Annotated in this window: 52 protein-coding genes and 4 tRNA genes (2 of these 56 cut by a window edge); 25 read left to right on the forward strand and 31 right to left on the reverse strand. The window is 70.2% G+C overall.

Annotated features, from left to right (window positions below; genetic code table 11):
* Both CSIV_RS11535 and ileS read right to left on the reverse strand, forming a co-directional pair.
* Positions 1-746 carry the 5' portion of a bifunctional folylpolyglutamate synthase/dihydrofolate synthase gene (locus CSIV_RS11535; protein WP_077051561.1) on the reverse strand. 607 nt of this gene lie to the left of the window's left edge, so only the first 746 of its 1,353 coding nucleotides appear in the window; its start codon is at positions 744-746; its stop codon lies beyond the left edge, outside the window.
* The gene (gene ileS / locus CSIV_RS11540) at positions 743-4,126 is read right to left on the reverse strand and encodes an isoleucine--tRNA ligase (RefSeq protein WP_077051562.1); all 3,384 of its coding nucleotides are present in this window, start codon (positions 4,124-4,126) and stop codon (positions 743-745) included. Before ileS ends, CSIV_RS11535 begins: the two co-directional genes overlap by 4 nt.
* Positions 4,127-4,481: 355 nt before the next feature.
* On the opposite strand from ileS, the gene CSIV_RS11545 reads away from it, so the two are divergent.
* The 4 genes from CSIV_RS11545 to CSIV_RS11560 all read left to right on the forward strand — a co-directional run bounded on the left by CSIV_RS11545 (position 4,482) and on the right by CSIV_RS11560 (position 9,304).
* Entirely contained in the window at positions 4,482-5,717 is a 1,236-nt protein-coding gene (locus CSIV_RS11545) for an MFS transporter (RefSeq protein ID WP_139340695.1), read from the forward strand.
* Entirely contained in the window at positions 5,718-6,374 is a 657-nt protein-coding gene (locus CSIV_RS11550; protein WP_077051564.1) for a hypothetical protein, read from the forward strand. It abuts the gene before it with no gap.
* 114 nt (positions 6,375-6,488) lie between these two features.
* A complete protein-coding gene (gene valS / locus CSIV_RS11555; protein ID WP_077051565.1) occupies positions 6,489-9,056 on the forward strand; it encodes a valine--tRNA ligase in 2,568 nt (855 codons plus the stop codon).
* Complete coding sequence (locus tag CSIV_RS11560; RefSeq protein WP_022878819.1) at positions 9,056-9,304, forward strand: hypothetical protein; 249 nt, start codon at positions 9,056-9,058, stop codon at positions 9,302-9,304. Before valS ends, CSIV_RS11560 begins: the two co-directional genes overlap by 1 nt.
* A 249-nt stretch (positions 9,305-9,553) precedes the next feature.
* On the opposite strand, the gene CSIV_RS11565 is transcribed toward CSIV_RS11560, so the two are convergent.
* Entirely contained in the window at positions 9,554-10,147 is a 594-nt protein-coding gene (locus tag CSIV_RS11565) for a winged helix-turn-helix domain-containing protein (RefSeq protein ID WP_077051566.1), read from the reverse strand.
* 82 nt (positions 10,148-10,229) lie between these two features.
* Here CSIV_RS11565 and CSIV_RS11570 point away from each other — a divergent pair, with 82 nt between their 5' ends.
* Positions 10,230-12,281 carry a M3 family metallopeptidase gene (locus tag CSIV_RS11570; protein WP_077051567.1) on the forward strand — a complete coding sequence of 684 codons (2,052 nt, stop codon included), beginning with the start codon at positions 10,230-10,232 and terminating at the stop codon, positions 12,279-12,281.
* Between the two features lie 50 nt (positions 12,282-12,331).
* On the opposite strand, the gene clpX is transcribed toward CSIV_RS11570, so the two are convergent.
* The 6 genes from clpX to CSIV_RS11600 all read right to left on the reverse strand — a co-directional run bounded on the left by clpX (position 12,332) and on the right by CSIV_RS11600 (position 17,527).
* A complete protein-coding gene (gene clpX, locus CSIV_RS11575) occupies positions 12,332-13,600 on the reverse strand; it encodes an ATP-dependent Clp protease ATP-binding subunit ClpX (RefSeq protein ID WP_077051568.1) in 1,269 nt (422 codons plus the stop codon).
* A 295-nt stretch (positions 13,601-13,895) separates the two neighbouring features.
* Positions 13,896-14,558, reverse strand: coding sequence for an ATP-dependent Clp protease proteolytic subunit (locus CSIV_RS11580; RefSeq protein ID WP_077051569.1), 663 nt, complete (start codon positions 14,556-14,558; stop codon positions 13,896-13,898).
* Between the two features lie 29 nt (positions 14,559-14,587).
* The gene (locus tag CSIV_RS11585; RefSeq protein WP_077051570.1) at positions 14,588-15,172 is read right to left on the reverse strand and encodes an ATP-dependent Clp protease proteolytic subunit; all 585 of its coding nucleotides are present in this window, start codon (positions 15,170-15,172) and stop codon (positions 14,588-14,590) included.
* 78 nt (positions 15,173-15,250) lie between these two features.
* Positions 15,251-15,739, reverse strand: coding sequence for a tetratricopeptide repeat protein (locus tag CSIV_RS11590; protein WP_077051571.1), 489 nt, complete (start codon positions 15,737-15,739; stop codon positions 15,251-15,253).
* A gap of 183 nt (positions 15,740-15,922) precedes the next feature.
* The gene (tig, locus tag CSIV_RS11595) at positions 15,923-17,380 is read right to left on the reverse strand and encodes a trigger factor (RefSeq protein WP_077051572.1); all 1,458 of its coding nucleotides are present in this window, start codon (positions 17,378-17,380) and stop codon (positions 15,923-15,925) included.
* A 73-nt stretch (positions 17,381-17,453) separates the two neighbouring features.
* Positions 17,454-17,527 (reverse strand) — tRNA-Pro (locus CSIV_RS11600).
* Between the two features lie 277 nt (positions 17,528-17,804).
* Here CSIV_RS11600 and CSIV_RS11605 point away from each other — a divergent pair.
* Positions 17,805-17,878, forward strand: a tRNA-Gly gene (locus CSIV_RS11605).
* 56 nt (positions 17,879-17,934) lie between these two features.
* On the opposite strand, the gene CSIV_RS18645 is transcribed toward CSIV_RS11605, so the two are convergent.
* Positions 17,935-18,273, reverse strand: coding sequence for a hypothetical protein (locus CSIV_RS18645; protein ID WP_077051573.1), 339 nt, complete (start codon positions 18,271-18,273; stop codon positions 17,935-17,937).
* Between the two features lie 174 nt (positions 18,274-18,447).
* Positions 18,448-18,810: an A1S_2505 family phage non-structural protein gene (locus CSIV_RS11615; RefSeq protein ID WP_077051574.1), complete on the reverse strand. Its 363-nt coding sequence runs from the start codon at positions 18,808-18,810 to the stop codon at positions 18,448-18,450.
* 163 nt (positions 18,811-18,973) lie between these two features.
* On the opposite strand from CSIV_RS11615, the gene CSIV_RS11625 reads away from it, so the two are divergent.
* The 3 genes from CSIV_RS11625 (at position 18,974) to CSIV_RS11635 (ending at position 26,525) form a co-directional block, all read left to right on the forward strand.
* Positions 18,974-23,779: a carboxypeptidase regulatory-like domain-containing protein gene (locus tag CSIV_RS11625; RefSeq protein ID WP_160897397.1), complete on the forward strand. Its 4,806-nt coding sequence runs from the start codon at positions 18,974-18,976 to the stop codon at positions 23,777-23,779.
* A gap of 88 nt (positions 23,780-23,867) precedes the next feature.
* Positions 23,868-24,821, forward strand: a complete 954-nt coding sequence (locus tag CSIV_RS11630; protein ID WP_442922928.1) for an arsenic resistance protein — start codon at positions 23,868-23,870, stop codon at positions 24,819-24,821.
* 114 nt (positions 24,822-24,935) lie between these two features.
* Complete coding sequence (locus tag CSIV_RS11635) at positions 24,936-26,525, forward strand: glycosyl hydrolase (RefSeq protein ID WP_139340696.1); 1,590 nt, start codon at positions 24,936-24,938, stop codon at positions 26,523-26,525.
* Positions 26,526-26,555: 30 nt separating this feature from the next.
* Here the strand turns inward: CSIV_RS11635 and CSIV_RS11640 are convergent, their stop codons facing one another.
* Positions 26,556-27,095, reverse strand: a complete 540-nt coding sequence (locus CSIV_RS11640) for a gamma carbonic anhydrase family protein (RefSeq protein ID WP_077051577.1) — start codon at positions 27,093-27,095, stop codon at positions 26,556-26,558.
* A gap of 139 nt (positions 27,096-27,234) precedes the next feature.
* Here CSIV_RS11640 and CSIV_RS11645 point away from each other — a divergent pair, with 139 nt between their 5' ends.
* Positions 27,235-27,720: a Dps family protein gene (locus CSIV_RS11645; RefSeq protein ID WP_063257606.1), complete on the forward strand. Its 486-nt coding sequence runs from the start codon at positions 27,235-27,237 to the stop codon at positions 27,718-27,720.
* 149 nt (positions 27,721-27,869) lie between these two features.
* Here CSIV_RS11645 and CSIV_RS11650 read toward each other — a convergent pair whose 3' ends face one another.
* From CSIV_RS11650 to CSIV_RS11670, 5 genes are all read right to left on the reverse strand, one after another.
* Complete coding sequence (locus CSIV_RS11650; protein ID WP_077051578.1) at positions 27,870-29,369, reverse strand: amidohydrolase; 1,500 nt, start codon at positions 29,367-29,369, stop codon at positions 27,870-27,872.
* Positions 29,366-30,001: an FMN-binding negative transcriptional regulator gene (locus tag CSIV_RS11655; protein WP_175627606.1), complete on the reverse strand. Its 636-nt coding sequence runs from the start codon at positions 29,999-30,001 to the stop codon at positions 29,366-29,368. Before CSIV_RS11655 ends, CSIV_RS11650 begins: the two co-directional genes overlap by 4 nt.
* 18 nt (positions 30,002-30,019) lie before the next feature.
* Positions 30,020-31,009 (reverse strand): Fpg/Nei family DNA glycosylase, encoded by a 990-nt coding sequence (locus tag CSIV_RS11660; protein WP_077051580.1) that lies wholly within the window; start codon positions 31,007-31,009, stop codon positions 30,020-30,022.
* Positions 31,009-31,551, reverse strand: a complete 543-nt coding sequence (locus CSIV_RS11665) for a ribose-5-phosphate isomerase (RefSeq protein ID WP_077051581.1) — start codon at positions 31,549-31,551, stop codon at positions 31,009-31,011. The genes CSIV_RS11660 and CSIV_RS11665 overlap by 1 nt, the downstream gene beginning before the upstream one ends.
* Positions 31,552-31,641: 90 nt before the next feature.
* Positions 31,642-32,829, reverse strand: coding sequence for a ferrochelatase (locus CSIV_RS11670; protein WP_077051582.1), 1,188 nt, complete (start codon positions 32,827-32,829; stop codon positions 31,642-31,644).
* A gap of 126 nt (positions 32,830-32,955) precedes the next feature.
* Between CSIV_RS11670 and pepN the strand changes: the two genes are divergently transcribed.
* The 5 genes from pepN to CSIV_RS11695 all read left to right on the forward strand — a co-directional run bounded on the left by pepN (position 32,956) and on the right by CSIV_RS11695 (position 39,085).
* Positions 32,956-35,505 carry an aminopeptidase N gene (pepN, locus tag CSIV_RS11675; RefSeq protein ID WP_077051583.1) on the forward strand — a complete coding sequence of 850 codons (2,550 nt, stop codon included), beginning with the start codon at positions 32,956-32,958 and terminating at the stop codon, positions 35,503-35,505.
* A gap of 122 nt (positions 35,506-35,627) precedes the next feature.
* Positions 35,628-36,539 carry an ABC transporter ATP-binding protein gene (locus tag CSIV_RS11680; RefSeq protein ID WP_077051584.1) on the forward strand — a complete coding sequence of 304 codons (912 nt, stop codon included), beginning with the start codon at positions 35,628-35,630 and terminating at the stop codon, positions 36,537-36,539.
* Positions 36,536-37,324, forward strand: a complete 789-nt coding sequence (locus CSIV_RS11685; RefSeq protein ID WP_077051585.1) for an ABC transporter permease subunit — start codon at positions 36,536-36,538, stop codon at positions 37,322-37,324. The genes CSIV_RS11680 and CSIV_RS11685 overlap by 4 nt, the downstream gene beginning before the upstream one ends.
* 70 nt (positions 37,325-37,394) lie before the next feature.
* Positions 37,395-38,639 (forward strand): mechanosensitive ion channel family protein, encoded by a 1,245-nt coding sequence (locus CSIV_RS11690; RefSeq protein WP_083735214.1) that lies wholly within the window; start codon positions 37,395-37,397, stop codon positions 38,637-38,639.
* Positions 38,636-39,085, forward strand: coding sequence for a globin (locus tag CSIV_RS11695; protein WP_139340697.1), 450 nt, complete (start codon positions 38,636-38,638; stop codon positions 39,083-39,085). Before CSIV_RS11690 ends, CSIV_RS11695 begins: the two co-directional genes overlap by 4 nt.
* A gap of 80 nt (positions 39,086-39,165) precedes the next feature.
* Here the strand turns inward: CSIV_RS11695 and CSIV_RS11700 are convergent, their stop codons facing one another.
* Both CSIV_RS11700 and CSIV_RS11705 read right to left on the reverse strand, forming a co-directional pair.
* Entirely contained in the window at positions 39,166-40,005 is an 840-nt protein-coding gene (locus tag CSIV_RS11700; RefSeq protein WP_077051586.1) for a cation-transporting ATPase, read from the reverse strand.
* Between the two features lie 170 nt (positions 40,006-40,175).
* A complete protein-coding gene (locus CSIV_RS11705) occupies positions 40,176-40,844 on the reverse strand; it encodes a hypothetical protein (RefSeq protein WP_077051587.1) in 669 nt (222 codons plus the stop codon).
* Positions 40,845-40,896: 52 nt separating this feature from the next.
* Between CSIV_RS11705 and CSIV_RS11710 the strand changes: the two genes are divergently transcribed.
* Positions 40,897-41,775 (forward strand): acyl-CoA thioesterase, encoded by an 879-nt coding sequence (locus CSIV_RS11710; RefSeq protein WP_139340698.1) that lies wholly within the window; start codon positions 40,897-40,899, stop codon positions 41,773-41,775.
* Positions 41,776-41,845: 70 nt separating this feature from the next.
* Here CSIV_RS11710 and CSIV_RS11715 read toward each other — a convergent pair whose 3' ends face one another.
* The 4 genes from CSIV_RS11715 to CSIV_RS11730 all read right to left on the reverse strand — a co-directional run bounded on the left by CSIV_RS11715 (position 41,846) and on the right by CSIV_RS11730 (position 45,355).
* A complete protein-coding gene (locus tag CSIV_RS11715; protein ID WP_077051589.1) occupies positions 41,846-42,373 on the reverse strand; it encodes an acyl-CoA thioesterase in 528 nt (175 codons plus the stop codon).
* Entirely contained in the window at positions 42,366-44,045 is a 1,680-nt protein-coding gene (gene ettA / locus CSIV_RS11720) for an energy-dependent translational throttle protein EttA (RefSeq protein WP_077051590.1), read from the reverse strand. The genes CSIV_RS11715 and ettA overlap by 8 nt, the downstream gene beginning before the upstream one ends.
* Before the next feature lie 233 nt (positions 44,046-44,278).
* Positions 44,279-44,773: a DUF6993 domain-containing protein gene (locus CSIV_RS18430; protein ID WP_175627607.1), complete on the reverse strand. Its 495-nt coding sequence runs from the start codon at positions 44,771-44,773 to the stop codon at positions 44,279-44,281.
* Between the two features lie 39 nt (positions 44,774-44,812).
* Positions 44,813-45,355, reverse strand: coding sequence for a single-stranded DNA-binding protein (locus CSIV_RS11730; protein ID WP_077051591.1), 543 nt, complete (start codon positions 45,353-45,355; stop codon positions 44,813-44,815).
* Between the two features lie 189 nt (positions 45,356-45,544).
* On the opposite strand from CSIV_RS11730, the gene CSIV_RS11735 reads away from it, so the two are divergent.
* Positions 45,545-45,802, forward strand: a complete 258-nt coding sequence (locus CSIV_RS11735; RefSeq protein ID WP_083735121.1) for a hypothetical protein — start codon at positions 45,545-45,547, stop codon at positions 45,800-45,802.
* A 108-nt stretch (positions 45,803-45,910) separates the two neighbouring features.
* On the opposite strand, the gene yczR is transcribed toward CSIV_RS11735, so the two are convergent.
* Positions 45,911-47,329 (reverse strand): MocR-like transcription factor YczR, encoded by a 1,419-nt coding sequence (gene yczR / locus CSIV_RS11740; RefSeq protein WP_077051592.1) that lies wholly within the window; start codon positions 47,327-47,329, stop codon positions 45,911-45,913.
* A 61-nt stretch (positions 47,330-47,390) separates the two neighbouring features.
* On the opposite strand from yczR, the gene yczE reads away from it, so the two are divergent.
* Complete coding sequence (gene yczE / locus CSIV_RS11745) at positions 47,391-47,999, forward strand: membrane protein YczE (protein WP_077051593.1); 609 nt, start codon at positions 47,391-47,393, stop codon at positions 47,997-47,999.
* A 51-nt stretch (positions 48,000-48,050) separates the two neighbouring features.
* On the opposite strand, the gene CSIV_RS11750 is transcribed toward yczE, so the two are convergent.
* Complete coding sequence (locus tag CSIV_RS11750; protein WP_077051594.1) at positions 48,051-48,260, reverse strand: methyltransferase; 210 nt, start codon at positions 48,258-48,260, stop codon at positions 48,051-48,053.
* A 102-nt stretch (positions 48,261-48,362) separates the two neighbouring features.
* On the opposite strand from CSIV_RS11750, the gene CSIV_RS11755 reads away from it, so the two are divergent.
* From CSIV_RS11755 to CSIV_RS11780, 6 genes are all read left to right on the forward strand, one after another.
* Positions 48,363-48,435, forward strand: a tRNA-Arg gene (locus CSIV_RS11755).
* A 38-nt stretch (positions 48,436-48,473) separates the two neighbouring features.
* Positions 48,474-49,100 (forward strand): oligoribonuclease, encoded by a 627-nt coding sequence (orn, locus tag CSIV_RS11760; protein WP_077051595.1) that lies wholly within the window; start codon positions 48,474-48,476, stop codon positions 49,098-49,100.
* 36 nt (positions 49,101-49,136) lie between these two features.
* Positions 49,137-49,212, forward strand: a tRNA-His gene (locus CSIV_RS11765).
* 123 nt (positions 49,213-49,335) lie between these two features.
* Positions 49,336-49,713: a metallopeptidase family protein gene (locus CSIV_RS11770; protein WP_077051596.1), complete on the forward strand. Its 378-nt coding sequence runs from the start codon at positions 49,336-49,338 to the stop codon at positions 49,711-49,713.
* Positions 49,704-50,006, forward strand: coding sequence for an ATP-dependent Clp protease adapter ClpS (clpS, locus tag CSIV_RS11775; RefSeq protein WP_077051597.1), 303 nt, complete (start codon positions 49,704-49,706; stop codon positions 50,004-50,006). The genes CSIV_RS11770 and clpS overlap by 10 nt, the downstream gene beginning before the upstream one ends.
* The gene (locus CSIV_RS11780) at positions 50,003-50,506 is read left to right on the forward strand and encodes a DUF2017 family protein (RefSeq protein WP_077051598.1); all 504 of its coding nucleotides are present in this window, start codon (positions 50,003-50,005) and stop codon (positions 50,504-50,506) included. The genes clpS and CSIV_RS11780 overlap by 4 nt, the downstream gene beginning before the upstream one ends.
* A 4-nt stretch (positions 50,507-50,510) precedes the next feature.
* Here CSIV_RS11780 and CSIV_RS11785 read toward each other — a convergent pair whose 3' ends face one another.
* The 6 genes from CSIV_RS11785 to gatC all read right to left on the reverse strand — a co-directional run bounded on the left by CSIV_RS11785 (position 50,511) and on the right by gatC (position 56,270).
* Positions 50,511-51,104, reverse strand: coding sequence for a hypothetical protein (locus CSIV_RS11785; protein ID WP_083735122.1), 594 nt, complete (start codon positions 51,102-51,104; stop codon positions 50,511-50,513).
* Positions 51,079-51,399 carry a hypothetical protein gene (locus CSIV_RS11790; RefSeq protein WP_076490301.1) on the reverse strand — a complete coding sequence of 107 codons (321 nt, stop codon included), beginning with the start codon at positions 51,397-51,399 and terminating at the stop codon, positions 51,079-51,081. The genes CSIV_RS11785 and CSIV_RS11790 overlap by 26 nt, the downstream gene beginning before the upstream one ends.
* A 64-nt stretch (positions 51,400-51,463) precedes the next feature.
* The gene (locus CSIV_RS11795) at positions 51,464-52,720 is read right to left on the reverse strand and encodes a DNA polymerase IV (RefSeq protein WP_077051599.1); all 1,257 of its coding nucleotides are present in this window, start codon (positions 52,718-52,720) and stop codon (positions 51,464-51,466) included.
* Between the two features lie 216 nt (positions 52,721-52,936).
* Positions 52,937-54,454, reverse strand: a complete 1,518-nt coding sequence (gene gatB / locus CSIV_RS11800) for an Asp-tRNA(Asn)/Glu-tRNA(Gln) amidotransferase subunit GatB (protein WP_077051600.1) — start codon at positions 54,452-54,454, stop codon at positions 52,937-52,939.
* Positions 54,454-55,974 (reverse strand): Asp-tRNA(Asn)/Glu-tRNA(Gln) amidotransferase subunit GatA, encoded by a 1,521-nt coding sequence (gene gatA, locus CSIV_RS11805; protein ID WP_077051601.1) that lies wholly within the window; start codon positions 55,972-55,974, stop codon positions 54,454-54,456. The genes gatB and gatA overlap by 1 nt, the downstream gene beginning before the upstream one ends.
* Positions 55,971-56,270, reverse strand: a complete 300-nt coding sequence (gene gatC, locus CSIV_RS11810; protein ID WP_077051602.1) for an Asp-tRNA(Asn)/Glu-tRNA(Gln) amidotransferase subunit GatC — start codon at positions 56,268-56,270, stop codon at positions 55,971-55,973. Before gatC ends, gatA begins: the two co-directional genes overlap by 4 nt.
* A gap of 60 nt (positions 56,271-56,330) precedes the next feature.
* On the opposite strand from gatC, the gene CSIV_RS11815 reads away from it, so the two are divergent.
* Positions 56,331-57,147: the 5' end (the start) of a long-chain-fatty-acid--CoA ligase gene (locus tag CSIV_RS11815; protein ID WP_077051603.1), read on the forward strand. It continues 872 nt past the right edge of the window; the window shows 817 of its 1,689 coding nt (coding positions 1-817); it begins with the start codon at positions 56,331-56,333; its stop codon lies beyond the right edge, outside the window.

Raw genomic sequence — 57,147 nt, forward strand, 5'->3', positions numbered from 1 at the left:
GTGAGCAGCTGCCCGCCGACCGCGAGGGTCTGCGCCTCGAGCGAGAACCCCTCGCCGGCGAACGCGACGGTGGCATCCATCCTCTCGGCGCGGGCGAGGATCGCCCGGCGCGCCTCCGCGGGCTGAGCCGCCGAGACGACGGCCGCGCCCTGCTTGATGATCCCGGCCTTCACGGTCGCGATCTCCGCGATCGTGTTCCCCAGGCGATCGGTGTGGTCGATGTCGATGGGCGTGAAGACCGCGACATCGCCGTCGGCGGTGTTCGTCGAATCCCACTCGCCGCCCATGCCGACCTCGAGCACGAGGACGTCGATGGGCGCATCGGCGCACGCGACGAACGCGAGCACCGTCAGCAGCTCGAAGAACGTCAGGGGCGCGTCGCCGGCCGCCTCGAGCTCGGCATCCACCATCTGCACGAACGGCTGGATCTCGTCCCACGCGTCGGCGACGGCGGCATCCGCCACCGGTTCTCCGTCGATGAGGATGCGCTCCGTGAAACGCTCGAGATGCGGGCTGGTGAACAGGCCCGTCCGCAGCCCGAGCGACCGCAGCAGGCTCTCGATGATGCGGCTGGTCGAGGTCTTGCCGTTGGTGCCGGTGACGTGGATGACGCGGTAGGTGCGCTGCGGGTCGTCGAGCAGCTCGAGCACGCGGCGCGTGCGCTCGACCCGGGGCTGCACCCACTGCTCGCCCTGCCGCTCCAGGAGTGCGGCGTAGACGCCGTCGGCGCGGGAACGGTCGCTCATGCGGGTGCTCCGATCCGGGCGACGGCGACGGTGACGGGGCCGACGTTCGCGTAGGTCTTGGCCGCGATGACGTTCTCGAACTCGGGCGTGCGGGACTCCCCGCGCTCGATCAGACGTTCGGTGCGGCTCGCGAGCACGACGCCTTCGGCGAGGGTCTCGGATGCCACGCCGGCGAGGTCGAACGCCTGGGCCACGGCCGCGGCGTCCGCGGCATCGTCGAACGTCAGGGTAAGCGCGATGCGGTCGCTCACGTCGAAGCCGGCGGCCTTGCGGGTGTCCTGGATCGCGCGGATCATGTCGCGCGCCAGGCCCTCGGCTTCGAGCTCGGGCGTCGTGGTGGTGTCCAGCAGCACGAAGCCGCCCGACGAGAGCACCGCGAGGGCTTCGCCGTCGGGACGACCGGCCGTTTCGACGACGAGGTCGTACTCGCTCGGCTCGAGCGGGATGCCGCCGGCGACCACCCGACCGTCGACCTCGCTCCAGTCGCCCTCGCGCGCGGCCTTGATGGCCTGCTGCACCTGCTTGCCCAGGCGCGGACCCGCGGCGCGGGCGTTCACCGACAGGCGGTGGGTGATGCCGTACTCGGCGGCGGTGCCCTCCTGCAGGGCGACCTGCTCGACCGCCTTGACGTTCAGCTCGTCGCGGAGGATGTCGTCGAACTGCGCGAGGCCCGCGGCATCCGGGGTCACCACCGTCAGACGCGGCAGGGGCAGGCGCACGCGCTTCCCCTCGCGCTTGCGCAGGGCGTTCGCGACGCTGGAGACGTCGCGGACGGTGTCCATGGCGGTCCGGATGTCCGCTGCCGCCGGGAACGCCGACGCGTCCGGCCAGTCCTCCAGGTGGACGCTGCGGCCACCGGTGAGGCCCTGCCACACGCGCTCGGTGACGAGGGGCAGGAGCGGGGCCGCAACACGGGTCAGCGTCTCGAGCACCGTGTACAGCGTGTCGAAGGCCTCGCGGCTGGACGGGTCGTCGGTGACGCCCACCCAGAACCGGTCGCGCGACCGGCGGATGTACCAGTTGGTCAGCACCTCGGCGAAGTCGCGCAGGCGCTCGGCCGCGGTCGTGGAGTCCAGCCCCTCGAGATCGGCGGCGACGTCGCGGACGAGATCGCCGGTGAGGGCGAGGATGTAGCGGTCCAGCACGTCGGTGGAGTCCGTGCGCCACTGCGCCTCGTAGCCGTCGGAGCCCGAGGCGTTGGCGTAGGTGGCGAAGAAGTACCACGCGTTCCACAGCGGCAGCAGGAACTCGCGCACGCCCGAGCGGATGCCTTCCTCGGTCACGACGAGGTTGCCGCCTCGGAGCACCGAGCTGGACATGAGGAACCAGCGCATGGCATCCGAACCGTCGCGATCGAAGACCTCGCGCACGTCGGGGTAGTTGCGCAGCGACTTCGACATCTTCTGGCCGTCGTTGCCGAGGACGATGCCGTGGCAGGACACCCCCGTGAAGGCGGGACGGTCGAAGAGCGCCGTGGACAGCACGTGCATGACGTAGAACCAGCCGCGAGTCTGCCCGATGTACTCGACGATGAAGTCGGCCGGCGAGTGCTCGTCGAACCACTCGTGGTTCTCGAACGGGTAGTGCACCTGCGCGAACGGCATCGAGCCGGAGTCGAACCAGACGTCCAGGACGTCCTCGATGCGACGCATGGTCGAGCGCCCCGTCGGGTCGTCGGGGTTGGGGCGCGTGAGGTCGTCGATGTACGGACGGTGGAGGTCGACCTCACCCTCCGCGTTGCGCGGCAGGCGGCCGAAGTCCGCCTCCATGTCCGCGAGCGAGCCGTACACGTCGACGCGCGGGTAGTTCGGGTCGTCGCTCTTCCACACCGGGATCGGCGAACCCCAGTAGCGGTTGCGGCTGATCGACCAGTCGCGCGCGCCCTCGAGCCACTTGCCGAACTGCCCCTCCTTGACGTTCTCGGGCACCCAGGTGATCTGCTGGTTGTTCTCCAACAGACGGTCCTTGACCTCGGTCACGCGCACGAACCAGCTCGACACGGCCTTGTAGATCAGGGGGTTCCGGCAGCGCCAGCAGTGCGGGTACGAGTGCTCGTAGGACGCCTCGCGCAAGAGGCGACCGCCCTGCGTCAGCAGGCGGATGAGCGGCCGGTTCGCCTCGAACCACAGCTCCCCCGCGACGTCGGTGACGGCCGACAGGAAGCGTCCGCCGTCGTCGAGCGAGATGATCGTGGGAAGGCCCGCGGCATCCGCGAGGCGCTTGTCGTCCTCGCCGTAGGCCGGGGCCTGGTGGACGATGCCGGTGCCGTCGCTGACGGTGACGTAATCGTCGACGAGGATCCTCCACGCGTCCTGCGTGCCCCACGTCTCGGCGTCGGCGTAGTAGTCGAAGAGGCGGTCGTACGACACGCCGGCGAGCTCGGCGCCGGTGATCGTCGTCTGCACCGCCGCGCGGGCGGCATCCGCCGAGTCGTACCCGAGGTCCTTCGCGTAGCCCGGCAGCAGGTCTTCGGCCAGCAGGTAGCGGTGCGCCATGGCCTCGATCGCCTCGTCGGGCGTGCCGTCGGGCGCGCGGTGCACGTCGGCGGCACCGTTCGGTCCGCCCGGGACGACGGCGTAACGGATGCCGGGACCCACGGCCAGGGCGAGGTTCGTCGGCAGGGTCCACGGCGTCGTCGTCCACGCGAGCGCCCGCACGCCGGTGAGGCCGAGCGCCTCGGCCTTCGCTCCGACGAGGGGGAAGGTGACGGTGACCGACGGGTCCTGGCGCATCTTGTAGACGTCGTCGTCCATGCGCAGCTCGTGGCTGGAGAGCGGCGTCTCGTCGCGCCAGCAGTACGGCAGCACGCGGTAGCCCTCGTAGGCGAGGCCCTTGTCGTGCAGGGTCTTGAACGCCCACAGGACGCTCTCCATGTACGACGTGTCGAGCGTCTTGTAGCCGCGCTCGAAGTCGACCCAGCGCGCCTGGCGGGTGACGTAGTCCTGCCAGTCGCGGGTGTACTCGAGCACCGACTCGCGGGCCTTGCCGTTGAAGACGGCGACGCCCATGCGCTCGATCTCGTCCTTCTCGGTGATCCCGAGCTGCTTCATGGCCTCGAGCTCGGCGGGGAGGCCGTGCGTGTCCCAGCCGAAGACGCGGTCGACCTTCTTGCCGCGCATCGTCTGGAAGCGCGGGAAGACGTCCTTGGCGTAGCCGGTGAGCAGGTGCCCGTAGTGCGGCAGGCCGTTGGCGAACGGCGGGCCGTCGTAGAACACCCACTCCTCGGCGCCGTCGCGGTTCGCGATCGACGCGCGGAAGGTGTCGTCGGCGTCCCAGAACGACAGCGTGTCGCGCTCGATGTCCGGGAACCGGGGGCTCGGGACGACGGATGCCGCGGCGTCGGCGGCCGGGCCGAAGGATGAGGGGCGTGGGTAGGTCATGTCTCTCCGCAGGTTGCGATCCACCTGCGGGGACGATCCGTTCGGACCGCGGTACCACCCCGCATTGCGTCCACCGGAGTGGGCGCCGCTCTCACTGCGGCTGTGACGGGCCTGACCCGCTCGGTTCTACTGGGGGCCGTGACCCTGTTCTTCCGAGAGCTCCCCGGTGATGGCCGGATCGGTGCTGGTGCATCCATTCTACGCGGTCCCCCGCGCCACCGCGGGCGGGTCGGGGAATGCCCCGGGGCGTCGGGGGGTTTCTGGACTCGTGCCAAGATCGACTCCCGTGACTTCTGCTCCTCCCGCTGCCCGTCCGACCTCTTCCGCACCCGCGCGCCGTGTCGCGTGGGCGTCGATGATCGGCACCTCCCTCGAATCGTTCGACTTCTACGTCTACGCCTACTTCGCCGCGTTCTTCGTCGGGCCGCTGTTCTTCGCCCCCCTCGGCCAGGTCGGCGCGACGCTCGCGTCGTTCTCGACGATCGCGCTCGCGTTCGTCGTGCGCCCGATCGGCGCGATCATCTTCGGTCACATGGGCGACCGGCTCGGTCGACGGACGACGCTGCTGTGGACCGTCGCGATCATGGGAGTCGCCACGGGGCTGATCGGCGCCCTCCCCACGTACGCGCAGGCCGGATGGCTCGGCGTCGTGCTGCTCCTGGTGCTGCGCATCGCGCAGGGCCTGTCGCTCGGTGGCGAGTGGGGCGGCTCCATCCTCCTGGCGACCGAGCACTCGAGCCCGGTGAAGCGCGCGTTCTACGCCGCGATCCCGCAGCTCGGATCCCCGGTCGGGTCGATCCTCTCCGCCGCCGTGTTCATCGTCATGACCGTCGCGCTCCCCGCCGACCAGCTCGCCGAGTGGGGCTGGCGGATCCCGTTCCTGCTCGCGCTGCCCCTGCTGCTGGTCTCGCTGTACCTGCGGTGGTCCATCGACGAGACGCCCGTGTTCGAAGACGTCGTCGCCTCGGGTCGGCGTGAGCGCCTCCCCGTCCTGGCGATGTTCCGCGCGCGGCCCGTCGCCGTGGTGATCGCGATCGGCGCCGCGCTGCTGGGCATCGGGTCGTACTCGCTGATGAACACCTACACGATCAACTACGGTGTCGCGCAGCTCGGCTTCAGCTTCCAGGACCTCCTGGTGGCGACCACGATCGGCGCACTGCTGCAGCTGGTCACGATCCCGCTGTTCGGCGCGTGGGCGAACCGCATCGGTTCCGCGAAGGTCGTCGCGTGGGGCGCGCTCGGCACCCTGCTGATCACGTTCCCGATGTACTTCCTGCTGCAGTTCGCGACGTTCCCGATCCTGGTCGCGACGATGATCGTCGGCGGCATCCTCCCGACGATGTCGTGGGCGGCGCTCGGCGGCCTCATGAGCGATCTGTTCCCGGACCACTTCCGGTACTCGGCGCTGTCGCTCACGTACGCGATCGCCGCGACCATCTCGGGCTTCGTCCCGCTGGCGACCACGGCGCTCGGCACGCAGACGGCGTTCGCGTGGTGGCATCCTGGTGTCGTGCTCGCGATCCTCTCGGCCGTCACGCTCGTCGCCGCGTGGGCGGCGTCGCGCCGTCGCCCCGAACCGCTCGAGGCCTGAGTGGTCCGCGCCCGCGGTCCGCTGCCGCCCCGCCTCTCCGCGCCCGACCTGCCCCGGGTGCTCGAGAGCGTCGACGGACTCGGACCGCGGGCGGACCTGCTGGGCACGCGCGTCGTCTCACTCGAGGGTCACGTGGATGCCGCGCACTCGGCGCTCTCGGAGAGCGTGATCGCCGAGGCGTCCGTCGACTCCCTCGACCTGACCGGTGCGTCGCTCGCCGATGTCGAGATCGCCACGCTGCGCGCGACCGAGCTGCTCGCCCGCGACGGGCGCTGGCGGAACGTCGCGGTGATCGGCGGCCGCATCGGCACCCTCGACCTGTCCGGCGCCGAGCTCGACAGCGTGGAACTGCGCGGACTCCGGATCGACTACCTCTCGCTGCGCGGCGCGAGAGTGCGCGACGTCCTCGTCGCCGACTGCGTGATCGGCACGCTCGACCTGCCGCTCGCGACGCTCTCGCGCGTGCGATTCGACGGCTCCCGGGCCGATGAGGTCGACTCCGACGGTCTGCGCGCCGAGCACACCGACCTCCGCGGCCTCGAAGCGCTCTCGTTCGGGCGTCCCGACACCCTGCGCGGCGTCACGCTCACCCACCGTCAGGTGGAGCTGGCCGCCGCCGACTTCGCGCGGGCCTTGGGTATCGACGTGCAGGACTGACCTCGGGCGCCCTCCGCGGCATCCCGGCGTCTCGCCGCCGCCCGATAGACTCGAGCGACATCCCACACTCAGGCACGATCACACGGTGCCGCCTATATCGCTCGAGGAGTACCCATGTCGCTGATTCCGGACAAGCCCGCCCTGGAGGGCCTCGAGCAGAAGTGGGATGCCGCGTGGACCGACCGCGGCACGTACGTCTTCGACCGCGTCCGCGCGGCCGAGCTGGGCCGCGCGGGAGTCTTCTCGGTCGACACGCCTCCGCCGACGGCATCCGGAAGCCTGCACATCGGTCACGTCTTCAGCTACACCCACACCGATGTGAAGGTGCGCTTCGAGCGAATGCGCGGCAAGACGGTGTTCTACCCGATCGGCTGGGACGACAACGGTCTGCCGACCGAGCGTCGCGTGCAGAACTACTACGGCGTGCGCTGCGACCCGTCGCTGCCGTACGACCCTGATTTCACTCCCCCGTTCTCGGGCGGCGACAACAAGAGCAGCAAGGCCGCCGACCAGGTGCCCATCAGCCGCCGCAACTTCATCGAGCTCTGCGAAGAGCTCACCGTCGAGGACGAGAAGGCCTTCGAGGCTCTCTGGCGCGACCTCGGACTCAGCGTCGACTGGGGCCAGACGTACCGCACGATCTCCGACGACTCCATCCGCACGAGCCAGCTCGCGTTCCTCCGCAACGTCGAGCGCGGCGAGGCGTACCAGGCGCTCGCCCCGACGCTCTGGGACGTCGACTTCCGCTCCGCGATCGCGCAGGCCGAGCTCGAGGACCGTGAACAGCCCGCCGCCTACCACCGTCTCGGATTCCACAAGACCGACGGCTCGGGCGACGTGTTCATCGAGACGACGCGTCCCGAGCTGCTCGCCGCGTGCGTCGCACTCGTGGCCAACCCCGACGACGAGCGCTACCAGCCGCTGTTCGGGACGACCGTGCGCACGCCTCTGTTCAACGTCGAGGTGCCGGTGCTCCCGCACCCGCTCGCGCAGCAGGACAAGGGTTCGGGCATCGCGATGATCTGCACCTTCGGCGACGTCACCGACATCATCTGGTGGCGCGAGCTCGACCTCCCCAACCGCACGATCATCGGGAAGGACGGCCGCATCGTGGCCGACGCGCCCGATGTGATCGTGACGGATGCCGCGAAGGCGGCGTACGCGGAATTGGCGGGCAAGACCGTGTTCAGCGCCAAGAAGCGCATCGTCGAGCTGCTGCAGGAGTCCGGCGAGATGGAGGGCGCGCCGAAGCCGTTCACGCACCCGGTGAAGTTCTTCGAGAAGGGCGACCGCCCGCTCGAGATCGTGTCGACGCGCCAGTGGTACATCCGCAACGGCGCGCGTGATGCCGAGCTGCGCGAACGCCTCATCTCGCTCGGGCGCGAGATGTCGTGGCATCCGGACTTCATGCGCGTGCGCTTCGAGAACTGGACCAACGGGCTCACCGGCGACTGGCTCGTGTCGCGCCAGCGCTTCTTCGGCGTGCCGATCCCGGTCTGGTACGGCCTCGACGAGAACGGGGACCGCGACTACGGCCGCGTGCTCACGCCCGACCTCGCGACGCTCCCGATCGACCCGACGACCGACGTGCCCCCGGGCTACACCGAGGACCAGCGCGGCGTCCCCGGCGGGTTCGAGGCCGAGCAGGACATCCTCGACACGTGGGCGACGTCGTCGCTCACGCCGCAGCTCGCCGGCGGCTGGCAGCGCGACGACGAGCTCTGGAACCTCGTCGCGCCGTTCGACCTGCGCCCGCAGGGTCAGGACATCATCCGCACGTGGCTGTTCTCGACGATGCTCCGAAGCGCCCTCGAGGACGACCGCGCGCCGTGGTCGGATGCCGCCATCTCGGGCTTCATCGTCGACCCCGACCGCAAGAAGATGTCGAAGTCCAAGGGCAATGTCGTCACCCCCGCCGACATCCTCCAGCAGCACGGATCCGACGCGGTGCGCTACTGGGCGGCGTCGAGCCGTCTCGGCACCGATGCGGCCTTCGACCCGCAGAATCCGACGCAGATCAAGATCGGTCGCCGTCTCGCGATCAAGCTGCTGAACGCGGCGAAGTTCGTCCTGTCGTTCCCGGTGCCCGAGGGCGCCGAGGTGACGCACGCGCTGGATGCCTCGATGCTGACGACCCTCGACAAGGTCGTCGCCGACGCGACCACGGCGCTGGAGGCGTACGACCACGCCCGCGCGCTGGAGATCACCGAGTCGTTCTTCTGGACGTTCTGCGACGACTATCTCGAGCTCGTCAAGGAGCGCGCGTACGACCGCTCCGACGCCGGCCAGGCATCGGCGGCGCTCGCCCTGCGCACCGCGCTGTCGACCCTGACCCGCCTGTTCGCCCCGGTGCTGTCGTTCGCCGCCGAGGAGGTCTGGTCGTGGTTCGAGGAGGGCTCGGTCCACACCGCGGCCTGGCCTCAGCCGCTCGGCATCCAGGGCGACCCGGTCGTGCTGACCGCCGTCGGTGAGGCGCTCATCGGCATCCGGCGCGCCAAGACCGAGGCCAAGGCCTCCCAGAAGACGCCGGTGCTCTCGCTCACGATCCACAGCCCGAACGTCGAGGCGCTGCGCCTCGCCGAGGGCGATCTACGCGCCGTCGGCCGGATCGAGACGATCACCTTCGTCGAGGCCGACACCACCGCCGTCACCGACATCGTGTTCGCACCCCAGGAGGACTGATGCAACTCGGAACCCGTTGGACCGCCCGCGAGCAGCCCCCGGCTGCCGTGCCCGCGGTGCTGCACGCGCAGATCGCGGCCGTCGAGGCGGCGCTGAACCCGGACGGGCTCAGTGCTCCGGCCCCGCGGTGGACGCTCACCTTCCTCGAGGGGCGCCCGGTCGCCGAGCTCGACACCGGCGTGATCGTCGCGCAGGACGCATCCGGCGAGGTGGTCGTGCGCTACGACGACGAGGACGAGTTCGCCTGAGTGCGGACGAAGGGCCGGGATGCCATGCACCCCGGCCCTTCCTCTTCTTCCAGCGCACGCGGAGGTAGGCCTCTGCCACGAACTCGGGGCGCGCTCCGGCGGCGAGGGCGGTCTCGCGCTGGACGGTGATGTCGATACGTGCCGCGCGAGCGCGCATCCGGGCGTGGGCGTGGTCGGCGAGGATGCGCGACAGCGCCAGCAGAAGCCGCTCGGGCGCGGTCGGTGTCGAGAGGGGTGCGGTGAGGGCGCTCATCGGATGCCTCCTTCGGTGGGGAGCGGGAAGACGTCGGCACGCATGGTGACCACGCGGAGGTCGTCGCCGGTCTGATTCCGGTAGCGGTCGACGGTTTCGGCGATGACGGACTGCAGCCGATCGGCGAGTTCCGCCATCTGGGCGACGGTGAGCCGGGCGCTCGCGGTCGAGATCAGGCTCTTGTCGAGCCACTTCTCGTCTTCCTCCCATCCGTGCGTGACGAACGACATGAGCTGCTGCTGACGAAGCGTGAGCGTCTCGGAGTGCACGGCTTCCATCACCGCGCGTCCGCTCGCGGTGGCGGCCATCTCGGGGTTGATCAGCGTCACCGCGCCCTTCGGGCGCTCCCACCAGCGCTCTCGCGCGGTTCCCCGCCCCGCGACCTCGCGGATCAGGTCCTGTTTGGCAAGAGCCCGCAGGTGGTAGCTGGTCGCGCCGGTGGACTCCCCCGTCAGGGTCGCGAGCCCGCTGGCCGTCTGCGGTCCGTACTGGCTCAGCAGGTCGTAGAGCCGGACGCGGAGCGGGTGCGCCAACGCTCGCAGCGCACCGGCGTCGAGGACGCGCCCCTCGGGACGGGAATCAGAGCTCATGCATGCAAAGATACCTTTGCAACGTCATCATTGCAAACACTTCTTTGGAATCATCCCCACCCGCGGTGACTACGCTGGAGCGATGACGGATGCCGTGACCAATCCCCTCCTCGCTCCGACGCCCCTCCCCTACGATCTGCCGCCGTACGGCAGCATCCGGGTCGAGCACTACCTCCCCGCGTTCCACGAGGCGTTCGCCGCGCAGCGCGCCGAGGTCGACGCGATCACCGCGCAGACCGAAGCCCCGACGTTCGAGAACACCCTCGTCGCGCTGGAGCGCAGCGGCGCACTGCTCGACCGCGTCGCGCGGACGTTCTACACCGTCTCCTCCGCCGACGGCACCGCGGAGGTGCAGGCCGTCGAGGAGGAGCTCGCCCCGCTCATGTCGGCCCACGGCGACGCGATCCAGCTCGACGCGGCGCTGTACGCGCGCGTCACGGCCGTGCACGACGCTCTCGACAGCCTCGACCTGGATGCCGAGAGCCGGTACCTCGTCGAGCGCCGGTATCGCGAGATGTCGCTGGCCGGAGCCGGCCTCGACGACGCGCAGAAGCAGAAGCTCACCGACCTCAACCAGCGTCTCTCCACGCTGACGACGACGTTCGAGAAGAACCTCCTCGCCGACACCAACGAGCTCGCGGTCGTGTTCGACCACGCGGCCGAGCTGGACGGACTGAGCGACGGCGAGCTCTCCGCCGCGGCGCAGGCCGCCACCGAGCGCGGACTCGACGGGCGCTACGTCGTGACCCTCACGCTGTACACGGGGCACCCGTACCTCGCCTCGCTCACGAACCGCGAGAGCCGTCGCCGACTGCTCGAGGCTTCCCGCGCGCGCGGCACCCGCGGGAACGCCCACGACAACCGCGCCACCCTGCGCGACATCGTGCGGCTGCGCGCCGAAAGGGCCGCCCTCCTCGGCTACTCCTCGCACGCCGCCGCGGTGCTCGCCGACCAGACCGCCGGTTCTCCCGAAGCGGTTCACGATCTGCTGCGTCGCCTCGCGGTGCCCGCGGCCGCCAACGCCCGGGCCGAGCAGGCCGCGCTCCAGCGCATCGCTGATGGCGACGGCATCCGGATCGAGGCGCACGACTGGGCGTTCTACACCGAGAAGGTCCGCGCCGAGCAGTACGACCTCGACCGCGCCGCGCTGCGCCCCTGGTTCGAGGCCGAACGCGTGCTGCGCGACGGCGTGTTCTCCGCCGCCGAGCAGCTGTACGGCCTCCGCATCTCCGAGCGCCACGACCTGCAGGGCTACCACCCCGACGTGCGCGTGTTCGAGGTGCACAACGACGACGGCAGCGAGCTCGGACTGTTCCTGCTCGACCTCTACACGCGCGACTCCAAGCGCGGCGGCGCGTGGATGAACTCCATCGTCACGCAGTCGCGCCTGCGCGGCACCGCGCCGGTGGTCGTCAACAACCTGAACGTCAACAAGCCCGCGCCCGGCACGCCGACGCTGCTGACGCTCGACGAGGTCACGACCCTGTTCCACGAGTTCGGTCACGCGCTGCACGGCCTGTTCGCCACGGTGACGTACCCGCACTTTGCGGGCACCGCGGTGCACCGCGACTTCGTGGAGTTCCCGAGCCAGGTGAACGAGATGTGGATCTTCTGGCCCGAGATCCTCGCGCACTACGCGCGGCATCATGAGACCGGCGAGCCGCTCCCCGCCGACGTCGTCGAGCGTCTCCACGCCTCGGAGGCGTTCAACCAGGGCTTCGCCACGAGCGAGTACCTCGCGGCATCCTGGATCGACCAGGCGTGGCACGGCCTCTCCCTCGACGAGGCCGCTGCCGACATCGACGTCGCGGAGTTCGAAGCGCGCGCCCTCGCCGACATCGGCCTCGACAACCCGGTGGTCCCCACCCGCTACGCCTCGACGTACTTCGCGCACGTGTTCTCGGGCGGATACAGCGCCGGGTACTACTCGTACATCTGGAGCGAGGTCCTCGACGCCGACACCGTGGAGTGGTTCCGCGAGAACGGCGGCCTCACGCGCGAGAACGGTGACCGGTTCCGCCACCGTCTGCTGGGCGTCGGAGGTTCGGGCGACCCGCTCGAGGCCTACCGCGATTTCCGCGGACGGGATGCCGAGATCCAGCCGCTGCTCGAGCGCCGGGGTCTCACGGTCTGAACAACGACGGTCCCGGTCGCGAGCGCGACCGGGATCGTGGGCGTCGTGTGTCAGGCGCTCTTGCGCTTCTGCGCCAGCACCAGGGTCGCGGGGGCGCGGTCTTCGACCGACGCGCGCGTGATGACGACCTTCGCCACGTCTTCCGCCGACGGGATGTCGAACATCACCGGACCGAGCACGTCTTCGAGGATCGCACGGAGCCCTCGCGCACCGGTCTTGCGCGCCACGGCGAGGTCGGCGATCGCGCGCAGCGCGTCTTCCTCGAACTCCAGCTGGACGCCGTCGAGCTCGAACATGCGCTGGTACTGCTTGACGAGCGCGTTGCGCGGGGCCGTGAGGATCTCCATCAGCGCGTCCTGATCGAGGGGCGAGACGGATGCCACGACGGGGAGACGCCCGATGAATTCGGGGATCAGACCGAACTTGTGCAGGTCTTCCGGCAGCACCTCGCTGAAGAGGTCGGGCGCGTCCTCCTTGCGGTGGAGGGGCGCGCCGAAGCCGACGCCGTGCTTGCCGACGCGAGAGGAGATGATCTCTTCCAGCCCGGCGAAGGCGCCGGCCACGATGAACAGGACGTTCGTCGTGTCGATCTGGATGAACTCCTGATGCGGGTGCTTGCGGCCGCCCTGCGGCGGAACGGAGGCGACCGTGCCCTCGAGGATCTTCAGCAGTGCCTGCTGCACGCCCTCACCCGAGACGTCGCGCGTGATCGAGGGGTTCTCGGCCTTGCGGGCGATCTTGTCGACCTCGTCGATGTAGATGATGCCGGTCTCGGCGCGCTTCACGTCGAAGTCGGCGGCCTGGAGCAGCTTGAGGAGGATGTTCTCGACGTCTTCACCGACGTAGCCGGCCTCGGTGAGGGCCGTGGCATCCGCCACCGCGAAGGGCACGTTGAGACGCTTCGCGAGCGTCTGCGCGAGATAGGTCTTGCCGCACCCGGTCGGCCCCAGGAGCAGGATGTTGCTTTTGGCGATGTCGATCTCTTCGGCGCGCTGCTCGGCGGGCTGCAGGGTGCCGAGCGCACGCACGCGCTTGTAGTGGTTGTAGACGGCGACGGCGAGGGCGCGCTTCGCGGGCTCCTGCCCGACGACGTACTCCTCGAGGAAGCCGAAGATCTCACGGGGCTTCGGAAGGTCGAAGTCGGCGACCTCGCCCGTCGAGGACTCGGCCATGCGCTCTTCGATGATCTCGTTGCACAGCTCGACGCACTCGTCGCAGATATACACGCCCGGACCGGCAATCAGCTGCTGCACCTGCTTCTGGCTCTTGCCGCAGAAGGAGCATTTGAACAGATCGGCGCTCTCTCCGATGCGTGCCATGCCCGTGCCTCCTCATTCCCGGCCCCACGCCGGAGTGACTTTGAGCCTAACCGGTGCCCGGGACATTCGAGGGTATTTGCGCGAGCGCCGTCGCCGTGATCGCCACGGGCGGACATATGGGCCGCCCTTCGGGGTCCCGTCATCCGTCTCCCCCACCCCTCTTCGCGTGAGTCGCCAAGATCTGTCGCCTCCATCAGGCGGGAGGCGATGAATCTTGGCGACTCACGCGCGAAGAACCCGCCGGACACGACGATGCCCCGCCGGACGGCTCCGGCGGGGCATCGGGTGGAGCAGGTCAGGCGGTCAGGGCCGCCGGGACGCGCTTGCGGCTCGTCAGCACCTGGTCGACGATGCCGTACTCGAGCGCCTCCTGAGCGGAGAGGATCTTGTCGCGGTCGATGTCCTTATTGACCTTCGCGACTTCCTGACCCGTGTGGCGGGCCATCGTCTCTTCGAGCCACGTGCGCATGCGCATGATCTCGGCCGCCTGGATCTCGATGTCCGACGCCTGACCGTGACCGGACTCGCCGACGGCGGGCTGGTGGATCAGGATGCGGGCGTTCGGGAGGGCGAGGCGCTTGCCGGGGGCACCGGCCGCGAGCAGAACGGATGCCGCGGACGCCGCCTGGCCGAGCACGACCGTCTGGATCTGGGGCGAGATGTACTGCATCGTGTCGTAGATCGCCGTCATGGCCGTGAAGGAACCACCGGGCGAGTTGATGTACATGATGATGTCGCGGTCGGGATCCTGCGACTCGAGCACGAGCAGCTGGGCCATGACGTCGTCGGCCGAGGCGTCGTCGACCTGGACGCCCAGGAAGATGACGCGGTCCTCGAAGAGCTTGTTGTACGGGTCCTGGCGCTTGTAGCCGTAGGCCGTCCGCTCCTCGAACTGGGGCAGGATGTAGCGGCTGCTCGGCATGTGTGCGGCGCCGCCGCCGAAGGTGGGAGTGTGCATTGTGGTGTCCTTTCCTCTCGCCCTCGGCCTCAGGCCGCGGTCCCGCCGCCGCCGGCGACGTCGCTTGCGTGCTCGCGCATGTGGTCGACGAAGCCATACTCGAGCGCCTCGGCGGCGCTGAACCAGCGGTCGCGGTCGCCGTCGGCGTTGATCTGCTCCACGGTCTTGCCGGTCTGGGCGGCCGTGATCTCGGCGAGACGCTTCTTCATGTCGAGGATGAGCTGCGCCTGCGTCTGGATGTCGCTCGCGGTACCGCCGAAGCCGCCGTGCGGCTGGTGCAGCAGCACGCGGGCGTTGGGCGTGATGTAGCGCTTGCCCTTGGTGCCGCTGGTCAGCAGGAGCTGGCCCATCGAGGCGGCCATGCCGATGCCGACGGTCACGATGTCGTTCGGGACGAACTGCATGGTGTCGTAGATCGCCATGCCGGCCGTGATCGAGCCGCCGGGCGAGTTGATGTAGAGGTAGATGTCCTTCTGCGAGTCCTCTGCCGCGAGCAGCAGGATCTTGGCGCAGATCTCGTTGGCGTTCTCGTCACGCACCTCCGAACCGAGCCAGATGATGCGGTCCTTGAGCAGCCTGTCGAAGACGCTCGTTGCCATAAGGGGTTCGGGCATGTGTGCTCCTCTTCCGGTGATCTGCAACGAATCTACCGGCGCGGTTCGGGGCGGGTCGCCGTGTTCGCCGCGGGCGGATCAGGCGTGTCCGTCCGCGATTTCGCGGGCGTATCCGGTCACTGATCGCGTGTAGCGCGGCAGGTGCGGGGCGAGGGCCTGAAGGGCGATGGATGCCGCCCGCTCGGACTCCCCCGACGACACCAGTGCGAGCGCGTAGAACGCCGCCGCGGCATCGTGCAGCTGTCCGCGCGGCTCGCGCTCGTACTCGGCGCGCAACAGCTCTCGTGCCTCGTCGATCTTGCCGAGGTTGCGGATGGTGCTGGCGAGCTGGATCGTCGCCTGCGTGCGGCGCTCGTCGTCGAGCCCGCCGGCCAGCGCCCGGCGGTACAGCACCTCGGCTTCGGCCTCGAGCCCGGCGGAGTCCCGGGCGCCCGCGCGCTCGAAGAGGGCGACCGGGTCGTCCTCGGGCCGTTCGCCCGCGAGGGAATCGATGCGCTCGATCACCTGCAGCTCGGTCAACGACGTGTCGTCCCAGACCGCGTCGACGCGTTCCTGCCAGTCGCTCATGGGTGCTCCCTCTCGTGTCGTGCGGTGCGGCGTGTGCCTCGGCCGCAGTCAGGTTCGGTGTCCAAGACACGCCGTTCGACGCTCGCCACATCGGCGTGTTTTGGACACTCGGTTGTCGAGCCGGAACGAGAACAGGGGGCGGATGCCGTGGCATCCACCCCCTGTCGACGAACCGGACGAGTCTTACTCGCTGTCGGCGGCCTTCTTCTTGGCGGGAGCGCGCTTCTTGGCGGGAGCCTTCTTGGGGGCCTCCTCGGCGGGGGCCTCTTCGGCCTCGACGACGGCGTCCGCGTCGGCGGCCGCGTCGGCGATCTCCTGCGCCTCTTCGACGACCTCGTCCTCGGCGTCCGTGGGCTCCTCGCCCTCGACGGCGACGAAGCCGGTCAGGTCGACGGGCTTTCCGTTGCTGTCGACGACGGTGACCTTGCCGAGCGCGATCGCGAGCGCCTTGTTACGGGCGACCTCTCCGACCATGGCGGGCAGCTGGTTGCCCTGCTGCAGCGCGTTGACGAAGTCCTGCGGAGCCATGCCGTACTGCGCGGCCGACTGGATGAGGTACTGCGTGAGCTCGTCCTGCGAGACCTGGACGTTGGCGTCCTCGGCGATCTTGTCGAGGATCATCTGGGTGCGGAACTGCTTCTCGCTGGCCTCGGTGACCTCGGCACGGTGCACGTCGTCCTCGAGGCGGTTCTCGCCCTCGAGGTGCGTGTGGACCTCGTCCTCGATGAGCTGCGGCGGCACGGGGATCTCGACGGCCTCGATGAGGGCCTCGACGAACTTGTCGCGCGCCGCGGCACCCTGCGTGAACACCGACTGCTCGGACACGCGGCCCGCGAGCGAAGCGCGCAGCTCTTCGAGCGTGTCGAACTCGGATGCCATCTGGGCGAAGTCGTCGTCGGCCTCGGGCAGCTCGCGCTCCTTGACGGCCGTGATGGTGACGGAGACCTCGGCCTCTTCGCCGGCGTGCTCGCCGCCGACCAGCTTCGAGCGGAACGTGGTCTGCTCGTCGGCCGTGAGCGAGTCGATGGCCTCGTCGATGCCCTCGAGCAGCTCGCCGGAGCCGACCTCGTACGACACGCCCTCGGCGCGGTCGATCTCGTTGCCGTCGATCGTGGCGACGAGATCGAGCTCGACGAAGTCGCCCTTCGCAGCCGGACGGTCGACGGTCACGAGCGTGCCGAAGCGGGCGCGCAGGCGGTCGAGCTCGGCATCCACGGCGGCGTCGTCGGTCTCGACGGCGTCGACGGTGACCGTGATGGTGTCGTAGGCGGGGAGCTCGAACTCGGGACGCACGTCGACCTCGACGTCGACGACCAGGTCGCCCGAGTAGTCCTTGAGCTCGGGCAGTTCGACGATCTCGGCGCTCGGGCGACCGATGACGCGGAGCTCCTGGTCCTCGACGGCCTGGCGGTAGAACCCGTCGAGACCCTCGTTGACCGCGTGCTCGATGACGGCGCCACGGCCGATGCGCTGGTCGATGATGGGCGCGGGCACCTTGCCCTTGCGGAAGCCGGGGATCTGAACGTCCTGCGCGATGTGCTCGTACGCGTGGGCGATGCTCGGCTTGAGCTCTTCGGGCGAGACCGTGATGTGGAGCTTGACCCGGGTCGGGCTGAGCTTCTCGACGGTGCTGTTGACCATGCGGTGTGTTCTCCTTGTGTGGCCCGCGCGCACGCGGGGGCCGGCTAGGCCTGTGGTCTGTGGGGCCGTTGCGTCGGGGCGACAGGATTTGAACCTGCGGCCTCCCGCTCCCAAAGCGGGCGCTCTACCAAGCTGAGCTACGCCCCGGGGCGACGCGCAGGACGCGTTCGACGAAACGACCCCTGGAAGTCTAGTCGATCGAGGTGTGGGGGCCGGTCTGGGAGTCGATCGGATGCCATGTGCTTCGCCGGGACGCGTCGATCGGGCGACGTGGCCCCGGGCGCGAGAACAGGGGATGCCACGGGAACAGCCCGTTTCGGACGATGATCGCCTGTTCCGGGCACATGCCCTGTTCCGGCGACGTCGGTGTCCGTGGCACCCGCGGACGTGAAGTAGAGTTGTCCACGCTGCGGTTAGCCGCCGCGGGGATGTAGCTCAATGGTAGAGCCTCAGTCTTCCAAACTGATGGTGCGGGTTCGATTCCCGTCATCCCCTCCACATCACGCTCGACTCGATGCCGGCCCGCCCCTTCCGGAGCGGGCCGGCATCGTTCGTCAGCCGCCCAGAGTGCTGCAGGCGACCTCGTTGCCGTTGACGATCACGGTGCCCGTGAAGCCGGCAACCTCGCAGGCCTGGTATGCGGCGGCGCCGAAGCCGATGGCCGTGACGATCAGGATGGCCACGATGATCCCGACGACCGTGAGCACCGCGCCCACGATGATCGCCGCGACGGCGAAGCCGTTCTTGTGCCCGGCCTTACGGCTCTGCACCAACGCCACGATGCCCAGGATCAGCCCGATGACATTGAAGAAGATCGCGACGATGAGGGCCACGATGCCCAGGGTGCGACCGGGGACGGGAGCGGCGGCGGGCCGGGTGTTTTCGACGGACATGGTTCCTCCAGAACGATCCTGTTGACTCCGTACGAATCGGACACTAGCGGTCGGAACCCGATCCTGGGTGTCTCCTATGAGCGAGTCTTCGTTCGAGTCGGGCGTCCTCCGCGGTCGTGCGATCAGGGAGCCGGCTGTCCGGGAGACGAGTGGTCACGGCGCCCGAGAGGCGGCTCAGCCCCTGCCCAGCGCGGCGCGGAACGACTCCGGCAGCACCACGTTCTCCCCCGCTCCCGCGAAGAAACCCGCCACCTGCTCCGGCCGGTATCCGGCGATCCCGCAGCCGACCTCGGTCACGAGGAACCGCAACTCCGGATGATCGGCCGCGAAAGCGACGAAACGCCGCGCCTGGTCCTCGAACACGGCCAGCCCCGACATCGTGTCGATGCCGTACGACTGGCCCTGCAGCCCCTCGGACTGGCCCCACACGGCACCGAAACGGTCGAGGGCGAACCGCGCGGCGCCGCCCCCGTGCGCGCCGGAGGCGTTGGATCCGAAGACGAAGACTTCGCCGGGCTCGAGACGAGTGATGTGCATGGCGTCACGCTACGCAGATCGGGCGCGCCGTCGAGGGGGTTGTGGGGCAGTGTCACACAGCCGACACACAGGTGTGGTACGAATGGCGCGTGGTCGCCCGAGACCACGGAACGCTCGTCGCAGGGGTGCGGCGGGCGCGGCGCGTGCCGTTATGGGGGGAAACATGACCACGTCTTTCCGTGCGCGTGCACGACGATACGTCTCGAGCGCCGTGGCGCTGACTCTGGCGGTGTCGCTGAGCCTGGCGGTCGCCCCCGCCGCGACGGCGGCGCAGCCGACGCCCACGCCCGCGCCGACATCGGTGTCGAGCCCGAGTCCGACGCCGACCGGCTCGAAGGCGGCATCCCCGAGCCCGACGGCGGCGCCGTCCGCGACCCCGACGAAAACGGCCGCACCGACGCCCACGCCGACGAACACGGCGGTCGCCACGCCCAGCCCGACGAAGACGGCGACCCCGACGCCCACGCCGACGAAGACACCTACGCCGACGAAGACACCCACGCCGACGCCGACCCCGACCCCGACCGCTCCGCAGCTCATGTCGATCGCCGGTCGCATCTCGGCGCCCAGTGGCTCGACACTGCCCACGACCGGGATCGTCGTCCGGGCTTTCCCTGCCAACGACCCGTGGCGCGAGGCCGCCTCCACGACCGCGGCGTCGACGGGCAAGTACACGCTCAGCGGTCTGCCCGCGGGATCGTACGTTCTGCAGGTCGACACGGATCCCGGCACGGGTCTCCTCGACGAGTGGTACAACGACAAGTCGGACCGGTACTCCGCCGACAGAGTGTCCCTCGTCGCCGGGGTGAACAAGACCGGGGTCAATGTGACCCTCGCCAAGGCGGCATCCATCTCGGGTCTTGTGACCGTTCCGGCCGGCACGCCCGGAGGCGCGAGCAGTGTCTTCGTGGCCGCCTATGACGCGTCCCGCAGCTGGGTCGGGTCGGCGAACGTCGACGAAGACGGCACCTACACGATCGGATCGCTGCCGGCAGGGCCGATCGCGCTCCAGTTCACCGCGACGTCCGACAGCGGTCTCCTCGACGAATGGTTCGACGATAAGCGGGACTTCGCCTCCGCCGACGCGATCACGCTCGCACCGGGAGAGAAGCGCACAGGGGTGGATGCCGGCCTCGCCAAGGGTGCCACCATCAGCGGGCGGGTGTCCGTCCCCTCCGGAGTCACGATCGCGGACTGGACGATCCGCGTCACCGCCGTCAGCGCCGATGGGGACTGGGTGAAGAGCGCCTACGTCGCATCCGACGGAACGTACCGACTCTCCGGTCTGGATGCCGGGGACTACCGGCTGCAGTTCGACGCCGACTCGACGACGGGGCTGCTGGACGAGTGGTACAACAACGCGACCGGGTTCGACACCGCGAGGGTCGTGACCGTCGCGGCGGGCGCCGCACGCGCCGGGGTGAACGTGACACTCGCCCGTGGAGCGTCGATCTCCGGCCGACTGTCGGTGCCCGCAGGCTCCTCGCCCACCGACGTCACCGTGCAGGTCTCCGACGCGACGCAGGAAACGGTCGGCTTCGCGAACGTCGCCTCCGACGGCACCTACTCCGTCCGGGGTCTGCCGAGTGGGAGCCTGCGGGTCCACTTCACGGCGATGTCCCCGTCAACGTTGCAGTCGGAATGGTGGGATGACAAGCCGGACTTCGCCTCCGCCACGCCCGTCGTGCTGACCGCGGCGCAGGCACGCACCGGCGTCGACGCGACTCTCGCGCCGGGCGCATCGATCTCGGGCAGAATCACGGCACCCGCGGGATACGCGGTCGCGGGCGGGTCCGTCGAGGTTCACACGTCGGAGTTCGGCCCATCGGTGTGGGGGAACATCGCCGCCGACGGCTCGTACTCCGTCACCGGTCTGCCCGCGGGGACGTATCGAGTCGAATTCCGGCCGCCGTGGAACTCCGCACTTCTGCCGGAGTGGTACGACGACGCGTCCCGGTACGCCGACGCCTCCCCCATCACCCTGACGACGGGACAGACCCGCGCCGGCGTCGACGCCGCGTTCGCGCTCGGGGGGACGATCACCGGCACGGTGACGGTTCCCGCCGGCACTCCGCGTGGATCGAACGGAACCACCCTGCGGGTCTCCGCATCCCTCGACTCGGGCGGATCGGGAGGCTACTTCTCCGCCGAGGTCGCTCCCGACGGTTCCTACGCGCTGCGCGGTCTCCCGGCGGGACAGTATCGCGTCTCCTTCCAGTCGCCCGACGCATGGGGGCTCATCGACGAGTACTACGACGATGCGACCGGCTACTACGACGCGACGCTCGTGCCGGTGGCATCGGGTCAAACGGTGTCGGGTGTCAACGCGGCGCTGGCCGCCGGGGGAAGTATCTCGGGACGCGTGACCCTTCCGTCCGGCGTCAAGGTCGACTCGATGCAGTACCGCGTCACCGCCTACGGGCCGCAGATGAGCTACGTGGACTCCGTCGGGATCAATTCCGACGGGACCTACGCCCTTCGAGGACTTCCCGCGGGGACGTACCGACTCGAATTCTCCACACCGCCCGACTCCGTCGTCTTGCCCGAGTGGTACACCGACAAGTCCCAGTTCTGGTCCGCGGACTCCCTCACGCTCTCGGCGGGGCAATCCCTGGTGAACGTCGATGCCGTCCTGGACAAGGCCGGTGCGATCAAGGGCTTCGTGCGCGACGCCGCGGGCGCGGCGGTCGCGGACGCGCAGGTGAGTCTCTACGCGCGTTCCGGCACGGTCTGGGAGTGGCAGGCGTCTGTCATCGCGGACAGCACCGGAGCCTACGTGTTCACGGGGCTGGGCCCGGCGACGTACACCCTCGAGTTCACTCCGCCGGCGGGCTCGGCCGTGCTCCCGGAGTGGTGGAACGACTCACCCGATCAGGGCACCGCGACCGGCATCGGTCTGACCGCGGGTCAGGTGCGGGGCTCCCTCGTGGCCACGCTGGCGACGGGCGGAACGGTCACGGGCGCGGTGCGCTCCGCCGACGGTTCGCCCCTCGCCGATGCCGAGATCCGCGTGAGCAGTCGCGCGGGCCTCGCTCTCGCGTCCGGGCGGACCGATGCGGCCGGTGCGTATGTCGTCGCGGGCCTGCCTGCCGGGGACGCCGCCGTGGCCGTGGTCACCTCGGCCGGCCAGACCTTCGCGAACGGCGCTACCTCGCTGGTCTCGGCGTCGTTCCAGGCCGTCGTGCCCGGTCGGTCGACGACGGTCGACATCGCGCTCGGCGGGCGATCGATCACCGGTGTCATCAGCGCGGCCGACACCGGTGCCCCCCTCGCAGGCGGCACAGTCACGCTGTACTCCGCGACGGGCGCGATCGGCGCGGAGGCCACCATCGGCAAGACGGGCGCCTACGCGTTCCGCAACGTGCCCCGGGGCACGTACGCGGTGCTCATCCGCCCGGCGAGCGAAGCCTACGCTCCGACGTGGTCCGACGGCGCGTCCTCGTCCGCCGACGCCGACTACTTCTCCATGAGCACCTCCTCGCTGAAGAAGAACTTCTCGGTCCTGCGTGCCGGGAGCATCACGGGGAAGGCCACGTCCGCACAGCAGTGGGGACTCACTCTCGAGCTCTGGCAGTTCACGGCCGGCACCTGGACGTGGATCGACTCGAGCTGGAGTCAGAACGGCACGGCTTTCACCTTCGCAGGCCTCGCCCCCGGGGTGTACGCGGTGACGGCGTTCTCCGAGCACAGAGGCGACCCGGAGGCGGCGCCACGGATCGATGTCGGCGCCGGGGCGACGGTCGACGTGGGCACCGTGACCAACGTCCCCGCCGCCGCCGGCATCCTCAGCGGGACGGTCGCCGGGATCACGGCGGCATCCAACGTCCGGGTCCTCGCCACGGCAGCGGATGGGAAGAGCTACTCCGCGGACGTCCAGCGCAAGATCGACAAGACCTTCGCGTACTCATTCCCGGCGCTGCCGAGCGGCTCGTACACGGTCCGCGTCACCTCGCCCGCGGCCCCGGTCGCCTGGTACGGCGGCAGCGACGCCGCATCCGCGCGAAGGGTGGTGGTGACCACCGGGGGGACGACGACGGCGAGCGTGACCGTCGCCGCGGGAACGGCCAGCCTCGTCGGCACGATCACCGGCCCCGGAGGCGCAGGAGTCGCGGGCACCTCGGTCTCGCTCGTCGAGGTCGGTGCCACCGGGGACTCCGTCGACAGCAGATACATGGTCACCGGCGCCGACGGGCGGTATGCGTTCCCATCGATGCTCGTCCCCGGACATTCGTATCGCGTCAGCGCGAGCGGGCCCACCGGGATGGTCGATGCCCGCCTCGTGGCCCGCGCAGGTTCGCAGACCCAGGATCTGGTCTTCGCGGCAGGCGCGCGCGTGAAGGGAACGGTCGTGGATGCCGTGAGCGGCGCCGTCGTGGCGGGGGCGCCGGTGCGCGTCGTCCGTGACGGTGATACCGGAAGCTACGACGGTTTTCCCACGGTCACGGATTCGAAGGGCCGCTACGACATCCCGAACCTCCCGAGCGGGACCTATCGCGTCCAGGTGGGGGCGTGGGGTGACAGCGGCTCCGCCCCGAGTGGTGCGGGCGCCGCGTACGGTCCCGAGTGGATCGACGATGCCGTGACGCAGAGTGCGGCGAAGCCGCTGGTGCTCTCCGCCGGGGCGGTGGTCACCGCTCCCACGACGCGGCTGTCCGCGGGCGGCGTGCTCACCGGACGGGTACGTGCCCCGGTCGCCGGCGGAGGGTACGCGTGGGTGACCGATGCCCACGTGACGGTGAAGAGCGTCACCGGTGAGACGGTCCTCTCCGGTGACGCGAGCCCGTCGGGCTCACCCGGCGCGTTCTCCCTCGTGCTCGCACCGGGGACGTATCGCCTGTGTGCTTCGGTTCCCGACGGGGGACCGGGTCACGCCCGGTTCACCGAGGTCTGCAACAGTTCGACGGTCACGGTGGTGGCGGGCGCGACGACGCCGAGCACGACGGTGACTCTGACGGAACGGAAAGGCTGAGCCCGCCACCCCGAGGACCGCGTGTCTCCGACATCCGTCGAGGGCCGCGGTCCCGGGGGGATCGCCACGACGACGTACGCTCGGAACGGTGATCGCCTGGGTGAGCCGGTGGCAGGTCCCCGTCTACCTCGGGGCGATGTTGGTGGGCGCCGCCGGAGGCCTGCTCGCTCCGAGCACCTCCGCGATCTCGGAGGCACTCGTCACGCCCGCGTTGATCGTTCTGCTGTTCGCGACATTCCTCGCGGTGCCGTTCGCGACGATCCGACGCGCACTCCGCGATGTGAGGTTCCTCGCGGCCGTCCTGGTCGTGAACTTCCTCCTGGTGCCGATCCTCGTCTTCGGGCTGTCGCGCTTCGTCGCCCACGACCAGGCCCTCCTCGTGGGGGTCCTGCTGGTCCTTCTCACCCCGTGCATCGACTACGTCGTGGTCTTCACACGCCTGGCGGGCGGCGACGCCTCCCGACTGCTCGCTGCGTCACCGGTTCTCATGCTCGCGCAGATCGCGCTGCTGCCCGTCTACCTCGCACTCTTCGCCGGGCCGGACGTCCTCGGGATGGTCGATGCCGGACCTTTCGTCGCCGCGTTCCTCCTCTTCATCGCGCTGCCGATCAGCCTGGCGGCCGTGACGCAGGCGTTCGCACGACGGTTCGCCCCGGTGCGCGTGGTCGAACGGACGATGGATGCCGCCATGGTCCCGCTGCTCGCCGTCACGCTGGCCGTCATCGTCGGAGCGCAGATCGACACCATCCGCACTCACGCCGCGCAGCTGATCGGCGTCGTGCCGATCTACGTCGCGTTCCTCTGCGCTGCGCCGGTGCTCGGCATCCTGATCGCCCGGGTGTTCCGGCAGGATGTCGCCACGTCCCGTGCGACGGTGTTCTCCGGCTCGACGCGCAACTCGCTCGTGGTCCTGCCCCTCGCCTTGGCCTTGCCGGAGCCGCTCCGGCTCGCTTCCGCGGTGGTCGTGACGCAGACCCTCGTCGAGTTGGTCGGCATGGTCGTGCTCGTGCAGGTCGTCCCGCGGCTGATCCGACCGGCCTGAGCGGAGTTCCGACCTGCGCCTGGGGCAACGGACATGTGACCGTCATCTGGCTGGGTTATCGTGGCGGCCGACGAGAGGGGCTCCGTGGCGCGATCGGTGAAGGCGAGGCGAACCGTGGTCATCCTCGTCGTGGTCGCTCTGGTGGCGATCTCGGCGACCGCGGTGCTGCTGGTCCTGCGGTCCAATCCGGGACCCCTGTCGGTGACCAGCCCTTCGCTGCTGTTCTCCTCGGCATCCGATGTCCGTATCGTGCTCGGGAACTCCCACGGTGCCGTGACGTGGACGCTGCACTCCCGCTCCGGTGCGGAGATCGCGAGCGGCGAGGAGCCCGGAGGGCCCGGTGCGACGATCGCGCCCCCGGTGCCTTCCGACGGCTTCTACAGCCTTGAGCTCGCCGACGACCGCGACACCCTCGATGTGAATCTCCTGGTCAATCCGACACCTGAGAGGACCGACCGGTTCTTCTCCGTCGCGACCCACTGGGGCAAGTCGTCCTTCGCCGCCGATACCTGGCCCGTCGATGCCACGGCATCCCTGTTGAGCGGACTCGGCTTCCGTGAGGTGCGCGACGAGACGTCGTGGATGAGCGTCGAGCGGGTGCGCGGCGAGTTGGTGATCCCGGCCCACGCGGCGGATCTGTACACCGTGACCCAGGACAACGGCATGAAGATGCTGTTCGTCGCCGGGTACGGGAACCCCGTGGCCTACCCGGAGGACATGAAGGAGACTCTGTCGCCGCCGACCACACCCGAAGGGCGTCAGGGGTACGTCGACTACATCAACGCCGTCCTGGACGCCGACCCCCAGATCGACAAGGTCGAGGTGTGGAACGAGTTCAATCGCCCGCAGCGCAACACGAGCGAGTGCCAGAGCGGCGGCTGTTACGCCACGCTGGTGAAGGCCGTGTACAAGGGGGTCAAGGCCCGTCACCCGCACGTCCAGATCGTCGCCGGGAACACGTCCGGCACTCCCCTGCCGTGGTTCAGCGCCTTCATCGACGCCGGCGGGCTGCGGTACAGCGACATGCTGTCCACGCACGGCTACGCCCGCGACCTCGACACGACGATGGCCGACGTCACCGCCCTGGACGCCCTCGTCAAGAAGCGCAACGGCGGTGTCTCCAAGCCGATCATCGTGAGCGAGATCGGTGTCTCCAACACTACGTCGACAGCCCGAAGCGGAAACATCGCGCGGGTCCAGACCGAGGAACAGGCCGCGACCGCCCTGGTGAAGATCTTCGTCGGACTCCGGGCCGAGTCGGCGGTGGCACAGACCGTCTGGTACGACGGCGTCGACGACGGAACCCGTCCGGACGAAACCGAGGACAACTTCGGCCTGTTCCGCCAACCGACCGACACGGTCACGGCATTCCAGCCGAAGCAGAGCGCGGCCGCCGCCGGCTACTTGATGCGGCAACTCCAGGGCTACCGATTCGACTCGCGCCAGTCGCTCGGATCGGATGTCTGGATGTACACGTTCGTCGACGCGAACGGCGCCCAACGCCGGATCCTGTGGCGCGATGCGCCCTACGCGGACACCGACACGGGACCCGCGACCGTCGCCGTCACCGTCCGGTCCGGATACCGCACGACGATGTCCTCGGTGACGGGCGAGGCGATGGATTCGCAACTGGCGCCGGGGACGTCGCGGATCTCGGTCGGCACCGAGCCGGTTTACCTCGATGAGGCGGCCCCGGCGTCCTGAGGGGTCAGGTCGCGGAGCGAGGTCGAGCGCTCAGTCGCCGCGCACGGCGCTCGCGTGCCGTTCGACGTGGGCGAGGTACGTCTGCGCGTTGCGGAGGATGCCGGCCCGCTCCTCGGGCGTCAGTGCGCGCCGGACCTTGGCGGGGACCCCGGCGACGAGCGATCCCTCCGGGACCACCGTGCCCTCGAGGACGACCGCTCCCCCGGCGACGAGGCATCCGGGTCCGATCTCGGCGCCCGAGAGCACGACGCTCCCCATGCCGATGAGCGAACCGTCGCCGATCGTGCAGCCGTGGACGACGGCGTTGTGGCCCACCGACACGTCGGCTCCGATCGTCACCGGACGCCCGCGATCGACGTGCACCGAGACGTTGTCCTGCAGGTTGCTCCGCGGTCCGAGCGAGATCGCGGCGCTGTCGCCGCGCACGACGGCGTTGTACCAGACGCTCGACCCCTCGCTCAGGGTGACCGCGCCGATCACGCGGGCCCCGGATGCCACGAACGCCGTCGCATGCACCTCCGGCGCCGCATCGGGAAGGGCGAGGACCGTGGCATCCGGAGCGATCGTCATGCGCCGACACTATCGCGCGGGTGAGGTGAGGATTGCCTTTCCACCAGGGATTTAGCCGAGCCTCATCTTGCTTGCGGAATGTTCGGGCGTGAGTAGCGTTGGTGTCATCACGACTTCGGTACAACACTCAGGAGACCTCATGAGCACCGTTCAGACGCCCGCCGCCACCACCGTCGACTCGACCATGGCCTCCAGCACCGCGCAGTTCCTCTCGCCGATCGTCCTCGGCCTCGAAGCCCTCGTCGTCAACGGCAAGCAGGCGCACTGGCACGTCCGCGGCGCCAACTTCATCGGCGTGCACGAGCTCCTCGACACCGTCGTCGCCCACGCGCAGGACTGGGCCGACCTCGCCGCCGAGCGGATCGTCGCCCTCGGCCTGCCGATCGACTCGCGTCTGTCGACCGTCGCCGCCAAGGCGAAGGAGACCGCCGTCCCGGCCGGCTTCGCGCAGTCCGACGTCGTCATCCGCGCGGTGATCGCCGACATCGACGCCGTCCTCGTCGACATCCAGACCGCCATCGACGGCCTCGACGAGACCGACCTGTCGAGCCAGGACGTCGCGATCGAGATCAAGCGCGGCCTCGACAAGGACCGCTGGTTCCTCTTCGCGCACCTCGCGGCCTGAGCCGAGGTTTCCGAAGGGGGCGGCGCTTCGGCGTCGCCCCCTTTTTCTGTTGCGTGAGTCGCCAGGATTTGTCGCCTCCACGCGCGGTCAAGCGACAAATCGTGGCGACTCACGCACACGCGCACCCGCCCCGGGGGCACGCGGGCGGTTCAGGACGCGTGCGTGATGCGACCGGCGAGGAGCGTCGTGCGGACGGGCATCGCGCGCAGGGCGAGCTCGTCGGCGGTGCGCGGATCGGCGTCCACGATCACCAGGTCCGCGCGGGCGCCGGGTGCGATCTCAGCCGGGGCCGTCGAGCCGCCGGCGGTGGATGCCGCGATCGCGGTGTCGATGTCGACCCTCTGATGCGGCTGCCACGCGTCACGCCCGTCGCGCGTGCGGAACACCGCCGACGCGATCGCGCCCCACGGGTCGAGCGGCGCGACCGGAGCGTCCGAGCCGAAGAGGAGGTTCGCGCCGCTGTCGGCCAGGGCCCGCAGCGGGTAGGGCTGCGCGGACTGCCCGGCCCAGACGGCATCCGTCATGTCGCGATCGTCGAGGGCGTGCTCGGGCTGCACGCTCGCGGACACGCCGAGTCGAGCGAACCGCGGGATGTCGGCGTGGGCCACGAGCTGGGCGTGCTCGATCGTGCCGACCGCCCCGGTCAGGGCGTAGGCATCGAGGGCGTGGGCGTTCGCGACGTCGCCGATCGCGTGGATCGCGCATTCCAGACCCGCCGCGGTCGCCCGGGTCATCAGCTCCACGAGCTCGTCGGGCGGGATCGTGAGGAGCCCGTGGTTGTCGACGTCGCCCGGGTAGTGGTGGGCGCAGGCGGCGGTCCGCGTTCCGAGCGAGCCGTCGGTGATGGCCTTGAGCGGACCCACGCGCACCAGGTCGTCCGCCGCGCCGCGCACGGGGTCGCCGGTGCCCAGGCCCTCCGCGATCGCTCGATCGAGGTGCTGCGGGTAGGTGCCGTACGACACCCGCAGCGTGTCGAAGCCGCGCGCGACGCGGCGCTGCCACGGCTCGTCGTTCCAGGTCATGTCGAGGTCGACGAGGCCGACGAGTCCGCATGCGGCCGCGGCGCGCGCCATCCGCTCGACGGCGCGATCCCCGACCTCGGCGTCGACCGCGTTGATCCGTCGGGAGATCTCGAACGCGTCCTCTTCGCGCAGGACCCCGGATGCCGAGGGCTCGAAGCCTTCGCGCCGGAAGGCTGCGGAGTTCAGCCAGACGCTGTGCACGTCGGCATTGACGAGGTACGTCGGGACCTCGCCTGTGGCGGCATCCAGGAGTTCGAGGGTCGGTTCGTCGGGCCAGAGACCGTCGCGGAAGCCCACACCGACGCGGCGGCCGCCCTCGCCCGCCGGCGCTGCGGCCATGATCGACGCCGCCTCGCGCGCCGACCCCGCCTCGCCGAGCGCGACGCGGTCGGCTGTGAGCGCCCACTGCAGAACATGCACGTGGTGGTCCCACAGCCCGGGGAGCAGCCAGCCGCCGTCTCCGTCCACGACGAGGCCGCGCGGGCGGAGGTTCCCCGTCGGCGCGATGTCGACGATGCGGCCGCCCACGAGCACGAGATCGACGGGTTCATCCGGCGTCGGGAGGAAGTCCCGCCCCGGGCCGGCGACCCGGACGGCCTGCACGAAGGCCGCGGTCTCGCCGATCATGCGCGTCCTGCCGGACGGCGGGCGTCGGCGGCGCGCTGCATCTCAGCGGCCAGCGAGGGGTTCGCGTACGGCCCGTCACCGAGCCCGGCGATGATCGTGTCGACGACCTCCGCGGGACGGTTCTGGCTCAGCTTCCGCTTGCCCACCACCCGCGTCGCGGTCAGACGGAAACCGACGGTGCCCGCGGCGAGTCGGTCGACGAAGGCGGCGTCGTTCGGCGCACGGTACAGGCCGCGACCGTCCTCCCCCTCGAAACGCTCCACCAGGCGATCGAGCACGCGCAGATTCTCCTCGGGCGTGAGGATCTCCGGGATGCCGCTGAGGTGCGCCGACACGAAGTTCCAGGTCGGCACCGCCGGGCCGTCGCCGTACCAGCGCGGGGTGATGTATCCGTGCGGACCCTGCACGACGACGAGCAACTCGCGGTCGCCGAGACCGAGGATCGCGTCGTCCGGCTTGCCGACGTGTCCCACGATCGTGAGGTCATCACGGCCGTCGTCGAGCAGGACGGCGTAGTGCGAGGCGACCAGGCCGTCGGGGGTCGACGCGACGAGCGTGACCCAGGGATGATGCTCGATCAGGCGTCGGATCTCGCCGACGTCGGTCATCGCGAAACTCGGATTCTGCCGCACCGGATCAGCCTAGAACGCTCACGCCTGGCAGCGCGGGCACCAGTACAGCTTGCGTCCGGCCGCTTCCTCGACGAGCACCGTGGTGCCGCACACCCGGCACGGGAGACCCGCCCGGTGGTACACCCAGTGCCGGTCGTCGCGGTGGGCCATCGCGCGTCGGTACGCCTCGGGGTCGAGGTCGTCCATCGTCATCATCTGCCCGGTCTCGACGCCGATCGCCAGAAGTCGGACCCAGTCGCGCCACATCTCGCGCGCGGTCTCCTCGCGGACGTCGCGGCCGGGCGTGTGCGGGTTCTGCCGGGCACGGAAGAGGATCTCGGCGCGATAGACGTTGCCGATGCCGCTGACCACCGACTGGTCCATGAGCAGCAGCCCGATGGCCGTGGGCTTCCGCCGCACCGTGGCGACGAACCGCTCCTCCCCCTCGGCGACGTCGTCGACGAGCGGGTCGGGGCCGAGCTTGGCGATCGTCGCGGCGACCTCGTCGGGCGTCTGGAGCGCGCACGCGGTGGGCCCGCGCAGGTCGGCGCACGTCGTCTCGGTGAGCAGCCGCAGACGCACCGCACCGACCACGGGCGGCGGCCACTCGGTCTGCTCCTCGAGCCCGGTCGTCTGCTCGGACATGCGCACGCGTGCGCGCCGCGGAGCGCCGATCGAGGTGAGGGAGTTCTCGCCGGCGGCATCCATGATCGGCTCGTCGAGGACGGTGCCGCGCTGGTTCGTGTGCCCCATGCGCCCGTTCGCCGAGGCGATCGTCGCATCGATCGCGACCTCGCCCGAGAAATCCCACGCGCCGTACATGCCGAGGTGCACCCTCAGCCACACGTCGGGGTCGAACCGCAGGAACATCTGTTTGCCGACGGCACGCACCTCGAGCGCGTCACGGCCGTCTATGACCGCGGCTCCTTCGACGAATCGCCCCTGAGGACTGGATGCCGCGACGGCGCGGCCCACGATGTTGCGGTCGAACTGACGGGCGATGCGGTGGACGGAATGCCCTTCGGGCATCAGCCTGCCTCGGGATCGAACGTGTCGCTCGCGTCGAGGACGTCGGGTCGCGCAGCCGCCTCGCGAGGATCGGGCAGCAGGATGCCGTCCTGCTCGTAGGCCGCGAGCTGGGCGATGCGCCGGGCGTGGCGCTCTTCGCCCGAGAACGGGGTCGCGATGAAGCGGTCGATGAACGACGCGGCCTCGTCGAAGGTGTGCTGGCGCGCGCCGATCGCGATCACGTTGGCGTCGTTGTGCTCGCGCGCCACTTCGGCCGTCGCGATACTCCAGACGAGCGCGGCGCGGATCCCGAGCACCTTGTTCGCGGCGATCTGCTCGCCGTTGCCCGAGCCGCCGAAGACCACACCCAGCGTCTCGACGCCGTCGGCCTGATCGCGGACGACCGCCTGGGCCGCGCGGATGCAGAAGGCCGGGTAGTCGTCGAGCGGGTCGTACTCGATGGGGCCGTGATCGACGACCTCGTGACCCCGGGAGGCGAGGTGGTGCTGCAGCTGGGTGGAGAACTCGAGACCGGCGTGATCGGTGCCGATGTGAATGCGCATGCGCCCATCCTAGGGACGGCCGCCGACACCGCGGGCGAGAAGGACGACGCCGCCCGCCCCTCGGCGAGGGACGAGCGGCGTCGAACGGTGTCAGGGCCGCAGACCCGCGGCGACGGGCTTGAACCCGGCGCGGACGTTCTCGCAGCACCCGGGGCGGCACACGTCGTACCAGGGGCCCAGGTCGGTCAGGTGCGGACGTTCCGCCTTCGGCGTGCCCTTCAGACGCTCCTCGACGAGGTCGACGAGTCCGGACACGTACGCGGGGTCGATCCCCGGCGTGGGCGTGCGGACGGCGCGGATGCCGGCCTCCTCGGCCGCCTCCATCGCCTCGGTGTCGAGGTCCCACAGCACTTCCATGTGGTCGCTGACGAAGCCGAGCGGGACGATCACCACGGCCTCGGCACCGCGGCCCGGGAGCTCGGCGATGACGTCGTTCACGTCCGGCTCGAGCCAGGGCTGCGTGGGAGGGCCGGAGCGGGACTGGTACACCAGCTCCCACTCGACGTCGGCGACCGCGGCGGCGACCTCGGCCATCACGAATGCCGCGACGGCCTTGTGCTGCGCCTCGTACGCGCCGCCCTCGCCGAAGTCGACGTCGCGGGGGCCCGAGCGCTCGGCGTCGGCGGTGGGGATCGAGTGGGTCGAGAAGAGCACGCGGATCTTCTCGGGCGCGATGCCGTCCGCGACGTACGCCGACACGGCATCCGTCACTCCTGTGACGAACGTCGACACGAAGCCGGGGTGGTCGAAGAACTGGCGGACCTTGTCGATCGTGACCGTCTCGCCGAGACCGGTGGCCTCGAGGACGCGCGCGTAATCCTCGCGGTACTGCCGGCAGCTCGAGAACGAGCTGTACGCGCTGGTCGCGATCGCGAGCAGCGTCGTGTCGCCGGCTTCGGCCGCCTCGGTGACGGCCTCCTCCAGGTACGGCGACCAGTTGCGGTTGCCCCAGTAGACGGGGAGGTTCAGCCCGCGGCGCGCGATCTCGGCCTCGAGCGCCGCCTTCAACTGGCGGTTGTGCTCGTTGATCGGGCTCACGCCGCCGAAGTGGCGGTAGTGGTGGGCGACCTCTTCCAGTCGCTCATCCGGGATGCCGCGTCCGCGCGTGACGTTGCGGAGGAAGGGGATGACGTCGTCCTGGCCCTCCGGTCCGCCGAATCCGGCGAGGAGGATCGCGTCGTAGGCCACCGGGGTCTCGACCCACCGGGGTCCGGATGCCGCGGCGGGAGACGCGTAGAGGACGGTCTCGGGGGTGCTGTCCGTGTCGGTCGTGCTCACTCCGACATCTTCCCACCTGAGCGATCAGCCCGGCCCGGGGGTATCTCGACACTAGGCTTATACGGTTGTCGTCGGCGCCAGCAGTGCCATCCGCGACGATCCACCCACATCCTCGGGAGAACGCCAGTGCCAGGAGAGAACCTCACCCGCATCGAAGCGCAGGAGCGCCGCGCGATCGTCGACACGCACGGATACGACGTGCGCCTCGACCTGCTGCGCGGCGACGAGGTGTTCGGCTCGGTGACCACCGTCCGGTTCGCCGCGACCGAGGGCGCGTCGACCTTCATCGACCTCATCGCGCGCACCGTCAACTCGGTGACCCTCAACGGCCGGGTCCTCGACCCCGCCGAGGTCTTCGCCGACTCGCGCATCGCGCTCGAGGAACTGGCCGCGGAGAACGAGCTCGTCGTCGACGCCGACTGCGAGTACACCAACACCGGCGAGGGTCTGCACCGCTTCGTCGACCCGGTCGACGGCGAGGTGTACCTCTACTCGCAGTTCGAGGTTCCCGACTCGCGCCGTGTGTTCACCGTCTTCGAGCAGCCCGACCTCAAGGCCGAGTTCACCTTCACGGTGACCGCCCCGGCCGCGTGGAAGGTCGTCTCCAACTCCCCCACCCCCGAGCCGGTCGAGGTGGGCGACGGTGCCGCGGAGTGGCGCTTCCCCGCGACGCCGCGCATCTCCTCGTACATCACGGCCCTCATCGCCGGCCCGTACGAGTCGACGTTCTCCGAGCTCACCAGCGCCGACGGGCGCGTCATCCCGCTCGGCGTGTACGCCCGCAAAAGCCTGTGGCAGTACCTGGATGCCGACTACGTCTTCGACAAGACGCGTCAGGGCTTCGCGTACTTCGAGGAGAAGTTCGGCTTCCCCTACCCCTTCGCCAAGTACGACCAGCTCTTCGTGCCGGAGTTCAACGCGGGCGCGATGGAGAACGCCGGTGCGGTCACGTTCACCGAGACCTACGTCTTCCGCAGCAAGGTCACGGATGCCGTCAAGGAACGTCGCGTCGTGACGATCCTCCACGAGCTGGCGCACATGTGGTTCGGCGACCTCGTGACGATGAAGTGGTGGAACGACCTCTGGCTCAACGAGTCGTTCGCGGAGTGGGCGTCGACGATCGCCACCGCCGAGGCCACCGAGTGGGAGGCCGCCTGGACGACCTTCAACGCGATGGAGAAGACCTGGGCGTACCGCCAGGACCAGCTCCCCTCCACCCACCCCGTCGTCGCCGAGATCAACGACCTCGAAGACGTGCAGGTCAACTTCGACGGCATCACGTACGCCAAGGGCGGGTCGGTGCTCAAGCAGCTCGCCGCCTGGGTGGGCATCGAGCAGTTCTTCGGCGGCGTCGCCGCCTACTTCCAGAAGCACCAGTGGTCGAACACCGAGGTCGGCGATCTGCTCGCCGAGCTCGAGACCACGAGCGGCCGCGACCTGGGCGACTGGGCGAAGAAGTGGCTCGAGACCGCGGGCGTCAACACGCTCTCGCCGCTGATCGAGCAGGACGACCACGGCTCGCTCACGCGGTTCGCGATCGTGCAGACCGCACCGTCGGACTACCCGACGATCCGTCCGCACCGCCTCGGCGTCGGCTTCTACTCGCTCGACAAGTCCGGCCGCCTCGAGCGCGTGCACCGCATCGAGCTCGACGTCGACGGCGACCGCACCGAGGTGCCGCAGCTGCGCGGCATCCGTCGTCCCGACCTGGTGCTGCTGAACGACGACGACCTCGCGTACGCGAAGATCCGCCTCGACGAGCGCTCGCTCGCCACGGCGATCGCACACCTCAAGGACATCGCCGACCCGCTCGCGCGTTCGCTCGTCTGGGGTGCCGCGTGGGACCAGACCCGGGATGCCGAAGCGTCGGCGACCGACTACATCGACCTGGTGCTGCGGAACATCGGTTCCGAGACCGAGTCGACCACGGTCCGCACGACTCTCGCTCAGCTGCAGCTCGCGGCCAACAGCTACGTCGCTCCGGCGACCCGCGCGGCCGCTCGCGAACGCGTCGCGGACGGCCTGTGGGAGCTCGCGCAGGGGGCCGAGGCCGGCAGCGACAGCCAGCTGCAGTTCGTCACGGCGTTCGCCTCGGCCGCGGCCACGCCCGCGCACGTCGAGACGGTCCGGGCCCTGCGCGACGGCGAGACGGTGCTCGACGGACTCGAGATCGACACCGACCTGTCGTGGCAGCTGCTGGTGGCTCTCGCCGCCGGCGGCGCGGTCACCGCGGCCGACATCGACGCGGCCCGCGAGGCCGACAACACCGCCAAGGGCGGGGAGTTCGCAGCGCAGGCCAAGGCGGCGCTGCCCACCCACGAAGCGAAGCAGGAGGCGTGGAGCTCGCTCATCGACCGCTCCGACGCGCCCAACACGATCGTCCGCTCCGCGGCGCTCGGGTTCACGCACCCCGCCACCGTCGGCGTGCTGGCCGACTTCGTCGGACCGTACTTCGACATGCTGCTGCCCGTCTGGGAGAGCCGCAGCTACCAGATCGCGCAGTACCTGATCGTCGGGCTCTACCCCGCCGCTCTCGCGAACACGCAGCTGCGGGATGCCACCCGTGCGTGGCTCTCCGCGCACAAGGACGCAGCCCCCGCGCTGCGCCGTCTCGTGAGTGAGAACCTCGCCGGTGTCGAGCGCGCGCTCGCCGTGCAGGAGCGCGACGCGCAGTAACGCACGCGCCCTCGACGTACGCCCTCTCCCGCTCCGGTGGGAGGGGGCGTACGTCTTCCGATGTACACGGATCACTCGCCGGGGGGACGCGGCATCCGGGGTCTGCTTCCTAGCGTGGAAGCATGATCGTCGCAGACCACCTCACCAAGCGATACGGCACCCGCACCGCCGTGTCCGACGTCTCCTTCACCGTCCCTCCGGGGCGCGTCACCGGGTTCCTCGGCCCCAACGGCGCCGGGAAGTCCACCACGATGCGAATGATCGTGGGACTCGACCGCCCGACCGCCGGCAGCGTCACCGTCAACGGCACGCCGTACGACCGCCTGCGCGCCCCGCTGACCGAGGTCGGCGTGCTCCTGGACGCCAAGGCCGTGCACACCGGACGCTCCGCACGCAACCACCTCCGCGTCATGGCGGCCACGCACGGCATCAGCCGCAGCCGCGTCGACGAGGTGATCGAGATCACCGGCATCGCCTCCGTCGCCGACAAACGTGCGGGCGGGTTCTCGCTCGGCATGGGCCAGCGACTCGGCATCGCCGCGGCGCTTCTCGGCGACCCGCACACGCTCATCCTGGACGAGCCGGTGAACGGACTCGACCCCGAGGGCGTGCGCTGGGTCCGTGAGTTCGTCCGGCACATCGCCGCCGAAGGACGCACGGTGCTGCTGTCGAGCCACCTCATGAGTGAGATGGCACTCACCGCCGATCACGTCATCGTCCTCGGGCGCGGCGAGGTGCTGGCGGACGCTCCGCTGCCTGAGCTCGTGCGGTCGTGGACCACCGAAGTCGTCCTCGTCCGCTCGCCGGAGCTGTCGCGTCTGGTCGAGGTGCTCGCACCCGAGGGCGTCACCGCGACGCGCGCGGAGACGGGCCTGGCGAGTCTTGCCGGCGCCTCGGCGGCCCGGATCGGTGATCTCGCCGCGCGTCACGGCATCCCCCTCCACGAATTGACCCCGCGCAGCGGATCCCTCGAGGACGCCTACCTCGCCCTCACCGGCGACGCGATCGAGTACAAGACGAAGGAACTCGCATGACCACCCTCACCGCGCCCCGGCGCACCACGTACACGGATGCCACGGCGGGCCCGACCTTCCTCCGCACGCTCCGCAGCGAACTGCTGAAGCTCACGACGCTCCGTTCGACCTGGTGGTCTCTGGGGATCGCCGCCGCGCTGTCCCTCGCCATCGCCGCGCTGTACGTCTCGGCGTCCGACGGCGGGTATCCCATCCTCGGGGTTCTCCTGTCGGCGCAGTTCACGATGCTCGTGGCCGGCGTGCTCGGGGCGATCGCGATCACCGGCGAGTACGCCACCGGGATGATCCGCTCGACCCTGACGGCCAATCCGCGTCGCGCCCAGGTGGCGCTCGCCAAGAGCCTCGCCATCGCCCTGCTGGTCGGTGCGGCGACGGCTGTCAGCTCCCTGCTCAGCCTCGCGGTCACCGTTCCGATCTCGTCGACCGCGGTCACCTGGTCGGATCCGACGCAGGCCGTCCTCCCTCTGCTGCTCGGTGTGCTCGCGATGATCGCCTACGCCCTCATCGGCACGGGCTTCGGACTCCTGATCCGCAACGGCGCCGGTGCGATCGCCGCGACCGTCGGCGTCCTCTTCGTCGCCCCGATCGCGGTCAACCTCTTCGCGCTCGGCGGGACGTCCTGGCAGTGGGTCGTCGATCTCGGGCGCTACCTGCCGGTCGCCGCGGGCAGCGACCTGACCGCCATCCCCACCGGCGACATCCTGCAGCCCGCCCTGACGCTCCTCGCGTGGGTCGTGGCGCTCGTGGGCTCGGGCATCGTCGTGCTGCGGCGACGGGACGCCTGACGGATCGGACGAACGACGGATGCCTCGATGCCCAGGTGGCACCGAGGCATCCGTCGTTAGCATGAAGACGATGTCCGTACTCGCCAGCACACCTGACCCCACGACGAGCCCGAGCGCCCCGAGCAGTCCGGCCGATCTCGTCCTCCCCTCCTCCTGGGCGTGGATCGGAGAGCAACTGCTCGGCTTCGGCGGCGTGCTCCTGCAGATCTTCGGGATCATCGTCGGCGTCACGATCGCGGCCTGGGTGCTGCGTCTCATCATCCGGCGCGTGGTCGACCGCATCGTCAACGGTGCGAAGAAGAACGCCCGGGTGGACGACACGCAGGCGCTCGACCGTTCGCCGCTCGCCGCCGTCCGCCTCGTCCAGCGCACGCGGACCCTTGGGACGATCCTTCAGAACATCGTCAACGTCGTGCTCGTGATCGCCGCCCTGGTGTGGATCGCCGGGATCGTCGCGCCCGATGCCCTGGCATCCCTCACCCTGCTCACCGCGGCGATCGGCGCGGGTCTGGGCTTCGGCGCCCAGAACATCGTCAAGGACGTGCTGAACGGGATCTTCATCGTCGCCGAGGACCAGATCGGGATCGGCGACGTCGTGGACCTCGGCCTCGCGACCGGGATCGTGGAGTTCGTTAGCGTGCGCATCACCCATGTCCGCGACGTCAACGGCACGCTCTGGTACGTCCGCAACGGCGAGATCACCCGCATCGGCAACATGTCGCAGGGGTGGGCCCGAGTCATCATCGACCTGGCGGTCCCCGCGGACGCCGACATCGACGAGGTCGAGAAGGCGATGCTCACCGCTGCGAAGACCCTCGCAAAAGAGACGAAGTGGCGGTCCCGCATCATCGAACAGCCCGAGATCTGGGGGCTGGAGTCGATCAGCGGCGATGCCCTGGTGATCCGTCTCGTCATGAAGACCCGATCCGGCGCGAAGGACGATGTGGCGCGGGAGCTGCGCGTGCGTCTGAAGCGGGCGATCGACGCGCTCGGTGTCACCCTCCCGCAGCTGAACTCGATCATCCTCACCGGCGCCGAAGGCGCGCAGAGCGTGCGCGGCGCGCACCCCCCGAAGACCAAGCCCACCCCCGTCGCCACCGCACCCGAACGTCCGGTCTGGCGTCCGCGGCGTAAGAAGCTCGCCGTGTCGGACACGGTGTTGGACGCGGATGCCGTGGCTGCCGAGATCGCGGCGGAGAAGGCGCGTCCGAAGAGGCCGAAGACTGAAGAAGCCGCACCGCGGGTCGACGACGGCGACGTGATCAAGCCCACTCCCCCCGCCGTGCGGGCCGACGACGATGGAGCATCCGCGTGAGCGAGCCGATCAGCCTCTACGAGCAGGTCGGCGGGATGGACACCTTCCGTCGACTCGTCGACGCCTTCTACCGCGGCGTGGCCGAGGACGAAGTGCTGAAGCCGATGTATCCCGAAGAAGACCTCGGGCCCGCGGCGGAACGGCTCACGCTCTTCCTCGCCCAATACTGGGGCGGCCCCACGACCTACGGCGAGCGACGTGGTCACCCGCGCCTGCGGATGCGGCATATGCCGTTCCACGTCGACCCCGACGCACGGGACCGGTGGCTCCGTCACATGCGCGCGGCCGTCGACGAGGTCGCCCTGCCGCCGGCGCTGGAGGCGCCGCTCTGGGACTACCTGGAGCGCGCGGCCCACGCCATGGTGAACACGTTCGAGACGCGCGGAATCGGACCGACCCGCGACGGGCGCGCCGACACCGGTCTGCCCATCCGTCCCGCCGGCTGATCCCGCACGCGGCGATCCACCGGGCCGCACATCCGCCCGTCGCGGGCGAGCTGACGCGTCCCACCGTGACCGAACACGCGTCAGCGACCGAGGAAGTCTCCGAAACCCGGGATGTCGAGGCTCGACAACCGCTCGCCCCAGCCGCCGATCTGCTCGCCCGCTCCCGACACGGCATCCTGAGCCCCACCGGCCCACTCGCCGAGATCGGCTCCGCCGGCGAGGGAGGCGAGATCGACTCCGGATGCCAACGACTCGAGGTCGACCCCCTCGGCGAGGCCGGCGAAATCGACGCCCATCTGCCCGGCGTGCGCGAGCAGCGGCGCTGCGACGGCACTGACGACGGCGCCCCCGGCGACCGCGGCGAGGAGCCCTCCCGCACCGACGACGCCCGCTCCGATGAGGCCGCCACGGCCCGCGCGCGCCAAGATCGTCGACATGCGACCAGGGTGCGCAGCCTCCGCGCGGGCAGCGGTGCGTGCCAGATCGTGGGCGCTGTCCGACCGCGGGCGCTCGGCGGGCGCAAGCTCCGCATCCATCCGCTCCCGCACGTGCGCGCGTTGGGTCGGGCTCAGGCGCGTGAAGGCGTCGCGGTGGATCTCCTCGACGCGGTCGGGATCGGCCGTGCGCAGCAGATAGTCGTAGCGAGCGATCGCCGCGCGGTCGCTCTCCGAGACGGAGGCTGAACCAGCGGCGGGCGAGGCGGGGACAGCTCCGCTCGCCGTCGAGGACGGAGGAGGGACCGCGGGTGTTCCAGGTGTGGTCCCGGAGCGCCCGTCGCCCGTGACCGCGTCCGCGGCTGAGCGCACCACATCACGCCAGTCGGTGCGGCCGCCTCCCGCGCCCGATGGGCGAGACGGCGAGGATGCGGCCTTCTCGACGGCTTGAGAGGCGAGGGAGACGAGGCGGGAGAACGAGACCATGTCGGACCTTCGAACGGGCAGCGCGAAGCTGCGACGTCAAGGTCTCCTCCGCCCGGGTCGGACCGATGCGCCCGGAGACCAATCGTGGTCTCGTGATGACGGAGGCATCGCGACGGGAGTACTCCCCCTGCACGGTTCAGCCTAGGCCGGCCGCCTATGGGACGGCTGAGTCACCCGCCGGTGGCACGCACCGGCGTCAGGCCGGAGCGCACCGGCCCGCGCACGAGCACGTGACCGCGGGCCAGGGTGAGACGCGTCCAGACCCCGCTCGTGCGCACGGCAGCCTGCTCCGCCCCCGCGATGAATCCGAGGGCGTAGGCCGTGAACGCCGTCCCCAGCGGGAGCCCGCCGAGTGCCTCGTCCGGCTGCCCCCACACCTGGGCGCGCACCGTGCGGACGACATCCTCGCCCGGATCGGACGGGAGGGCGTCGGCCACGGCCGCGATACCGTACTGCGCCCGGGCGGCGAGGACCGCGCTGTCGAGAGCATCCACCTCGGTCCAGCCTCCACGCGGTGGGGACACCCCCGCCCAGGCCGGGGCGCTCGCGATCTCGGGCAGGACGACCGCGGAGGCGTCGTCGGGTGCGGCAAGGAGAGCGGATGCCTCGACCACGAGATCGCACTGCAGCTCCGGGTCGATCAGCGACACGCGAAGGCCCAGCACGGTGGGCGTGGCATCCAGAAGCCCCCGGGGGGCGAGCGGGGCGGCCGTGGTCACGAGGACCCCGCCGTCGGCGCGGAGCCGCACCGTCCCGTCACCGAGCCGGACGGCGCGGGAGGCGAAGGTCAGCAGGTCGGCGGCCGCCTGCGGGTCGGGGAACAACAGGCGCGCGGACACCCGCCCTAAACTATCAAGCGACGCAGACCTCTGCGGCGGAACGGGAGTGAGCGTGACCGACGCCATCGACCCCGTCGCCTCTCTGCTCGCGGTGCTCGACCTCCGCGACGCGGGCGCACGGACCACCGAAGACATCTTCACCGGCGTCTCGCAGCCCATGCCGTTCGGGCGTGTCTTCGGCGGGCAGGTGCTCGCGCAGTCCATCGAGGCGGCGTCGCGAACCCTTCCGCCCGAACGCACGGTGCACTCGATGCACGGGTATTTCCTCCGGCCGGGCGACCCGTCCGACGGCGTCACGTTCTCGGTCGATCGCATCCACGACGGACGGTCGTTCTCGACGCGCCGGACTCAGGCCTTCCAGGCCGGCGTCCCGATCTTCTCGATGATCGCGTCGTTCCAGGACGACGACCCCGGTCTCGAACACGCGGAGCCGATGCCGGAGGGCATTCCTCAGCCCGAAGACCTGCCGCCGCTCGACGACGCGTCTCTGCACCCGCTGAGCCGACGCGCGATCGCGGACAGCCCGGTCGAGGTCGTGCACGTCCCGTCTCCGGTGTACACCGTCGTGGAGGGGCCGCACGTTCCCCGTCAAGCGGTGTGGATGCGCACGCGGCGCGCGCTGCCCGACGACCCGGCCGTGCACCGCGCCGCGCTCGCCTATCTCAGCGACCTCACCATCCAGGAGCCGATCCTGCGCGGTCACGGTGTGCCGTGGGGTACCCGCGGGCTGCGGGTGGCGAGTCTCGACCACGCCATGTGGTGGCATCGCGCCGGGCGGGTCGACCAGTGGCTCCTCTACGTGCAGGAGTCGCCGAACGCGCGCGGGGGGCGCGGCCTGTCGACCGGTCGCATCTACACGCGCGAGGGCACACTCCTCGCGAGTGTGGCCCAGGAGGTCATGGTGCGGGTACCGGGCGAAAACGGCGCGTGAGTCGCCAAGAATCGTCGCTTCCGGCTGCATTCAGGCGACAGAACTTGGCGACTCACGCGGGCTCGCGGCGTCAGCGGCCGCGGCGTCGGTACTCGATCGGGTCGCCGACGTAGGGGCCCCACGCGGCGCGCTCGGTCTCGCTCCAGCGGATGGGGCGTCCGCTCGCGGTGTCGACGAGCACGACGACGGCGGTCGCCCGCGCGTAGAGCACGGGCTCGTCCTCGCCGACGGGACTGAAGACCTCGAAGCAGATGTCGGCGCTCGAGCCGCCCATCGCGCCGATCCACAGGCGCACGTCGAGTGGACGCTGGCTGTAGGGAACCGGGCGGAGGTACTCGATCTCCTGCCGGGCGATCAGGGTCGCCCGCTCGCCGCCGCTTTCCAGGACGCTCATGTCGAAGACCGCGGTCGGGAGGGCCTCGCCCTCTTCGTCACCGCGCCAGAAGGCGCGCAGACGCGCCTCCTCGAGGAGCTTGAGCATCGAGGTGTTGTTGACGTGCCCGAGCGCGTCGAGATCACCCCAGCGCAGGTGGATGGGGACGTGCAGCCGCGCGGGCCCGGCCGCAGCCGGACCCGCGGGCGCCGTCGACTCAGTCACGCGTGAGCTTGCGGTAGGTCGAACGCGACGGGTTGGCCGCGTCGGCACCGAGGCGCTCGATCTTGTTCGCCTCGTAGGCCTCGAAGTTGCCCTCGAACCAGTGCCACTGGTCGGGGTGCTCCTCGGTGCCTTCGTAGGCGAGGATGTGCGTCGCGATGCGGTCGAGGAACCACCGGTCGTGGGTGATGACCACGGCGCAACCGGGGAACTCGAGGAGGGCGTTCTCGAGCGAACTCAGCGTCTCGACGTCGAGGTCGTTCGTCGGCTCGTCGAGGAGCAGCAGGTTGCCGCCCTCCTTCAGCGTGAGCGCGAGGTTCAGGCGGTTGCGCTCACCGCCGGAGAGGACGCCGGCCTTCTTCTGCTGGTCGGGCCCCTTGAAGCCGAACTTCGACACGTAGGCGCGCGACGGGATCTCGGTCTTGCCGACCGTGATGATGTCGAGGCCGTCCGAGACGACCTCCCACAGCGTCTTCTCGGGGTCGATGTTCGCGCGCGACTGGTCGACGTAGCTGATCTTGACGGTCTCGCCCATCTTGAGCGTCCCGCCGTCCAGCGGCTCGAGACCCACGATCGTCTTGAACAGCGTCGTCTTTCCGACACCGTTCGGTCCGATGACGCCGACGATGCCGTTGGGCGGCAGGTTGAAGCTCAGGTTACTGATGAGCGAGCGGTCACCGAAGCGCTTCTCGAGCTTCTTGGCGTCGATCACGATGCTGCCCAGACGCGGGCCCGCGGGGATCTGGATCTCGTCGAAGTCGAGCTTCCGCGTGCGCTCCGCCTCGGCGGCCATCTCCTCGTAACGGGCGAGGCGCGCCTTCGACTTGACCTGGCGGCCCTTGGCGTTCGAGCGGACCCACTCGAGTTCTTCCTTCAGGCGCTTGGCGAGCTTGGCATCCTTCTTGCCCTGGACGTCGAGGCGCTGCGCCTTCTTGTCGAGGTAGGTGGAGTAGTTGCCCTCGTACGGGTAGAGGTGCCCGCGGTCGACCTCGGCGATCCATTCCGCGACGTTGTCGAGGAAGTACCGGTCGTGGGTGATCGCGATGACGGCACCCTTGTACGCCTTCAAGTGCTGCTCGAGCCACAGCACGCTTTCGGCGTCGAGGTGGTTGGTGGGCTCGTCGAGCAGGAGCAGGTCGGGCTTCTGCAGCAGGAGCTTCGCCAGCGCGACGCGGCGGCGCTCACCACCCGACAGCGGCACGACGCTGGCGTCGGCCGGCGGGGTGCGCAGAGCGTCCATGGCCTGCTCGAGCTGCGAGTCGAGGTCCCACCCGTCCGCGGCGTCGATCTCTTCCTGCAGGGTGCCCATCTCGGCCAGCAGCGCGTCGAAGTCGGCGTCGGGATCCGCCATGAGCGCGGAGATCTCGTTGAAGCGGTCGAGCTTCGGCTTGATCGCGACGCCGTCCTGGATGTTCTCCAGCACGGTCTTGCTCTCGTCGAGCTCGGGCTCCTGCATGAGGATGCCGACGGTGAACCCGGGGCTCAGGCGCGCCTCGCCGTTGGAGGGGGTGTCGAGCCCCGCCATGATCTTGAGGATCGTTGACTTACCGGCACCGTTCGGTCCCACCATGCCGATCTTGGCACCGGGGAGGAACGACATCGTGACGTCGTCGAGGATCAGTTTGTCGCCCACGGCCTTGCGGGCGCGGACCATGGAATAGATGTATTCGGCCATCGAGGACGTACCACCTTCGATCGGGGATGAGGGCCGCGCCCGCCCGGTTCGCCGACTCGATCTCGGCGGAGCACCCGGGTGCGCGGAAGTCCCGATCAGCCTATCAAGGCCGCCTGTGCGGGCGCCGTCCGACGCGGGCCACGGGTGAGCGGAGCCACGGCGACGGCCGAGCCGCTCACGACGGGGTCACCGCCCGCGGACCGGCACCCCGGTTTCCACCCGGGACCGTGGTGTCACCAGTCGATCGCGCGCGTCTGCCCGATCAGGCACGCGCCGGTGGACAGCCCCGGCAGCACGGTGGCCACGGGGTCGCCGATGGACGGGCCCACCTGACCGACGAGGCAGTCCTCGCCCCACCGCACCGCGAACTCGATGCTCTCGGCGGGGTTGCCGATCGTCGTGGCGTCGGGTGTGACCTGCATCGCCGACTTTTCGAAACCGGCGGCGACGAGGGCGTCGACGTAGGCCCGCCCGGACACCTGGTCGGGTCCGGCCCACACCGCGCGCACGACATCCGCGAAGAGGGGGAGGTTCTCCGCCGCCGACCCGGCGGGGACGAGGGCCGGGACCGCAGCGGACGCCGAGGGAGTCGTCGCTGCCGACGCCGTCGCCGCGGGGGTCGCGACCGCCTCGGAGGGACCGGCGGGCGGCGTCGGGGTGCACCCCGCCAGCGCGAGAACGGCGGCCGCCGCCAGAACGGTGGCCGGTCGGGGTGTCAGGCGAATCACTCGCCCGAGTCTACGGACCGACCGCGCGCGCCCCGCCCCTCAGAACGGGGTCGTGTCGCCGACCTCGACGAGGGCGGGAGTCGACGTCCCCCCTTCGACGCCGTCCGGATCGAGTGCCCCGGCGGGAACGGACGGCGATTCTCCCGGCACGGCCCACGCATCGTCGCCGCCCTCGGACGACGCACTCGACGCTTCACCCGATCCGGCGGCGGAGGGGTCGTCGCGCCGGACGCTCCGACGGAACGTCGACGCGCCCCACCGAAGATCGTGTCCGACGGCGTCCGCGGTGACGTCGGCGCTGACTCCGCGTTTGGCATCGGTCTCCCACTCGCGCAGGCGGAGCCGGCCCGCGACGATGACGCGTTCGCCCTTGCGGAGCGAGGCCAGCGCGTTCCTTCCCAGTTCACCGAAGACCGAGACGGCGTAGTAGTTGGTGTGTCCGTCGATCCATTGGCCGCGTTCCCGGTCGAACCGGCGCTCGCTCACGGCGAGACGGAACGCCGCGATCGGGTCGCCGCCACGGGTGGCTCGCTCCTCGGGGTCTCCGATGATGTTGCCGACGAGGGTGATGTGGTCGCTCATGATGTGTCCTCTCTGGGTTCGGGCTCCGGCATCCGTGTGCCCGACGGACGCCGGAGCCAGGGACAGAATGACCGGTCGGGCAGGTGGGCCGTGGGCCGCGGATGCCGTTCCGTGGAGAAGTCCGACGAACCGATCAGTGGGGAGAAGGAGCACCCCGGCGATGTCGGAGGCCCCTCGTAGCGTGAGGGCATGACCACCGCACTGTGGAACGACCTCGCCCCGGCCCCGCGCCCGGCCGGGTGGGGAGCGGCGACGCACGTCGCCGCGGGCCTGTGGCGCATCGCGGACCCGCGCGGCGTCGTCGTGGGTCACGTGCGCGCGATCGCCGCCGATGAGGGGTGGCGGTACGCGGCCGAGCGTTTCCATGCGACGACGGGTCGGTTCCGCCGGTTGGGCGAGTTCTGGTCGTCCAACGACGCACTGGAGTGCCTCCGCTACGCGCGGTAGAGCTCCACACGGGCGCGCCGCGGCGACCCGGCGAGGTCGGACACGGCCGCACGGAGCGCGCCGCGATGATCGGGGCTGCAGAAAACAGACCCGCTACGCCCTCGCGGCTCAGACGACGGTCGCGAGGTCGTCGAGCGCCGCTCCCGCCGCTGTCCCGCGCACGTCCTCCCAAGCGTGCCGGAGGATGTCGACGGCGCGCTCGAGCGTGTGAGGTGCGGCGGTGAACGGGATGCGCAGCCGCCGGTCGTGTCCTCCCTCGACCGCGAAGCGCGAGCCGGCGGAGAGGAGCAGCCCACGGGCCCGCGCGCTCATCACGAGCGGGGTGCTGACCGGTTCTCCGAGGCCGACCCACAGCGACACCCCTCCGTGCGCGTGCGGGATCTCCCATTCGGGGAAGCGCTCGACCAGTGCGCGCGTGAGTGCATCCCGACCGGCGCGCAGCAGATCCGCGCGCTGCGTGCTGATCTCATCGAGCCGGTGCAGCAGACGCGCCGCCACGGCCTGCTCGAACTCCGGGGTGCCCAGATCGTGCACCGGTCGGCCGCTCGCCAACCGCCGCACGATGTCGGCTTCGGCCCGAACCCATCCGACGCGTAGGCCGCCCCACACCGTCTTCCCCAGGGAACCGACCCTCACGATCCGGCCCAGGTCGGGGAAGGCGACCGGCGCGGTCGGACGGTCGATGTCCAGGCCCGCGGTCGTCTCGTCCAGCACGAGGTACGTCCCGGCGCGCTGCGCACCGTCGACGAACGCGGTCACCTCCTCCCGGCCCATGGTGCGACCGGTCGGGTTCTGGAACTCGGGCATGAGATAGGCCAGAGCCGGCAGCACGCGGGCGAACGTCTGCGCCGCTCGATCGAGATCCCACCCGTCGTCCGGGGAGACGGGGACGCCGACGAGTCGGGCGCCCACGGCTCGGAAGGCGTCCGCGCCGTGGGGGTAGGTCGGCGTCTCGATGAGGACGCGGTCGGCGCGCGACAGGAGGACCGACGCGATCAGGTGCAGTGCGCTCTGCGCCCCCGTGGTCACCAGGATCTGGTCGGGCTCGGTCGCGAGTCCGCGGTCGCGATAGTGCTGGGCGATGGCTTCGCGCAGTCCCGGCTCCCCGACGACGTCGTACCCCGTACGTGCGACGAGTGCGGCGGCATCCTGAGCCACGTCCTGGATGACCGCCGGCAGACCGGGCCAGGCTGCGGGGCTCGCCTGCTGAAGGTCGATGACGCCGTCGCGCCGGTCGTCCGCGCCGGGGTCGTTGCGCCGGAGTGGCAGGGTCACGCTCCCGCTCCCCCGCAGGCTCTCGATGTGGCCGGTGTCGCGCAGGCTGCGGTACGTGGCGGCCACGGTGGTGCGACTCAATCCCAGGGCCGCGGCCAGCTCGCGCTCGGCGGGGAGCGCGGTGCGCGGTGCGATGCGGTTGTCGAGGCACAGGAGGCGGATGCCGTCGGCCAGCGCCTCGTAGGCGGGGCCGCGGCCGCGCCAGCCACCGAGCGCCTCGGCGAGGGCGCGGGCGGAGATGCGGGAGTCCATGAGGCCAGAGTAACCAGATTGGCACGCTTGCATAGACCCAATCCGGTGATTGGCTTCTTTCGTGACCACCCGGATCCTTCGCCTCTTCACCGGCCTGTGCCTCTACGGCTTCGGCTGCGCCCTCACCATCGCGGCCGGTCTCGGCGTCGACCCGTGGACGGTGTTCGCCGAGGGGCTCTCGCGCGTCACGGGGATCGGTGTCGGCTGGATCACCAACATCGTCGGACTCGGCGTGCTGCTCCTGTGGATCCCCCTGCGGCAGAGACCCGGTGTCGGCACGGTGGCCAACATCCTCCTGGTCGGGACGAGCATCCAGGTGTCTCTGACGTTCCTGCCGCATCCCGACACCCTGCTCTGGCAGGCGCTGATGCTCGTGGGCGGAGTGGTCACCGTCGCGGCGGCCTCCGGGCTGTACATCGGCGCGCGCTTCGGACCCGGTCCGCGCGACGGGCTGATGACCGGAATCCACGCCCGTTTCGGTTGGCCGATCTGGGCCTCGCGGCTCGCCGTCGAGGGCACCGTGCTGGTGGCGGGCTGGCTCCTCGGCGGCACGGTCGGCATCGGCACGGTCGTGTTCGCCCTCGGGATCGGACCGCTGGTGCACGTCGCACTGCGCCTGTTGGCCGCACCCGAGCCGCGACGGCGTCTTCACCGCCCGGCCCGGGTGTGACGCCCGGCGGGGTCGCGGACGCTTCCTCGCCTCCACGACACGCTGGGGGGCTCAGTGCTCCCGGAACTGGGGCCGATCACTCCCGGGCTTCAGGTGCGAATGCACCGCGTTCTTGGCGATATCCATCGTGGGGTAGACCCCGAGGCGTTCGTCCCTGCCGGTCATGTGCACGGCGTAGCCCTCGGCATCCTTCTGGATGGTTCCGACCACTCCGCCGGGACCGTAGGCGACCCACAGTCGTCGCGTCGTCGTTTCGGACATGGTGCTCCTTTCGTTCGATCTGGCCGGAGCGTACGCCCGCCCGTCCGGCCCCGCCAGGGGGTCGACCACGGCGCGAGCGGGTCACCGATATCCTGGTGGCGACCCCCAGTAGCTCAGTGGATAGAGCAGCGGCCTTCTAATCCGCCGGTCGCACGTTCGAATCGTGCCTGGGGGACCGACTCCCCCGTCTCACCCCGTCAGTAGGATGACGGGATGGTAAGCGCCTCTGAGAACGACCGGCTCGTGTGGATCGACTGCGAGATGACGGGACTCGACCTCGCGGTCGACGAGCTCGTCGAGATCGCGATCGTCGTCACCGATTTCGAGCTGAACGTCCTCGACCCCGGCTTCCAGGTCGTGATCAAGCCCGACGCCTCGGCCCTGGCGAACATGGGCGACTTCGTCACCGAGATGCACCGGTCCTCGGGTCTGCTCGACGAGATCCCGAACGGCGTGAGCCTGGCGGATGCCGAGTTCCAGGCGCTCGAGTACATCCAGCGCTTCGCCCCGCTCGAGGGCAAGGCGCCCCTGGCGGGCAACACGATCGGCACGGACCGCATGTTCCTCGCGAAGTACATGCCGCGGGTCGACCGCTGGCTGCACTACCGGAACGTGGACGTGTCGAGCATCAAAGAGCTCTCGCGCCGCTGGTATCCGCGCGCCTACTTCAACGCTCCCGCGAAGAACGGCGGGCATCGCGCCCTCGCCGACATCCTCGAGTCCATCCGCGAGCTGGCGTACTACCGCAAGGCCGTCTTCGTGCCGGAGCCGGGCCCCACGAGCGACGAGGCGAAGGGCGCCGCATCGTCGGTCGTTTCGTCGTTCGCGCGGGACGTATGACATAATCGTTCAGTTGTCCGCTTCGGTGGACACATGGTGGCTATAGCTCAGTTGGTAGAGCACCGCGTTGTGGTCGCGGGGGTCGCGGGTTCAAGTCCCGTTAGCCACCCCAACCCCGAAGGCCCGCCTCTCCGGCGGGCCTTCGTCGTTCCGGCCGGTGCCCTGCGAGGACTCATAGAATTGGGCGGACGGAGCGCGAGGCATCCCCGCCGACGTCCGCAGGAACGGGAGAACCATGCACGACGAGGTGGACGAGCACGCGTGGCTCGACCTCGACGGTGCCGCGTTCGAGGCCCTGGTCGTGGACGAGCTGGACCGCCTCCCGGACGACATGGTCGACGGGCTCGACAACGTCGTGTTCGTCGTCGAGGACCGCCCCGAGGATGGATCGCTCGATCTCCTCGGCCTCTACGACGGATGGGCTCTCACCGAACGTGAACGCTACGGCGTGGGCGAACTCCCCGACCGGATCATCGTCTACCGCGAGCCGCACCTCGCCGCCTGTGCGGACGAGGACGAGCTCCGCGGCGAGATCCACACCACCCTCGTCCACGAGATCGCCCACTTCTACGGCATCGACGACGCGCGTCTCCACGAACTCGGATGGGCGTGATGGCCGGTATCGCGGTTCCCGACCTCGACGAGATCACCGAGATCGAGGCCGCTCCCCCGACCTCGTGGCAGACGGTCGTCTGGAACGACCCCGTCAACCTGATGAGCTACGTCGTCCACGTCTTCCGCACGTACTTCGGCTTCGACGCCGACACCGCCCATCGGCTCATGCTCTCCGTGCATCACGACGGGCACGCCGTCGTGGCCCGGGGCCCGCGCGAGGTCATGGAGGTGCACGCGCAGGCGCTGCACGATTACGGCCTCTGGGCTACGGTGCGAAAGGATCCGCGATGAACGACCGCATCGTCGTGCTCGAGGTCAGTGGGCTCGAGGCGCTCCACCTGGCGGGGATCGTCGGGCAGTTCCGCGATCTCATCGTCGACGCCGGACGAGAGGACGACCCCGCCGTCCTGCGACTCCTCCCCGACGCGTATCCCGACGACGACGACGCCAGCCGGGAGTTCCGCCGGCTGACCGGCGCCGACATGCTCGAGCGGCGCGCAGACGACGCCCGCACGGTCCTCGACACCCTCGGCATGGACGGTGGCGAGCTCGACCCCGCGAGCGACCCCGACACGACCATCACCGTGGCCCTCGGCGAGACCGAGGCGCGCGCCTGGATGCGGACCCTCTCGGCGGTCCGGCTCGTGCTGGCGACCCGGCTCGGCATCCAGGATCAGGACGAGCACCGTCCGGATGACGCGCGCTTCGGGATCTACGACTGGGTCGGCTACCGCTTGGACGGCCTGGTCGCGGCCCTCGACCGGAACCTCGAGGATCCCCCGCGCCGCTGAGGCGTCACGGCAGGAACACCACGACGGATGCCAGCGCCTGCGGCTGGTGATCGGCGAGGTGCGCATTCTCCTGAGCCGCCCACCGGTCCCAGTGGGGGCGGTAGGTCTCGCCGTCGCGGCGGAGCGCGCGGTCCTTGCGCGGCCCGTCCGGCGCGTCGACCCAGACGCGCACGTCGGCGAGCGTCGCCGCGGCCGGTGTGAGGATCCCCGCCCCTTCGACCACGAGGGGCAGTGAGGGGTCGACGGCGTGCGCCTCGGCGCGTTCACCCGCCTCCCAATCCCAGCGTTGCCATACGCCGATCGTCCCCTTCGCGTGGGGCAGCAGGATCGTCTCGCGAGCGTACTCGGCTCCCTCGGCGAGTCCTCCCCAGCCGGGGTAGAGGTCATCGAGAGCGACGAGCTGCACCCGGCTGCGCCCCGGCCAGGCACTGACCAGGCGACGGGCGAGCGAACTCTTGCCCGCCCCGCTGCGGCCGTCGATGAGCACGACGGGATTGGACGCCCCCACCGCCGACACCCGCGACGACACCGCCCCGACCGCGGCGGTCAGGGCGTCGTCGAGGGGATCGCCGCTACTTCTTGAGGGCGCGGATGACACGGCTGAGCGCGCGACCGGCGACCCACACGAACGGGATGCCGACGGCGAGCAGGGACACGAGGTTCGGGTCGAAGCGGAGGTCGTCACCGCGACGGATGTACGCGCCGAGCGGGAGCGTGTACCCGCCGCCACCTCCGCCGCCGTTGCCCTGTTCGTCCGAGCCGCCGCCGAATCCGGCCCAGGTCAGGGCGACCGGGACGATGCGCACGCCGTCCACGTCCTGCTGCTCGCCGTAGGCGGAGGTGACGCCGAAGCTGGTGGCCTGCTTGCCGAGTTCCAATGCGATGTTGGGCATGGACCCCACCGTACCCGCCCGTGATCGACGCGCCCAGGGGCGTTGCGCACCGGGCGGCGCCGTGTCAGTGGTCGTACGAGGGACGCGGATTCGTGGGCAGCGCGCCGCCGCCGCGCGACGGGCCGAGGAGCGATCCGCGGGTGACGGCGCCGCGTCCGAACCGCGCGGTCGCGCCGTCGAGCGCTCCTTCCACCCGTCGCCACTCCGCGTCGTCGTCCCACAGCGTCGCGGCGGTCGCGGTCGGCCGCAGCTTCTCGCCGCGGACGCCGACGAGCCGCACCGCCTGACGGCGGTCGATCCCGTCGAACAGCTCGATCGCGGCATCCCCGATCCGCTGTCCGACCGACGTGGGTTCGGGGAGGGTCCGCGAGCGGCTCAGCGTCGTGAAGTCGCTGAACCGCACCTTGATGGAGATGGTGGATGCCTCGAACCCCTGGTTCCGCAGGCGCGCGCCCACCCGGTCGGCCAGCCGGCGCAGCTCGACGTGGAGCGTGCGCGTGTCCGAGATGTCGGTGTGGAACGTCTCTTCGTGCCCGACGCTCTTCTCCGTGCGCCCGGTGTGCACCTCTCGGGCGTCGATGCCGCGGGCGAGGTGCCAGATGCGTTCACCCATGGCCGGCCCGAGCACCTTCTCGAGCGCCGGGCGCGGAGTGTCGAGCACGTCGGAGATGAGACGGATGCCCCGCGATTCGAGAGCCACCGCCGCCTTCGGCCCCACTCCCCAGAGCGCACGGACCGAGCGCGGCCGCAGGAACGCCTCGGTGTCCGCTTCGGCGACGATCAACAGGCCGTCGGGCTTGGAGATCGTCGAGGCCATCTTGGCCACGTGCTTGGTCGCCGCGACCCCCACGCTGCACGTCAGACCGGTGCGTTCCTTGACCCGGACCCGCAGATCGCGCGCGATCCTCCCCGGACTCCCCCACAGCCGTCGAGCCCCGCGCACGTCGAGGAACGCCTCGTCGATCGACAGGGGCTCCACGAGCGGGGTGATCTCGTCGAAGATCGCCATGACCTGGCGGGACATCTCGGTGTACCGCGAGTACGGCGGATTCACGACGATCGCGTTCGGGCACAGGCGCAGGGCGATCGCCACCGGCATCGCGGACTTCACGCCGTAGCGTCGCGCCTCGTACGACGCGCTGGACACGACCCCGCGCCCTTCGGAGCCGCCGATGATGAGCGGCTTGCCCGCGAGCGACGGGTCGTCGAGCACCGCGACCGAGGCGAAGAACGCGTCCATGTCGACGTGCAGGATGCCGGTCCCCGTGTCGTCGGCACCGGGCGGCGAGACGATGCGCCCCGTCCCGTCTCCGCGTCCCATGGCATCCATTCTCCCCCGGGCCTCCGACATCGCGGCCGGGGACGGGCGGCGGCGCGCGCGTCCGCTCAGCGATCCGCACAACCTCATCCCAAATCCCCCGAAGCCGACTGGCCTACGGCGAATCGCTGAGTTCGGCACCCGTCCCACACCCCCGGGAACGACGGATGCCACGGCCCGCGCCCGCGAGGAGCGTCGGAGCCGTGGCATCCACGGTGCTTACTGTGCGGCGGCGCGCTCCAGCACGAGCTCGCGCACGCGCGCGGCGTCGGCCTGACCCTTCATCGCCTTCATCACGGCGCCGATGACCGCGCCGGCGGCCTGGACCTTGCCGTCGCGGATCTTCGCCAGCACGTCGGGCTGGGCGGCCAGGGCCTCGTCGATCGCGGCGATGAGCGCACCGTCGTCGGACACGACCGCGAGACCGCGGGCGTCGACGACCTGCTGCGGAGTGCCCTCGCCCGCGATGACGCCCTCGAGCACCTGACGCGCGAGCTTGTCGGTCAGCGTGCCCGCGTCGACGAGCTGCTGCAGCGCGGCGACGTTCTCGGGACTGACGAGCTCGGCGGGCTCGCGCTCCTCGGCGTTGGCGATGCGGCTGATCTCGCTCATCCACCACTTGCGTGCGGCGGCGGGCGATGCCCCGGCGGCGACGGTGGCCTCGACCTCGTTGAGCAGCCCCGCGTTCACGACGCCCTGGAAGTCGATGTCCGCGAAGCCCCAGTCGGCCTTGAGCCGACGACGGCGTGCGGCCGGCGGTTCGGGCAGCGCGGCGCGCAGCTCCTCGATCAACTCCGGCGCCGGCACGACGGGGAGCAGGTCGGGCTCGGGGAAGTAGCGGTAGTCATCGGCATCCGACTTCGGACGACCCGGCGACGTGCGCCCCGTGTCCTCGTGCCAGTGGCGCGTCTCCTGCGTGATCGTGCCGCCGGCGGCCAGGATCGCCGCCTGGCGTTGGATCTCGTACCGCACCGCGCGCTCGACCGACCGCATCGAGTTGACGTTCTTCGTCTCGGTGCGCGTGCCGAGCTTCTCCTGGCCGCGGGGGCGCAGCGACACGTTGGCGTCGCAGCGCAGGTTGCCGCGCTCCAGCCGCGCCTCGGAGATGCCGAGACCGCGGACGATGTCACGGATCGTCGCGACGTACGCCTTCGCGAGCGCCGGAGCCGAATGCTCGGCGCCGAAGATGGGCTTCGTCACGATCTCGACCAGCGGAACGCCGGCGCGGTTGTAGTCGACGAGCGAGTACTCGGCGCCCTGGATGCGCCCGGTCGCCCCACCCATGTGGGTGAGCTTTCCGGCGTCCTCCTCCATGTGCGCGCGCTCGATCGGCACGGTGACGATCGTGCCGTCCTCCAGCTCGACCTCGACCGATCCCTCGAACGCGATGGGCTCGTCGTACTGAGAGATCTGATAGTTCTTGCCGAGGTCGGGGTAGAAGTAGTTCTTCCGTGCGAACCGGCTCGACGGCGCGATCGAGCAGCCGAGGGCGAGGCCCAGGCTGATCGACGAGCGGATCGCCTCGGCGTTCACGACCGGGAGCGCGCCCGGCAGGCCCATGTCGACCGGCGCGACGAGCGTGTTCGGCTCGGCGCCGTGGTTCGCCTCGTTGGCGGGGTTGGGTGCGGCGGAGAACATCTTCGTCGCCGTGTTGAGCTCGACATGGACCTCGAACCCGAGAACCGGCTCGAACAGTTCGAGGGCCTCGTCGAAGTCCATCAGCGCGTCCTTGGCCATCAGCGGGTCGCTCCGTTCGTGAGGGAGGGGGCACGGTCGAGAAGCGGACCGCCCCACTGGTCGACCAGCAGCGCTTCGAGCGCCGCGCCGACGCGGTACAGACGTGCGTCCTCACGGGCGGGGGCGAGGAACTGGATGCCGACCGGCAGACCGTCCTCCTCGGCGAGGCCGCTGGGGATCGAGATGCCCGGGACGCCGGCGAGGTTCGCCGGGATGGTCGTCACGTCGTTCAGGTACATCTGCAGCGGGTCGTCGAGCTGCTCGCCCAGGCGGAACGCCGTGGTCGGCGCCGACGGGGTCGCGATCACGTCGACCTCGGCGAACGCGGCGTCGAAGTCCTGCTGGATGAGGGTCCGCACCTTCTGCGCGCTGCCGTAGTAGGCGTCGTAGTACCCGGCCGACAGGGCGTAGGTGCCGAGGATGATGCGGCGCTTGACCTCGGGACCGAACCCGGCGTCGCGCGTGGCGGCCATGACGCTCTCGACCGTCGGGGTGCCCTGCGGCGTGACCCGCAGACCGAAGCGGACCGAGTCGAACTTGGCCAGGTTGCTGGATGCCTCGGCCGGGAGGATCAGGTAGTACGCGGCCACGCCGTATTCGAAGTGCGGCGCGCTGATCTCGATGATCTCGGCGCCCTGCGCCTCCAGGGTGGCGAGGGCGGCACGGAACGAGTCGGACACGCCCTTCTGGAAGCCGCGGTCGTCGAGTTCGCGGATGACGCCGACCTTCAGCCCCTTCAGCACCTCACCGGTGGCGCCCTCGCGGGCTGCCGCAGCGAAGGAGGGCCACGCGTCGGTGAGCGACGTGGAGTCGTGCGGGTCGTGGCCGGCGATGACGTCGTGCAGGAGTCCCGCGTCGAGCACGGTCCGGGTCACGGGACCGACCTGATCGAGGCTGGATGCCAGCGCGATCGCGCCGTACCGGCTGACGCCGCCGTACGTGGGCTTGACGCCGACGGTGCCGGTCACGTGTGCGGGCTGACGGATCGAGCCACCGGTGTCGGATCCGAGCGCGAGAGGCGCCTCGAACGCGGCGACCGCGGCGGCGGAGCCACCACCGGATCCGCCGGGGATCCGGTCGAGGTCCCACGGGTTGTGCGTCGGACCGTACGCGGAGAACTCGGTCGACGAGCCCATGGCGAACTCGTCCATGTTCGTCTTGCCGAGCGGCACGAGTCCGGCAGCGCGCGAGCGAGCGACGACGGTGGCGTCGTAGGGCGACAGGTAGCCCTCGAGGATCTTCGATCCGCTCGTGGACGGCATGTCGGTCGTGACGAGCACGTCCTTCACCGCGAGCGGCACGCCCGCGAGCTCGTGCAGCTCCTCGCCCGCGGCGCGGCGGCGGTCGATGTCCGCCGCGACGTCGAGAGCATGGTCGCTCACGTGGAGGAACGCGTGCACGTCGCCGTCGACGGCGGCGATGCGGTCGAGGTGCGCGCGGGTCGCCTCGACGCTCGACACCTCCTTCGACGCGAGGGCCGCGGCGAGGTCGGCGGCGCTCAGGCGCGTGAGGTCGCTCACTGCTCCTCCCCCAGGATCGCGGTCACCCGGAACCGGCCGTCGGCCTGGTCGGGTGCGTTCTGCAGCACCTGGTCGCGGGTCAGCTGCTGCTGCACGACGTCGGGGCGGAACACGTTCTGCAGCGGGATCGGGTGGCTCGTGGCGAAGACGTCGGGGGTTGCCACCTCGGACACCTTCGCGATGTTGTCGACGATGGCATCCAGCTGGCCGGTCAGGCTCTGGATCTCCTCGTCGCTCAACTCGATCCGAGCGAGCACACCGAGATGGCGCACGAGATCAGGGGTGATTTCAGACACCCGGCAAGTCTAGTTCGCGGGCACCGCGCGCCGGGACCGGCCCCGGCCTACGCTGGGACGGTGACGAGCTACGACCCGCCTCGCCCCTGGACCGCCAGCTATGCCGCCGGAGTGCCGGAGGACCTCGAACCTCAGACGGGCTCGCTCGTCGACATCCTCGACGCCTCCACGCGCGACTATCCCGACGCCCCGGCGTTGGAGTTCTTCGGTCGGACGACGTCGTACGCCGAGCTGTCGGCCGAGGTGAGCCGCGTCGCCGCGGCCCTCGCCGCGCACGGCGTGCGTGCCGGCGACCCCGTCGCGATCGTCCTGCCGAACTGTCCGCAGCACATCGTCGCGTTCTACGCGGTGCTGCGCCTGGGCGCGGTCGTCGTGGAGCACAACCCGCTCTACACCGCGCGGGAGCTCCGCAAGCAGTTCGAGGATCACGGCGCGAAGCACGCCATCGTATGGAGCAAGGTCGTGAAGACCGTGCAGGACTTCCCGGCCGACCTGCGGGTCGACACCCTCGTGTCCGTCGACGTCACCCGGGCGATGCCGCTCCGCATGCGCGTGGCCCTGCGCCTCCCCGTCGCGAAGGCGCGGGAAGCGCGCGCGGCCCTCACCGAGAAGACGACGGATGCCGAGCCCTGGGCCCAGCTCCTCCGCCACGACCCGCTGCCCGCGGCGCACCCCCGCCCGGCCACGGGCGACCTCGCGATCATCCAATACACGAGCGGGACCACCGGCACCCCCAAGGGCGCGATGCTCACCCACGCGAACCTCCTCGCCAACGCCGCGCAGGCCCGCGCGTGGGTGCCGTCGATCGTGCGCGGCGAGGGCTGCGTCGTCTACGCGGTCCTGCCGATGTTCCACGCGTACGGTCTGACGCTGTGCC

Origin of the sequence: Microbacterium sp. CSI-V, assembly GCF_001984105.1 — a bacterium.
Classification (GTDB): domain Bacteria; phylum Actinomycetota; class Actinomycetes; order Actinomycetales; family Microbacteriaceae; genus Microbacterium.

Coding starts and splice junctions, on each gene's coding strand:
- CSIV_RS11665 (WP_077051581.1), bottom strand. CDS start 31,551: ATGCGCATTCACATCGGCACCGATCACGCCGGTCTCGAGTTCTCCACC.
- tig (WP_077051572.1), bottom strand. CDS start 17,380: ATGGTCAACAGCACCGTCGAGAAGCTCAGCCCGACCCGGGTCAAGCTC.
- ettA (WP_077051590.1), bottom strand. CDS start 44,045: ATGGCCGAATACATCTATTCCATGGTCCGCGCCCGCAAGGCCGTGGGC.
- CSIV_RS11735 (WP_083735121.1), top strand. CDS start 45,545: ATGACCACCGCACTGTGGAACGACCTCGCCCCGGCCCCGCGCCCGGCC.
- CSIV_RS11565 (WP_077051566.1), bottom strand. CDS start 10,147: ATGAGCTCTGATTCCCGTCCCGAGGGGCGCGTCCTCGACGCCGGTGCG.
- clpS (WP_077051597.1), top strand. CDS start 49,704: ATGGGCGTGATGGCCGGTATCGCGGTTCCCGACCTCGACGAGATCACC.
- CSIV_RS11790 (WP_076490301.1), bottom strand. CDS start 51,399: ATGCCCAACATCGCATTGGAACTCGGCAAGCAGGCCACCAGCTTCGGC.
- ileS (WP_077051562.1), bottom strand. CDS start 4,126: ATGACCTACCCACGCCCCTCATCCTTCGGCCCGGCCGCCGACGCCGCG.
- CSIV_RS11680 (WP_077051584.1), top strand. CDS start 35,628: ATGATCGTCGCAGACCACCTCACCAAGCGATACGGCACCCGCACCGCC.
- CSIV_RS11545 (WP_139340695.1), top strand. CDS start 4,482: ATGATCGGCACCTCCCTCGAATCGTTCGACTTCTACGTCTACGCCTAC.
- CSIV_RS11685 (WP_077051585.1), top strand. CDS start 36,536: ATGACCACCCTCACCGCGCCCCGGCGCACCACGTACACGGATGCCACG.
- CSIV_RS11570 (WP_077051567.1), top strand. CDS start 10,230: ATGACGGATGCCGTGACCAATCCCCTCCTCGCTCCGACGCCCCTCCCC.
- CSIV_RS11585 (WP_077051570.1), bottom strand. CDS start 15,172: ATGCCCGAACCCCTTATGGCAACGAGCGTCTTCGACAGGCTGCTCAAG.
- CSIV_RS11750 (WP_077051594.1), bottom strand. CDS start 48,260: ATGTCCGAAACGACGACGCGACGACTGTGGGTCGCCTACGGTCCCGGC.
- CSIV_RS11590 (WP_077051571.1), bottom strand. CDS start 15,739: ATGAGCGACTGGCAGGAACGCGTCGACGCGGTCTGGGACGACACGTCG.
- CSIV_RS11730 (WP_077051591.1), bottom strand. CDS start 45,355: ATGAGCGACCACATCACCCTCGTCGGCAACATCATCGGAGACCCCGAG.
- valS (WP_077051565.1), top strand. CDS start 6,489: ATGTCGCTGATTCCGGACAAGCCCGCCCTGGAGGGCCTCGAGCAGAAG.
- CSIV_RS11780 (WP_077051598.1), top strand. CDS start 50,003: ATGAACGACCGCATCGTCGTGCTCGAGGTCAGTGGGCTCGAGGCGCTC.
- CSIV_RS11645 (WP_063257606.1), top strand. CDS start 27,235: ATGAGCACCGTTCAGACGCCCGCCGCCACCACCGTCGACTCGACCATG.
- CSIV_RS18645 (WP_077051573.1), bottom strand. CDS start 18,273: ATGTCCGTCGAAAACACCCGGCCCGCCGCCGCTCCCGTCCCCGGTCGC.
- CSIV_RS11770 (WP_077051596.1), top strand. CDS start 49,336: ATGCACGACGAGGTGGACGAGCACGCGTGGCTCGACCTCGACGGTGCC.
- gatB (WP_077051600.1), bottom strand. CDS start 54,454: ATGGCCAAGGACGCGCTGATGGACTTCGACGAGGCCCTCGAACTGTTC.
- clpX (WP_077051568.1), bottom strand. CDS start 13,600: ATGGCACGCATCGGAGAGAGCGCCGATCTGTTCAAATGCTCCTTCTGC.
- CSIV_RS11795 (WP_077051599.1), bottom strand. CDS start 52,720: ATGGGACGCGGAGACGGGACGGGGCGCATCGTCTCGCCGCCCGGTGCC.
- CSIV_RS11615 (WP_077051574.1), bottom strand. CDS start 18,810: ATGCACATCACTCGTCTCGAGCCCGGCGAAGTCTTCGTCTTCGGATCC.
- CSIV_RS11690 (WP_083735214.1), top strand. CDS start 37,395: ATGTCCGTACTCGCCAGCACACCTGACCCCACGACGAGCCCGAGCGCC.
- CSIV_RS11560 (WP_022878819.1), top strand. CDS start 9,056: ATGCAACTCGGAACCCGTTGGACCGCCCGCGAGCAGCCCCCGGCTGCC.
- yczR (WP_077051592.1), bottom strand. CDS start 47,329: ATGGACTCCCGCATCTCCGCCCGCGCCCTCGCCGAGGCGCTCGGTGGC.
- CSIV_RS11640 (WP_077051577.1), bottom strand. CDS start 27,095: ATGACGATCGCTCCGGATGCCACGGTCCTCGCCCTTCCCGATGCGGCG.
- orn (WP_077051595.1), top strand. CDS start 48,474: ATGGTAAGCGCCTCTGAGAACGACCGGCTCGTGTGGATCGACTGCGAG.
- CSIV_RS11650 (WP_077051578.1), bottom strand. CDS start 29,369: ATGATCGGCGAGACCGCGGCCTTCGTGCAGGCCGTCCGGGTCGCCGGC.
- CSIV_RS11660 (WP_077051580.1), bottom strand. CDS start 31,009: ATGCCCGAAGGGCATTCCGTCCACCGCATCGCCCGTCAGTTCGACCGC.
- CSIV_RS11580 (WP_077051569.1), bottom strand. CDS start 14,558: ATGCACACTCCCACCTTCGGCGGCGGCGCCGCACACATGCCGAGCAGC.
- CSIV_RS11625 (WP_160897397.1), top strand. CDS start 18,974: ATGACCACGTCTTTCCGTGCGCGTGCACGACGATACGTCTCGAGCGCC.
- CSIV_RS11700 (WP_077051586.1), bottom strand. CDS start 40,005: ATGGTCTCGTTCTCCCGCCTCGTCTCCCTCGCCTCTCAAGCCGTCGAG.